The sequence below is a fragment of the Streptomyces sp. NPDC053673 genome (assembly GCF_055585225.1).
The window spans coordinates 1-55,310 of the sequence record NZ_JBVJKN010000038.1 but is presented as its reverse complement, the minus strand read 5'-3'; the positions used below and the strand labels follow the sequence as shown (position 1 = coordinate 55,310).

At 71.4% G+C, this 55,310-nt stretch carries 50 protein-coding genes and 7 pseudogenes (1 of these 57 running past the window's edge); 26 read left to right on the top strand and 31 right to left on the bottom strand.

Translation table 11 applies throughout. The features are described from left to right. The 3 genes from ACZ6ZQ_RS33510 to ACZ6ZQ_RS33500 form a co-directional block, all read right to left on the bottom strand. Window positions 1-7, bottom strand: partial view of an SAV2148 family HEPN domain-containing protein gene (locus tag ACZ6ZQ_RS33510; protein ID WP_469772282.1) — the 5' end (the start) only. The gene continues 1,238 nt to the left of window position 1, outside the view; 7 of the gene's 1,245 nt are visible here — the first part of the coding sequence; its start codon is at window positions 5-7; the stop codon falls past the left edge of the window. A gap of 100 nt (window positions 8-107) precedes the next feature. Further along, window positions 108-1,433 carry a copper amine oxidase gene (locus ACZ6ZQ_RS33505; protein WP_469772281.1) on the bottom strand — a complete coding sequence of 442 codons (1,326 nt, stop codon included), beginning with the start codon at window positions 1,431-1,433 and terminating at the stop codon, window positions 108-110. 15 nt (window positions 1,434-1,448) lie between these two features. Next, window positions 1,449-2,276, bottom strand: coding sequence for a Tat pathway signal sequence domain protein (locus ACZ6ZQ_RS33500; protein ID WP_469772280.1), 828 nt, complete (start codon window positions 2,274-2,276; stop codon window positions 1,449-1,451). A gap of 128 nt (window positions 2,277-2,404) precedes the next feature. On the opposite strand from ACZ6ZQ_RS33500, the gene glgX reads away from it, so the two are divergent. Both glgX and treY read left to right on the top strand, forming a co-directional pair. Further along, complete coding sequence (glgX, locus tag ACZ6ZQ_RS33495) at window positions 2,405-4,525, top strand: glycogen debranching protein GlgX (RefSeq protein ID WP_469772279.1); 2,121 nt, start codon at window positions 2,405-2,407, stop codon at window positions 4,523-4,525. Between the two features lie 100 nt (window positions 4,526-4,625). Beyond that, the gene (treY, locus tag ACZ6ZQ_RS33490) at window positions 4,626-6,944 is read left to right on the top strand and encodes a malto-oligosyltrehalose synthase (protein WP_469772278.1); all 2,319 of its coding nucleotides are present in this window, start codon (window positions 4,626-4,628) and stop codon (window positions 6,942-6,944) included. A 13-nt stretch (window positions 6,945-6,957) separates the two neighbouring features. Here the strand turns inward: treY and ACZ6ZQ_RS33485 are convergent, their stop codons facing one another. From ACZ6ZQ_RS33485 to ACZ6ZQ_RS33460, 6 genes and pseudogenes are all read right to left on the bottom strand, one after another. After that, on the bottom strand, window positions 6,958-9,357 hold the full coding sequence (locus ACZ6ZQ_RS33485; protein WP_469772277.1) for a glycoside hydrolase family 65 protein: 2,400 nt from the start codon (window positions 9,355-9,357) through the stop codon (window positions 6,958-6,960). Further along, on the bottom strand, window positions 9,354-10,097 hold the full coding sequence (locus tag ACZ6ZQ_RS33480; RefSeq protein WP_469772276.1) for an HAD family hydrolase: 744 nt from the start codon (window positions 10,095-10,097) through the stop codon (window positions 9,354-9,356). The genes ACZ6ZQ_RS33485 and ACZ6ZQ_RS33480 overlap by 4 nt, the downstream gene beginning before the upstream one ends. A 132-nt stretch (window positions 10,098-10,229) precedes the next feature. Further along, on the bottom strand, window positions 10,230-11,687 hold the full coding sequence (gene zwf, locus ACZ6ZQ_RS33475) for a glucose-6-phosphate dehydrogenase (protein WP_469772275.1): 1,458 nt from the start codon (window positions 11,685-11,687) through the stop codon (window positions 10,230-10,232). A 3-nt stretch (window positions 11,688-11,690) separates the two neighbouring features. Continuing rightward, the gene (gene gnd, locus ACZ6ZQ_RS33470) at window positions 11,691-12,722 is read right to left on the bottom strand and encodes a phosphogluconate dehydrogenase (NAD(+)-dependent, decarboxylating) (protein WP_469772274.1); all 1,032 of its coding nucleotides are present in this window, start codon (window positions 12,720-12,722) and stop codon (window positions 11,691-11,693) included. Between the two features lie 18 nt (window positions 12,723-12,740). After that, window positions 12,741-14,804 (bottom strand): transketolase, encoded by a 2,064-nt coding sequence (tkt, locus tag ACZ6ZQ_RS33465; protein ID WP_469772273.1) that lies wholly within the window; start codon window positions 14,802-14,804, stop codon window positions 12,741-12,743. A gap of 124 nt (window positions 14,805-14,928) precedes the next feature. Beyond that, window positions 14,929-15,258: pseudogene (locus ACZ6ZQ_RS33460) on the bottom strand (LysR family transcriptional regulator substrate-binding protein); the annotation flags it as partial. Here ACZ6ZQ_RS33460 and ACZ6ZQ_RS33455 point away from each other — a divergent pair. Then, window positions 15,229-15,821, top strand: a pseudogene (locus tag ACZ6ZQ_RS33455) (NAD(P)/FAD-dependent oxidoreductase); the annotation flags it as partial. The pseudogenes ACZ6ZQ_RS33460 and ACZ6ZQ_RS33455 overlap by 30 nt on opposite strands. A gap of 65 nt (window positions 15,822-15,886) precedes the next feature. Here the strand turns inward: ACZ6ZQ_RS33455 and ACZ6ZQ_RS33450 are convergent. Next, entirely contained in the window at window positions 15,887-16,435 is a 549-nt protein-coding gene (locus ACZ6ZQ_RS33450; protein WP_469772272.1) for an FHA domain-containing protein, read from the bottom strand. Window positions 16,436-16,703: 268 nt separating this feature from the next. On the opposite strand from ACZ6ZQ_RS33450, the gene ACZ6ZQ_RS33445 reads away from it, so the two are divergent. Both ACZ6ZQ_RS33445 and ACZ6ZQ_RS33440 read left to right on the top strand, forming a co-directional pair. Continuing rightward, window positions 16,704-17,585 carry a GNAT family N-acetyltransferase gene (locus ACZ6ZQ_RS33445; protein ID WP_469772288.1) on the top strand — a complete coding sequence of 294 codons (882 nt, stop codon included), beginning with the start codon at window positions 16,704-16,706 and terminating at the stop codon, window positions 17,583-17,585. An 80-nt stretch (window positions 17,586-17,665) separates the two neighbouring features. Beyond that, entirely contained in the window at window positions 17,666-17,959 is a 294-nt protein-coding gene (locus tag ACZ6ZQ_RS33440) for a hypothetical protein (RefSeq protein WP_469772271.1), read from the top strand. 35 nt (window positions 17,960-17,994) lie between these two features. Here the strand turns inward: ACZ6ZQ_RS33440 and ACZ6ZQ_RS33435 are convergent, their stop codons facing one another. Continuing rightward, on the bottom strand, window positions 17,995-19,377 hold the full coding sequence (locus tag ACZ6ZQ_RS33435; protein WP_469772270.1) for a GH1 family beta-glucosidase: 1,383 nt from the start codon (window positions 19,375-19,377) through the stop codon (window positions 17,995-17,997). Window positions 19,378-19,474: 97 nt separating this feature from the next. Between ACZ6ZQ_RS33435 and treZ the strand changes: the two genes are divergently transcribed. Further along, window positions 19,475-21,223 (top strand): malto-oligosyltrehalose trehalohydrolase, encoded by a 1,749-nt coding sequence (treZ, locus tag ACZ6ZQ_RS33430; RefSeq protein WP_469772269.1) that lies wholly within the window; start codon window positions 19,475-19,477, stop codon window positions 21,221-21,223. Between the two features lie 123 nt (window positions 21,224-21,346). Here the strand turns inward: treZ and ACZ6ZQ_RS33425 are convergent, their stop codons facing one another. From ACZ6ZQ_RS33425 to ACZ6ZQ_RS33415, 3 genes are all read right to left on the bottom strand, one after another. Continuing rightward, window positions 21,347-22,483 carry a M24 family metallopeptidase gene (locus ACZ6ZQ_RS33425; protein ID WP_469772268.1) on the bottom strand — a complete coding sequence of 379 codons (1,137 nt, stop codon included), beginning with the start codon at window positions 22,481-22,483 and terminating at the stop codon, window positions 21,347-21,349. A 95-nt stretch (window positions 22,484-22,578) separates the two neighbouring features. Further along, window positions 22,579-23,538: a DUF1444 domain-containing protein gene (locus ACZ6ZQ_RS33420; protein WP_469772267.1), complete on the bottom strand. Its 960-nt coding sequence runs from the start codon at window positions 23,536-23,538 to the stop codon at window positions 22,579-22,581. A 128-nt stretch (window positions 23,539-23,666) separates the two neighbouring features. Next, complete coding sequence (locus ACZ6ZQ_RS33415; RefSeq protein ID WP_469772266.1) at window positions 23,667-24,248, bottom strand: CGNR zinc finger domain-containing protein; 582 nt, start codon at window positions 24,246-24,248, stop codon at window positions 23,667-23,669. A gap of 532 nt (window positions 24,249-24,780) precedes the next feature. Here ACZ6ZQ_RS33415 and ACZ6ZQ_RS33410 point away from each other — a divergent pair. Next, a complete protein-coding gene (locus ACZ6ZQ_RS33410; protein WP_469772287.1) occupies window positions 24,781-25,560 on the top strand; it encodes a DUF6183 family protein in 780 nt (259 codons plus the stop codon). A gap of 36 nt (window positions 25,561-25,596) precedes the next feature. On the opposite strand, the gene ACZ6ZQ_RS33405 is transcribed toward ACZ6ZQ_RS33410, so the two are convergent. Continuing rightward, on the bottom strand, window positions 25,597-26,307 hold the full coding sequence (locus ACZ6ZQ_RS33405; protein WP_469772265.1) for an MOSC domain-containing protein: 711 nt from the start codon (window positions 26,305-26,307) through the stop codon (window positions 25,597-25,599). Between ACZ6ZQ_RS33405 and ACZ6ZQ_RS33400 the strand changes: the two genes are divergently transcribed. Continuing rightward, window positions 26,297-26,575, top strand: coding sequence for a hypothetical protein (locus tag ACZ6ZQ_RS33400; protein ID WP_469772264.1), 279 nt, complete (start codon window positions 26,297-26,299; stop codon window positions 26,573-26,575). The genes ACZ6ZQ_RS33405 and ACZ6ZQ_RS33400 overlap by 11 nt on opposite strands. Window positions 26,576-26,599: 24 nt before the next feature. Here the strand turns inward: ACZ6ZQ_RS33400 and ACZ6ZQ_RS33395 are convergent. Then, window positions 26,600-26,851, bottom strand: a pseudogene (locus ACZ6ZQ_RS33395) (LysR family transcriptional regulator); the annotation flags it as partial. After that, complete coding sequence (locus ACZ6ZQ_RS33390; protein WP_469772263.1) at window positions 26,794-27,423, bottom strand: nucleoside/nucleotide kinase family protein; 630 nt, start codon at window positions 27,421-27,423, stop codon at window positions 26,794-26,796. The gene ACZ6ZQ_RS33390 and the pseudogene ACZ6ZQ_RS33395, both read right to left, overlap by 58 nt. 58 nt (window positions 27,424-27,481) lie before the next feature. Between ACZ6ZQ_RS33390 and ACZ6ZQ_RS33385 the strand changes: the two genes are divergently transcribed. The 6 genes from ACZ6ZQ_RS33385 to ACZ6ZQ_RS33360 all read left to right on the top strand — a co-directional run bounded on the left by ACZ6ZQ_RS33385 (window position 27,482) and on the right by ACZ6ZQ_RS33360 (window position 32,436). Beyond that, on the top strand, window positions 27,482-27,886 hold the full coding sequence (locus ACZ6ZQ_RS33385; RefSeq protein WP_469772262.1) for a VOC family protein: 405 nt from the start codon (window positions 27,482-27,484) through the stop codon (window positions 27,884-27,886). A 101-nt stretch (window positions 27,887-27,987) separates the two neighbouring features. Then, window positions 27,988-28,479 carry a GNAT family N-acetyltransferase gene (locus ACZ6ZQ_RS33380; protein WP_469772261.1) on the top strand — a complete coding sequence of 164 codons (492 nt, stop codon included), beginning with the start codon at window positions 27,988-27,990 and terminating at the stop codon, window positions 28,477-28,479. Window positions 28,480-28,549: 70 nt separating this feature from the next. Continuing rightward, on the top strand, window positions 28,550-30,103 hold the full coding sequence (locus ACZ6ZQ_RS33375; RefSeq protein ID WP_469772260.1) for a hypothetical protein: 1,554 nt from the start codon (window positions 28,550-28,552) through the stop codon (window positions 30,101-30,103). A gap of 193 nt (window positions 30,104-30,296) precedes the next feature. Then, window positions 30,297-30,542 (top strand): hypothetical protein, encoded by a 246-nt coding sequence (locus tag ACZ6ZQ_RS33370; protein ID WP_469772259.1) that lies wholly within the window; start codon window positions 30,297-30,299, stop codon window positions 30,540-30,542. Beyond that, on the top strand, window positions 30,529-31,005 hold the full coding sequence (locus ACZ6ZQ_RS33365) for a Clp protease N-terminal domain-containing protein (RefSeq protein WP_469772258.1): 477 nt from the start codon (window positions 30,529-30,531) through the stop codon (window positions 31,003-31,005). Before ACZ6ZQ_RS33370 ends, ACZ6ZQ_RS33365 begins: the two co-directional genes overlap by 14 nt. A 339-nt stretch (window positions 31,006-31,344) precedes the next feature. Next, window positions 31,345-32,436 (top strand): serine hydrolase domain-containing protein, encoded by a 1,092-nt coding sequence (locus ACZ6ZQ_RS33360; RefSeq protein ID WP_469772257.1) that lies wholly within the window; start codon window positions 31,345-31,347, stop codon window positions 32,434-32,436. A 157-nt stretch (window positions 32,437-32,593) separates the two neighbouring features. Here ACZ6ZQ_RS33360 and ACZ6ZQ_RS33355 read toward each other — a convergent pair. Then, window positions 32,594-33,042, bottom strand: a pseudogene (locus tag ACZ6ZQ_RS33355) (ATP-binding protein). 166 nt (window positions 33,043-33,208) lie between these two features. On the opposite strand from ACZ6ZQ_RS33355, the pseudogene ACZ6ZQ_RS33350 reads away from it, so the two are divergent. Both ACZ6ZQ_RS33350 and ACZ6ZQ_RS33345 read left to right on the top strand, forming a co-directional pair. Further along, a pseudogene (locus ACZ6ZQ_RS33350) lies at window positions 33,209-33,301 on the top strand (transcriptional regulator); the annotation flags it as partial. Beyond that, a pseudogene (locus ACZ6ZQ_RS33345) lies at window positions 33,294-33,482 on the top strand (DUF397 domain-containing protein); the annotation flags it as partial. The pseudogenes ACZ6ZQ_RS33350 and ACZ6ZQ_RS33345, both read left to right, overlap by 8 nt. Window positions 33,483-33,551: 69 nt before the next feature. Here ACZ6ZQ_RS33345 and ACZ6ZQ_RS33340 read toward each other — a convergent pair. From ACZ6ZQ_RS33340 to ACZ6ZQ_RS33310, 7 genes are all read right to left on the bottom strand, one after another. Then, window positions 33,552-33,848: an antibiotic biosynthesis monooxygenase gene (locus ACZ6ZQ_RS33340; RefSeq protein ID WP_469772256.1), complete on the bottom strand. Its 297-nt coding sequence runs from the start codon at window positions 33,846-33,848 to the stop codon at window positions 33,552-33,554. A 105-nt stretch (window positions 33,849-33,953) separates the two neighbouring features. Then, the gene (locus tag ACZ6ZQ_RS33335; RefSeq protein ID WP_469772255.1) at window positions 33,954-35,228 is read right to left on the bottom strand and encodes an ROK family protein; all 1,275 of its coding nucleotides are present in this window, start codon (window positions 35,226-35,228) and stop codon (window positions 33,954-33,956) included. A gap of 177 nt (window positions 35,229-35,405) precedes the next feature. Beyond that, window positions 35,406-36,575, bottom strand: a complete 1,170-nt coding sequence (gene xylA, locus ACZ6ZQ_RS33330) for a xylose isomerase (RefSeq protein ID WP_469772254.1) — start codon at window positions 36,573-36,575, stop codon at window positions 35,406-35,408. 286 nt (window positions 36,576-36,861) lie between these two features. Beyond that, on the bottom strand, window positions 36,862-37,269 hold the full coding sequence (msrB, locus tag ACZ6ZQ_RS33325) for a peptide-methionine (R)-S-oxide reductase MsrB (RefSeq protein WP_469772253.1): 408 nt from the start codon (window positions 37,267-37,269) through the stop codon (window positions 36,862-36,864). Between the two features lie 22 nt (window positions 37,270-37,291). Next, window positions 37,292-38,686 carry a UDP-N-acetylmuramate--L-alanine ligase gene (gene murC, locus ACZ6ZQ_RS33320; RefSeq protein WP_469772252.1) on the bottom strand — a complete coding sequence of 465 codons (1,395 nt, stop codon included), beginning with the start codon at window positions 38,684-38,686 and terminating at the stop codon, window positions 37,292-37,294. 43 nt (window positions 38,687-38,729) lie between these two features. Continuing rightward, window positions 38,730-39,200 carry an indole-3-glycerol phosphate synthase gene (locus tag ACZ6ZQ_RS33315; protein WP_469772251.1) on the bottom strand — a complete coding sequence of 157 codons (471 nt, stop codon included), beginning with the start codon at window positions 39,198-39,200 and terminating at the stop codon, window positions 38,730-38,732. Window positions 39,201-39,303: 103 nt separating this feature from the next. Beyond that, on the bottom strand, window positions 39,304-40,068 hold the full coding sequence (locus tag ACZ6ZQ_RS33310) for a pyrimidine reductase family protein (RefSeq protein ID WP_469772250.1): 765 nt from the start codon (window positions 40,066-40,068) through the stop codon (window positions 39,304-39,306). Between the two features lie 197 nt (window positions 40,069-40,265). On the opposite strand from ACZ6ZQ_RS33310, the gene zapE reads away from it, so the two are divergent. The 4 genes from zapE to ACZ6ZQ_RS33290 all read left to right on the top strand — a co-directional run bounded on the left by zapE (window position 40,266) and on the right by ACZ6ZQ_RS33290 (window position 44,532). After that, on the top strand, window positions 40,266-41,342 hold the full coding sequence (gene zapE / locus ACZ6ZQ_RS33305) for a cell division protein ZapE (RefSeq protein WP_469772249.1): 1,077 nt from the start codon (window positions 40,266-40,268) through the stop codon (window positions 41,340-41,342). A 66-nt stretch (window positions 41,343-41,408) separates the two neighbouring features. After that, window positions 41,409-41,834 (top strand): OsmC family protein, encoded by a 426-nt coding sequence (locus ACZ6ZQ_RS33300; protein WP_469772248.1) that lies wholly within the window; start codon window positions 41,409-41,411, stop codon window positions 41,832-41,834. Between the two features lie 107 nt (window positions 41,835-41,941). Next, the gene (locus ACZ6ZQ_RS33295) at window positions 41,942-43,378 is read left to right on the top strand and encodes an alkaline phosphatase PhoX (RefSeq protein WP_469772247.1); all 1,437 of its coding nucleotides are present in this window, start codon (window positions 41,942-41,944) and stop codon (window positions 43,376-43,378) included. Window positions 43,379-43,644: 266 nt separating this feature from the next. Beyond that, the gene (locus tag ACZ6ZQ_RS33290) at window positions 43,645-44,532 is read left to right on the top strand and encodes a PPK2 family polyphosphate kinase (RefSeq protein ID WP_469772246.1); all 888 of its coding nucleotides are present in this window, start codon (window positions 43,645-43,647) and stop codon (window positions 44,530-44,532) included. 136 nt (window positions 44,533-44,668) lie between these two features. Here the strand turns inward: ACZ6ZQ_RS33290 and ACZ6ZQ_RS33285 are convergent, their stop codons facing one another. From ACZ6ZQ_RS33285 to ACZ6ZQ_RS33275, 3 genes and pseudogenes are all read right to left on the bottom strand, one after another. Then, a complete protein-coding gene (locus ACZ6ZQ_RS33285; protein WP_469772245.1) occupies window positions 44,669-45,061 on the bottom strand; it encodes a hypothetical protein in 393 nt (130 codons plus the stop codon). Window positions 45,062-45,484: 423 nt separating this feature from the next. Beyond that, complete coding sequence (locus ACZ6ZQ_RS33280; RefSeq protein WP_469772244.1) at window positions 45,485-45,853, bottom strand: hypothetical protein; 369 nt, start codon at window positions 45,851-45,853, stop codon at window positions 45,485-45,487. Between the two features lie 358 nt (window positions 45,854-46,211). Further along, a pseudogene (locus ACZ6ZQ_RS33275) lies at window positions 46,212-47,321 on the bottom strand (S1 family peptidase); the annotation flags it as partial. A gap of 181 nt (window positions 47,322-47,502) precedes the next feature. On the opposite strand from ACZ6ZQ_RS33275, the gene ACZ6ZQ_RS33270 reads away from it, so the two are divergent. After that, complete coding sequence (locus ACZ6ZQ_RS33270) at window positions 47,503-47,634, top strand: hypothetical protein (protein WP_469772243.1); 132 nt, start codon at window positions 47,503-47,505, stop codon at window positions 47,632-47,634. An 11-nt stretch (window positions 47,635-47,645) separates the two neighbouring features. Here the strand turns inward: ACZ6ZQ_RS33270 and ACZ6ZQ_RS33265 are convergent, their stop codons facing one another. The 3 genes from ACZ6ZQ_RS33265 to ACZ6ZQ_RS33255 are packed head-to-tail and all read right to left on the bottom strand — an operon-like array spanning window position 47,646 to window position 49,938. After that, window positions 47,646-48,326: an ABC transporter gene (locus ACZ6ZQ_RS33265; protein WP_469772242.1), complete on the bottom strand. Its 681-nt coding sequence runs from the start codon at window positions 48,324-48,326 to the stop codon at window positions 47,646-47,648. Then, the gene (locus ACZ6ZQ_RS33260; protein ID WP_469772241.1) at window positions 48,323-49,249 is read right to left on the bottom strand and encodes an ABC transporter ATP-binding protein; all 927 of its coding nucleotides are present in this window, start codon (window positions 49,247-49,249) and stop codon (window positions 48,323-48,325) included. The genes ACZ6ZQ_RS33265 and ACZ6ZQ_RS33260 overlap by 4 nt, the downstream gene beginning before the upstream one ends. 11 nt (window positions 49,250-49,260) lie before the next feature. Continuing rightward, the gene (locus ACZ6ZQ_RS33255) at window positions 49,261-49,938 is read right to left on the bottom strand and encodes an AIM24 family protein (RefSeq protein ID WP_469772240.1); all 678 of its coding nucleotides are present in this window, start codon (window positions 49,936-49,938) and stop codon (window positions 49,261-49,263) included. 81 nt (window positions 49,939-50,019) lie between these two features. On the opposite strand from ACZ6ZQ_RS33255, the gene ACZ6ZQ_RS33250 reads away from it, so the two are divergent. From ACZ6ZQ_RS33250 to ACZ6ZQ_RS33230, 5 genes are all read left to right on the top strand, one after another. Next, window positions 50,020-50,751: a peptidyl-tRNA hydrolase gene (locus ACZ6ZQ_RS33250; protein ID WP_469772239.1), complete on the top strand. Its 732-nt coding sequence runs from the start codon at window positions 50,020-50,022 to the stop codon at window positions 50,749-50,751. Window positions 50,752-50,871: 120 nt separating this feature from the next. Next, complete coding sequence (locus tag ACZ6ZQ_RS33245) at window positions 50,872-51,654, top strand: DUF4142 domain-containing protein (RefSeq protein ID WP_469772286.1); 783 nt, start codon at window positions 50,872-50,874, stop codon at window positions 51,652-51,654. A gap of 137 nt (window positions 51,655-51,791) precedes the next feature. Continuing rightward, window positions 51,792-53,246, top strand: a complete 1,455-nt coding sequence (locus ACZ6ZQ_RS33240) for an MbnB/TglH/ChrH family RiPP precursor modification enzyme (protein WP_469772238.1) — start codon at window positions 51,792-51,794, stop codon at window positions 53,244-53,246. 11 nt (window positions 53,247-53,257) lie between these two features. After that, the gene (locus ACZ6ZQ_RS33235) at window positions 53,258-54,310 is read left to right on the top strand and encodes a TIGR04222 domain-containing membrane protein (RefSeq protein WP_469772285.1); all 1,053 of its coding nucleotides are present in this window, start codon (window positions 53,258-53,260) and stop codon (window positions 54,308-54,310) included. A 67-nt stretch (window positions 54,311-54,377) separates the two neighbouring features. Further along, window positions 54,378-55,214 carry a DUF4142 domain-containing protein gene (locus ACZ6ZQ_RS33230; protein ID WP_469772237.1) on the top strand — a complete coding sequence of 279 codons (837 nt, stop codon included), beginning with the start codon at window positions 54,378-54,380 and terminating at the stop codon, window positions 55,212-55,214. The last annotated feature ends 96 nt before the right edge of the window (window positions 55,215-55,310 follow it).

Here is a 55,310-nt window from a genome sequence, read left to right as displayed (position 1 = left end):
AGCTCACCCGCGCACCGCCTTCTGTTCCCGGACGCCCCGTCTTCAACGATCAAGGAAGGGTACTCCGGGAGCGGGAGGCGGTGCAGCCGGATCCACAGGCTCCTTTCTCAACTCCCGAAGTCGGGTGCGCCGTTCTGGTCGGCGAGATCTGCCGGAGTGAGCGGATTCATAGCGGTTACGTCCCTGGGCGCGAGCTGGAAGCCCTGCCAGTGGACCGGCATCGGCTGCTGGTCCTCGTCCCGGGCGATGTGGTGGAAACCGATGTTGACCCAGACCGCCGGGTTGGTCAGGGCTTCGCCGTTGACCCACTTCCCCACGTTGTCGGGCGCGCCTCGCCCGCAGTTGAGCGTGTTGTTGCTGGCGAACTGCTCACAGGCGCGGCTCTGGGTGAAGTAGACGTCGTGCTGGGTGAAGGGACGCCCGGCGTGCTTGGCGGACGGCCCGGGCACGATCTCGTAACTGCGGGCGTGGCCGTCCTTGTTCTTGCCGGTCTCGCTCACCACGCGCCACCAGCGCATCGCCTTCGCGTCCCCGGCGAGCTCCTTGGTCACGGGCGTACGCGTGGTCTTCGTCGTCGGGCTGCCGGTGCCGACGGGCGGGGTGACCGCCGAGTCGTACTGCTCGATCCGGTCCTTCGTGCTGCCGTCGAGGCCGAAGTTCAGCCGCCAGAAGACATTGTGGCTGTGGCTGGTCGAGTAGTCCTTGGCGCCCTTGCCGATGGGCCAGCCGCGCCCGTCGCCCGCGTTGTAGTCGCCCGGTGAGAGGCTGCCGGTGGCTCCGACGTTGGCGGAAATCGTTCCGTCGGAGGAGAAGCGCCACTCGGTGATGTACTCGTACCAGGACACCTTGTTGACGGTGTAGAGGAGCAGGTCCTTGCCCTCCTCCTGCCAGACCTCGGTGCCCTCGTCGTTCGCCATGCGGTAGGCGTGGCCACGCGATCGTGTGGTCATGCACAGGCCGTTGACCTGGCCGATGTCGGGGACCTTGACCGACTGGACGGTGCCGCCGGGGCACTCCGTGGCCTTGAGGTTCTGCAGGCCGTAGCCGAACCCGAAGCCGGTGAGGTCGTCGTACTCGGCCTGCCCGTCGTCGTAGGGCACATGGACCTGCGCCAGCTTGGCGCTGCTGAGCACCTGGATCGGCTTGGGCTCGCTCCTGGGCTGGTAGCTCACCTTGTCCAGGACCAGTCCGGCGGAGGAGTCGTAGTGCCAGCACATGCGCCAGGTGGTGCCGCCGGCGAGGGTCTGGCTGATCCGGTACGGCGCGCTGCAGCCCGGTGACGGCGGCGGCGTGGGGCCCTGGGGGGCGGCCTGTGCCGTGGGGCCCGCGGCCGTCAGCGCGCCGCCCAGCAGGACGGCTGCGGCGGCCACCGACGCCGGCTTGCGGACGGCCCGGACCGGTGTGCGGGCACGCGAGAATCTGCTCTTGTCCATGCGAAGCGGAACCCCTCAGGCGGAAGGCGTACGGACGACGGTGCGGGCGCTCAGATCGACGACCAGGTCCCTGGTGTCGATCCACGGCCCGTTGGTGATCTTGGTGATGACGCGCACGCAGCGGTGCACTCCGCAGGAGCTGAGCTGCTGCGGGATCCGCGCCTGCCGGTCCTTGCGGTAGACGAAGCCGCTCAGGGTGAGCGGCTTCGGGGAGGTGAGCGCGCTGCCGGTGGCGTCCTTGTAGTCCGCCTTCAGCCCGGCGCCGAGCGGGTTCGCCAGAATCAGCTCGACGGCCTCCCTCAGCTCCTCGCGGTGCGGGGAGGGCTGCACGCCCTGCTGCGCCGCGCGGCTGTCCACCTTCCCGGTGGTGAGATTGACCGTCGCTGTGACGAGCTGGTCGGTCTTGTAGTCGTAGTACGACACGACGGCGCGGCGCGGCGGTGTGGCGAGGGCTGCCTCGGACGGCTCCTGCTCGGCCAGATCGGTGGTGAGGAGCTGCGGGCCGCGGCCGCCCGTCACGTTCTCGCCGGTGCGCGCGGCCGGCGCCGCCGCCAGCTGTTTCGCCCGCTTCAGCTCGTCGTCGGTGAGCGGATCGCGGCCGAAGCCCTTCTCGCCCTCTTCGGGGGCCGCCGCGACGACGCCGGGTTCGGGTGCCGAGGCTCCGGTGCCCTGCCCCTGAGCGCCCGGGCCCCGTCCCCCGGATGCGGTGGACCGGCCGCCAAGGCCGCCTTCCGCTCCTGCCGTGCCCGGCAGGGTGATGGCCACCATCACAGCGGTACCCGTCACCGCAATGGCCGTGCCCGCAACCACCTTCCCCAGGTGGCGGCGCACTATATTGCGCACATTTTCCCCCTTATCCCTGTGGTCACCCGGTAGGACGGTGGTAAGTCCTAGGAGGTTGCCCATCTTTCGGGGAGGATCTGGCCGAAGAGGTCCCCAGCACCCGGATCAGAAGTGGAAGAGTCTTATCTATGCAGGTCTGGCCGGGACAGGCGTATCCACTCGGCGCCACGTACGACGGCGCCGGCACCAACTTCGCGGTCTACTCCGAGGCCGCGCACCGTATCGAGCTGTGTCTGCTGCACGACGACGGCTCGGAGACGGCCGTCGAGCTGCGCGAAACCGATGCGTTCGTGCGCCATGCGTATCTGCCGGGCGTGATGCCGGGACAGCGGTACGGATTCCGGGTGCACGGCCCGTACACGCCGGAGCGCGGGCAGCGGTGCAACTCGGCGAAGCTGCTCCTCGACCCGTACGCGCGGGCCATGAGCGGACGTATCGCCTGGGGTGAGGCGGTGTACGGCTACCACTTCGGCAGACCGGACTCGCGCAACGACCTCGACTCCGCCCCGCACACGATGGCTTCCGTGGTGGTCAATCCGTACTTCGACTGGGGCGACGACCGGCCGCCGCGCACCGACTACCACCGCACGGTGATCTACGAGGCCCATGTGAAGGGCCTGACGATGCTGCATCCGGCGCTGCCGGAGGAGCTGCGCGGGACGTACGCGGGCCTCGCGCACCCCGAGGTGATCTCGCATCTGACGGAACTGGGCGTCACCGCCCTGGAATTGATGCCGGTGCACCAGTTCGTGAACGACCACCGGCTGGTCGACGCGGGGCTGGACAACTACTGGGGCTACAACACGATCGGGTTCTTCGCCCCGCACAACCGCTACGCCTCCTGGGGCGACCGGGGCCAGCAGGTGCTGGAGTTCAAATCGGCGGTACGGGCGCTGCACCAGGCGGGGATCGAGGTGATCCTCGACGTCGTCTACAACCACACGGCGGAGGGCAATCATCTCGGCCCGACGCTCTCCTTCCGGGGCCTGGACAATGTCTCGTACTACCGGCTGTCCGAGGACCGCCGGTACTACACGGACACCACCGGCACCGGCAATTCGCTGCTGATGCGCTCCCCGCACGTGCTCCAGCTGATCATGGACTCGCTGCGCTACTGGGTCACCGAGATGCATGTCGACGGCTTCCGCTTCGATCTCGCGGCGACGCTGGCCCGGCAGTTCCACGAGGTGGACCGGCTGTCGTCGTTCTTCGACCTGGTGCAGCAGGATCCGGTGGTCAGCCAGGTGAAGCTCATCGCCGAGCCGTGGGACGTCGGCGAGGGCGGCTACCAGGTGGGGAACTTCCCGCCGCTGTGGACCGAGTGGAACGGCAAGTACCGCGACACGGTGCGGGACTTGTGGCGCGGCGAGCCGCGCACCCTGGCGGAGTTCGCCTCCCGGCTGACCGGATCGTCGGACCTCTACCAGGACGACGGGCGCCGGCCGCTCGCCTCGGTCAACTTCGTGACCTGCCACGACGGCTTCACCCTGCATGACATGGTCTCGTACAACGAGAAGCACAACGAGGCCAACGGGGAAGGCAACCGGGACGGGGAGAGCCACAACCGGTCGTGGAACTGCGGGGCGGAGGGCGACACCGACGATCCCGGGGTGCTGGAACTGCGGGGCCGTCAGATGCGCAACTTCATCGCGACGCTGATGCTGTCCCAGGGCGTGCCGATGCTCAGCCACGGTGACGAGTTCGCCCGTACCCAGCACGGCAACAACAACGCGTACTGCCAGGACAGTGAGCTGTCCTGGGTGCACTGGCCGGCGTCGACCGAGGAGGAGCAGGGCTCGCTGCTGGCCTTCACCCGGGCAATGGTCTGGCTGCGCCGCGATCACCAGGTGTTCCGGCGCAGGCGCTTCTTCCACGGCCGGCCGGTGGAGGGCACGCACGACGAGCTCTCGGACATCGCCTGGTTCACTCCGGAGGGCGAGGAGATGACGGCCCGCGACTGGCAGGCCGCCCACGCCAGGGCCCTGACGGTGTTCCTGAACGGCCATGCGATCTCGGAGCCCGGCCCGCGCGGCGAGCGGATCTCCGACGACTCGTTCCTGCTGATGTTCAACGCGAGCGCGGAGGACCGGGACTTCGCGGTGCCGGTGAACCATGGGCACCAGTGGCAGGTGGTGGTGGACACGGCACGACCGGAGGGCGTTCCGCCGGGTCAGGGGCCGAAGGTGGCGGCGGGTGACCGGGTCAGGATGATCGGGCGGAGTCTGACGGTGCTGCGGAGGCCGGCCTGACGGTCCGGCGTTCGTCATATCAGGTGAACGTCACGCGGTAATCCCTGCCGGCGCACGAGCCGATGACACAGAAGGCCGCGATGCGGGTACGTACGTTCGCATGACGCCCACCGCCACCTACCGTCTCCAGCTCCAGCCGGACTTTCCCTTCCGGGCCGCCGAGACGGCGGTTCCGTACCTCGCCGGACTGGGGATCTCGCATCTGCATCTGTCACCGGTGCTGGAGGCGATGCCGGGTTCGACGCACGGCTACGACGTCGTGGACCACGACCGGGTACGGGAGGAACTCGGCGGCGAGGAGGGGCTGCGGTCCCTCGCCCGCACGGCTCGCGAGCACGGACTCGGACTGGTGCTCGACATCGTGCCCAACCACATGGCCGCCGTGCCGCGCCACAACAAGGCGCTGTGGGAGGTGCTGCGGGAAGGCCCCGGGTCGCCGTACGCGGGGTGGTTCGACATCGACTGGGACGCGGGCGGCGGCAGGGTTCTGATGCCCGTTCTGGGCAGACGGCTCGGGGACGAACTCGGCGCGCTGCGGGTGGAGGGACGGGTCCTGCGCTACGGCGAACACACGTTCCCGGTGCGGGAGGGCACCGAGGAGCTGCCCCTGCCGGAGCTGCTGGACGCCCAGTGGTACCGGCTCGGCTGGTGGCGGCTGGCCAGGACCGAACTCAACTACCGGCGTTTCTTCACCGTTTCGGAGCTGATCGGGGTACGGGTGGAGGACCCGGAGGTCTTTGCCGCCACCCACGCCAAGATCCTTGAACTGGTACGGGACGGTGTCGTCGAGGGCCTGCGGATCGACCATCCCGACGGGCTGGCCGACCCCGAGGAGTACCTGCACCGGCTGCACGAGGCCACCGGCGGCTGCTGGACGGTCGTGGAGAAGATCCTCACCCGGGACGAGCACCTGCCGGCCGGCTGGCCGGTCGCCGGCACGACGGGCTACGACGCGCTGCACCGGATCGACGGGCTCTTCACCGACCCCGAGGGTGCCGAGGAACTGCTCCGCGGGTACCAGAACTACGCGTCGCCCGGCGGCGACCGGGGCGGCTTCTGGGGTGCGACGGTGCGCCGCGCCGCGTTCACGGTGGTGACGCACCAGCTGGTCGCGGAGACCGAGGCGCTCGCCCGCCTGGCCGAACGGGTGTGCGCGGCGGACCCGGCGCTGCACGACCACGCGCCCTGGGCGCTGCGCACCGCGATCCGGGAGCTGCTGGTGCGGGTGCCCGTCTACCGGCCGTACCGCACCGGGGGCGAGGCGGTCCTGACGGCGGACGCGGCGCTGCGGGCGAAGGCGGCGTTCGCCGTCGCCGAGGAGGCGGAGGCGGTCGATGTGATCCGGGACCTGGCGCTCGGCCGGCTCGGTGACAGCCCGGAGCAGACGGCCTTCCGGGCCCGTTTCGCGCAGACGTCGTCGGCGCTGCGTGCCAAGTCCGTCGAGGACACGGCCTACTACCGCTACACCCCCCTGATCTCGGCGAACGAGGTGGGCGGTGATCCGGGGTGCCCGGGGGTGAGCCCCGAGGAGTTCCATGCGTACTGTGCCCGGCTGGCCCGGGACTGGCCGGCCACCGGCACGGTGCTGTCCACGCACGACACCAAGCGCAGCGCGGATGTCCGGGCCAGGATCGCGCTGCTGTCGGAGTGCCCCGAGCGGTGGGAGCGGCTGCTGACGGGCCTGGCCTTCACACCGGCGCCCGATCACCATCTCGCATGGGTGGCGTGGCAGACGGCGTTCGGGTTCGCGATGCCGTATCCGCAGCGGATCGGTCCCGCCCTGCTCAAGTCGGTACGGGAAGCCGGACTGCACACCAGCTGGACCGAGCCCGATGCCGCGTACGAGCGGGCCGTCAACGATTTCGTGGACGCGGGACCGGCCGGGCCGCCGCTGTACACGGTGGTCCTGCTGGCCCGGGAACTCGACCCGTACTGGCTGGCCAACGTGCTGGGTGCGGCACTGGTGCAGCTGACCATGCCGGGGGTGCCCGAGTTGTACCAGGGCACCGAGCACATCTACCTGGCGCTGGTCGACCCGGACAACCGCCGGCCGTTCCGGGAGAGCTCCGCGGACGAGAAGGCACGGCTGACGCGGGCCGCGCTGCGACTGCGCCGCCGGCGCCCGGAGGTGTTCGGCGAGTCGGGTACGTATCGGAGCCTGGCGGCGGACGGGCCGGCGGCCGCGCACTGTCTGGCCTTCTGCCGCTCGGGCGAGGTCGTGACGGCGGTGACCCGGCTCTCGCTGCGGCTCGACGAGTCGGGCGGCTGGGGCGAGACGTCGCTGGAGCTCCCCGAGGGGCGGTGGACCGATGTGCTGGCGCCGGAGCGGGAGTTTCCGGGTGGGCGGGTGCCGCTGACGGAGCTCTTCGCCGAGCGGCCGGTGGCGCTGCTGGAGAGGGCGGTGGGGCGCCGGGGGTGATGCCGGACAGGCCCTAGTCGGACGCCTCAGCGGGGTCGGTCACCGCGACGCCCACGCGGTCGGCGGGGCGGCGTCCCTTGGGCTGCTGCGGTTCGGGTTGTACAGGCACCGGCGGCAGGGGGCGCTCCACCGGCTCGGACACCGTGAGGGGGAGCGGCTCGCCGTGGTGCAGGACGGTCAGCGGGTCGCCCTCCACCAGGGTGTAACGGGCCGTGGTGCGGCGGATGTCCACCCGCAGTCTGCGCCCCCGCACCAGCACCGTGAACTTCAGGCCGGACAGGCGCTCGGGCAGCCTGGGGGCGAACCCCAGACGGCCCTGCGTACCGGCCTCGCCCTCGTGCCGGCGCATTCCGCCGAGCCCGAACACCAGGGCCAGCCACGTGCCCGCGAGGGAGGCGATGTGCAGCCCGTCGCGGGTGTTGTGCTCCAGGTTCTCCAGGTCCATCAGGGCCGCCTCACCCAGGTAGGCGTAGGCGAGCCGGAGGTGCCCGGTCTCCGCGGCCATGATCGCCTGGCAGCACGCCGAGAGCGAGGAGTCCCGCACGGTCAGCGACTCGTAGTAGGCGAAGTTACGGGCCTTCTCCTCGGGCGTGAAGGCGTCCGGGCACGTCACCATGGCGAGGACCAGGTCCGCCTGTTTGACGACCTGTTTGCGGTAGAGGTCGAAGTAGGGGAAGTGCAGCAGCAGCGGGTACTGCTCCGGCGAGGTGCCGTCGAAGTCCCAGTGCTGGAACGCGGTGAACCCGGCCGACTGCTCGTGCACGCCGAGCGCCTCGTTGTACGGCACGGCGATCCGGGCGGCGGCGTCCCGCCAGGCCGCGGTCTCCTCGTCGTCGACTCCCAGCTCCTCCGCCCGGTCGGCGTGCCGCGCCGCCGTCTCCGCGGCGGCCACCAGATTCCGTCGCGCCATCAGATTGGTGTAGAGGTTGTCGCGGGCGATGGCGCTGTACTCGTCGGGGCCGGTGACGCCGTCGATGTGGAAGACACCCTCCGCGTCGTGGTGGCCGAGCGAGTGCCAGAGCCGCGCCGTGTGCACCAGCAGCTCCAGGCCCGGGCCCCGCTCGAACGTCTCGTCCCCGGTGGCCATCACGTAGTGCAGCACTGCGTCGGCGATGTCGGCGTTGACGTGGAAGGCGGCCGTCCCCGCCGGCCAGTAGGCGGAGCACTCGGCGCCGCTGATGGTCCGCCACGGGAACGCCGCTCCGGCCAGCCCGAGCTGATGAGCCCGGTCCCGCGCCGCGGGCAGGGTCGCGTGCCGCCAGCGCAGGACCGGGCCGACGGCCTGGGGCGCCGTGAAGGTGAGCACGGGGAGGACGAAGGACTCCACGTCCCAGAACGAGTGTCCGTCGTAGCCCGTCCCCGTCAGGCCCTTGGCGGGGATCGCCCGCTCCTCCCCGCGGGCCGCCGCCTGGAGGACGTGGAAGAGCGCGAAGCGCACGGCCTGCTGGATCTCCGCGTCACCGTCCACTTCGACGTCCGCGCAGGACCAGAAGGTGTCCAGATAGGCCCGCTGCTCGGCGAGGAGTCCCTCCCAGCCGGTGCTCCGGGCGGCGGCGACCGCGCCGTCGACCTGGTCGTGCAGGGCGGGCAGCGACCTTTCGGCGGACCAGCCGTACCCCACGAACTTCACCAGCCGCAGCCGCTCACCGGGCGCCAGTGTGGCGGTGACGGTGAGCCTGCTGACGTCCGGCTCGCTCTCGGCCGACCAGGTCGTCCCCGCCGGGCCCTCGACGATGTGGTCGGCCGCGGCCGCGACCCGCTGGCCGCTCTTCCTGGTGCGGTGGACCAGGCGCAGCCGGGTGTCCTGGGCGAAGTCCTCCTCCGGTTCGAGCGGGGCGTCGATCGCTGCCGCGACCCGCGGGTCGCCGGCGTCGTGCGGCATCTGCTCGTTCGCGACCAGCTCCGACTGGACGGCCACGGTGGCCCGGCCGTCCAGCGGCTCCACCTCGTAGGCGATCGCGGCGATGGCCCGCTGGGTGAACGACACCAGGCGGTGCGAGGTGATGCGCACGGCGAGGCCGGCCGGCGAGGTCCATTCCGCGGTGCGGCTCAGGACTCCCGTACGGAAGTCCAGTACCCGCTCGTGTGCCGTCAGTTCGCCGTAGCGCAGGTCGCAGGGGTGGTCGTCCACGAGAAGCCTGATGATCTTCCCGTCGGTGACGTTGATCAGCGTCTGACCGGACTCCGGGTAGCCGTAGCCGGCCTCGGCGTAGGGCAGTGGGTGCAGCTCGTGGACACCGTTGAGGTAGGCGCCGGGCAGCCCGTGCGGCTCGCCCTCGTCGAGATTGCCGCGCCACCCGATATGGCCGTTGGACAGGGCGAACACGGACTCGCTCTGGGCGAGGACGTCGAGGTTCAGCTCGGTCTCGCGCAGGCGCCAGGGTTCGACCACATAGCTGGGATGGGTGATCATCGTGACTCCATCAGTTCGGCGAGGTCGCTCACGACGACGTCGGCGCCGTGCTGCCGCAGCTCCGCGGCCTGCCCGGTCCGGTCGATGCCGACCACGATGCCGAACCTGCCCGCGCGCCCGGCCTCCACTCCGGCCAGCGCGTCCTCGAACACCGCCGCATCGCCCGGGTCGGCGCCCAGGGCGCGGGCGGCGGCGAGATAGGTGTCCGGTGCGGGTTTGCCCCGCAGCCGCAGTTCCCTGGCGACGATCCCGTCGATGCGCTCGTCGAAGAGATCCTCGATACCGGCGGCCACCAGCACATCACGGCAGTTGGCGCTCGAGGAGACCACGGCGCGCCGCAGACCGGCGTCCCTGGCGGCGCGCACATAGGCCACCGACCCCTCGTACGCCTCCACGCCCTCCTCGCGGATCTTGCGGAGCACCAGGTCGTTCTTGCGGGTGCCCAGTCCGTTCACGGTCTCCGCGCCCGGCCCGTCGTCGGGCGCGCCCTCGGGCAGTTCGACGCCGCGCGAGGCGAGGAAGGTGCGGACCCCGTCCTCGCGGGGGCGGCCGTCCACGTACTCGTCGTAGTCGTGCACGGCGTCGAACGGTACGAAGGGCGCGCCCTCACGTTCGGCGCGCTGTCGCAGGTAGTCGTCGAACATCTCCTTCCACGCGACCGCGTGCACCTTCGCGGTACGCGTGAGGACGCCGTCGAGGTCGAAGAGGCACGTGCGGACGTGATCCGGAAGACCCAGCATGCCGTCGAGGCTAGGAGGGGGCGGCGGCCCCCGGCGGCGTCGGGCGCCGCTCGCCGCGCCGCGGGTACCCCGTGGGGATGATGCCCGGGTGCCATCCGGAGCAGCCGGGGTCACCCGTCCCCACCGGGCAGGTCAGTGACGCTCCGGCAGGCTCCAGCGGTACGGGGCGATGAGCCGGTCGATCGACTCGGGGCCCCAGGAACCCGGCGCGTAGAGCTCGACCGGCGGCGGGTTCTCCAGCAGCGGGGTGGACGCCTCCCAGAGGCGCTCGATCCCGTCGGAGCGGGTGAACAGGGACTGGTCGCCGAGCATGGCGTCCAGGATGAGTCGCTCGTATCCCTCGAGCGCGTGCATCGCGTTGAAGGAACCGGCGTAGTCGAAGACCATCTCGGCCTCGCTCAGACGCATCGCGGGGCCCGGGTCCTTCACCAGGAAGCGGACGGCGATCCGGCCGGGGTCGGCGAAGTCGATCACCAGCTCGTTGTTCCGGGCCTCGGGGACGTCCTGCGCGGCCAGCGGGAACATGCGCAGGGCCGGTTCCCGGAAACCGAGCGTCACGACGTGCCGTCCCTGCCCGAGCGACTTTCCCGAGCGCAGGTAGAAGGGCACACCGGCCCAGCGCCAGTTGTCCAGTTCGACGCGCAGCGCGACGAACGTCTCGGTGTCGGAGGCGGGATCGACGCCCGGTTCGTCGCGATACCCCTCGTACTGGCCGCGGACGACGTGTGCCGGATCGAGCGGCCGCATGCTCTCGAAGACCTTCTCCTTCTCGTCCCGCAGGGGCTTCGCCCTGAGCGCGGTCGGGGATTCCATCGCCACGAATCCGAGGAGCTGGAAGAGGTGAGTGACGATCATGTCCCGGAAGGTCCCGGTGCCTTCGAAGAACTGGGCGCGGCCTTCGATGCCGATCTTCTCCGGCACGTCGATCTGCACATGGCTGATGTGGTCCCGGTTCCAGACGGGCTCCAGGAAGCCGTTGGCGAACCGGAGGGCGAGGATGTTGTCGACGGACTCCTTGCCCAGGAAGTGGTCGATGCGGAAGACCCGGGACTCGTCGAAGACGGCGTGGATGGTCGCGTTGAGGGCCTGGGCCGAGGCGAGGTCCGTGCCGAAGGGCTTCTCCACGATCAGCCGGGCGTTCTCGGCCAGGCCCGTCGCGCCGAGCATCTCGACGACGGAGGCGAACGCCGCCGGCGGCACGGCGAGGTGGAACAGGCGCCGTGCGCTCCCGCCGACGGCCTGCTCGGCGTCCCGTACGGCCGCGAGAAGCGGCCCGGGATCGTCGGAGTCGGCCGCGCCGAACGACAGCGCTTCCTCGAACTCCTGCCAGGCACTGCCCTCGGGCTTCGATCTGCCGAATTCGGCGACCGCCTCCCGGGCCCGCTTGCGGAAGTCGTCGTCGCTGAGCGCGGCCCGGGACGGCGCCGATCCGACGATGCGGTAGCGGGCCGGCAGCAGCCCGGCCTTGGAGAGGTGGAAAAGCCCTGGCAGGAGCTTGCGCCGGGCGAGGTCCCCGGTCGCGCCGAACAGCACGATGACATGGTTCTCGGGAACCGGCCCACGGTCTTCCGGCCGGGAGGAGCTGGCCACGGTTCACCCCGCCTTCTCGGCGTGACCGCCGAATTCGCCGCGCATCGCGGACAGCACCTTGTCGGTGAACTCGCCGAGCCTCCGGGATTCGTACCGCTGGATCAGCGCGGCACTGATGACGGGCGCGGGTACGCTCTCGTCGACCGCCGCGAGGACCGTCCACCGGCCCTCCCCGGAGTCGGAGACCCGGCCGGTGAAACTGTCGAGTTCGGGCGAGCGGGCCAGGGCATCGGCCACGAGGTCGACCAGCCAGGAGCCGACGACCGAGCCACGGCGCCACACCTCGGCGACCTCGGCCACGTCGATCTCGTACTGGTACGCCTCGGGTTCGCGCAGCGGAGCGGTCTCGGCGTCGACGGTCCGCCCGCGCAGGCCCGCGTCCGCGTGCTTGATGACGCTGAGGCCCTCGGCGATGGCGGCCATCATCCCGTACTCGACCCCGTTGTGGACCATCTTCACGAAGTGTCCGGCGCCGCTCGGTCCGCAGTGCAGATAGCCCTCGGGCGCGCTCCCGCCGGTCCTGGTCCGGCCCGGGGTGGGCTCGGCGTCCGAGGTGCCGGGGGCGATGGTGCGGAAGACCGGGTCCAGGCGTTTCACCGCCTCTGCCTCGCCGCCGATCATCAGGCAGTAGCCCCGTTCGAGGCCCCAGACACCGCCCGAGGTGCCGCAGTCGACGTAGTGGATACGGCGGGGGGCGAGCTCCTTGGCGCGGGCCATGTCGTCCCGGTAGTACGAGTTGCCGCCGTCGATGACCGTGTCGCCGGCGTCCAGCAGGGCGGCCAGCTGGTCGAGGGTCGACTGCACGACGCCGGCGGGCAGCATCAGCCAGAGGTTACGGGGCTGCTCCAGCTTGTCGACGAGGTCGTGGAGGGAGGAGGCCGCTGTCGCCCCCTCGTTCTCCAGTTCCTGTACGGCGTCACGGTCGAGGTCGAAGACGACGCAGCGGTGGCCGTCACGCATCAGCCGGCGCACGAGGTTGGCCCCCATCCGGCCGAGCCCGATCATGCCGATCTGCATGGGTGTGTCAGTGGTCATGGCCGGCCTTCCCGTTCTTCAGGGCGTGGTGCCGGCGGGTGCTGTCACCAGGTCGCGCGCGACCTGGGCCACCCGTTGCGGCGTGAACCCGAACTTCGTGAGCAGTTGCTTCAGGGGCGCCGAGGCGCCGAAGGTGTGCATGCCGATGAGGGCGCCGCCGTCTCCCACGTACCGGTCCCACCCGAAGGTCGATGCCTGCTCGATACCCACGCGGGCGGTCACCGACGGTGGCAGGACCTCGTCGCGGTACTCCCGCGGCTGACGGTCGAACAGCTCCCAGCACGGCATGCTCACCACCCGGGCCCCGATGCCCTGCGCGGCCAGTTCGTCCCGGGCGGAGAGGGCCAGGGACACCTCGGATCCGGTGGCGAGCAGAATCACCTGCGGCTTGCCGGAGTCCGCGTCGGCCAGGACGTAGGCGCCGCGTGCGACTCCCGAGGCGGGGGCGAGCCGGGAACGGTCGAGGGTGGGAAGCGCCTGGCGGGAGAGGATCAGCGCCGCCGGCTCGTGGCGGAGCGCGGCGACCACCCGCCAGGTCTCGACGACCTCGCCCGCGTCGGCCGGCCGGAACACCAGCAGTCCCGGCATCGCGCGCAGGCCGGCGAGCTGTTCGACGGGCTGGTGGGTGGGCCCGTCCTCGCCGACCCCGATGGAGTCGTGGGTGAAGATGTGCACGACCGGGATCTCCATCAGCGCGGACAGGCGGACGGCCGCCTTGGCGTAGTCGGAGAAGATGAGGAATCCCGACCAGTAGGGCCGCAGCTTGGTCAGGGCCATGCCGTTGGCGACGGCCGCCGACGCGTGCTCCCGGATGCCCAGGCGGAGATTGCGCCCGGACGGGTCGTCGGGCTGGAAGTCCCCGGCACCGCCGAACGTGAGCCGGGTCTTGGTCGACGGCGAGAGGTCGGCCGAGCCGCCGAGGAGCCAGGGCACACGCTGCGCGAGGGCGTTGAGGACCTGTCCGGACGAGTCCCTGGTGGCGAGGCCCTTGGGGTCGGCGGGGAAGTCGGGGAGCGCGCGGTCCCAGTCGTCGGGGAGTTCGCGGCGCTGCATGCGCTCCACCTCGTCGGCGAGTTCGGGCCAGGCGGCGCGGTAGGCGTCGAACTGCTTCTGCCAGGCCGTGCGCAGTTCCGCGCCGCGGGCACCGATGCCCTCGCCGAACCCGTCACGGACGCCGTCGGGCACCCAGAACTGCTCGTTCTCGGGCAGACCGAGGAAGCGCTTGGTCGCCCGTACACCGTCGGCTCCGAACGGCGCGCCGTGGGCCTTCGGCGAGTCCTCGACAGGCGAGCCGTAGCCGATGTGGCTGTGCACCAGGATCAGGGTGGGGCGCTCGGTCTCGGCCCGGAAGGTGTGGAACGCTCGCGTGGCCGCGTCGAGGTCGTTGGCGTCGGCGACCGTGGTCACGTTCCAGCCGTAGGCGAGGAAGCGGGCGGCGACGTCCTCGGTGAAGGTGATGCCGGTGTGGCCCTCGATGGTGACCCGGTTGGAGTCGTAGATCCAGCACAGGTTCGACAGCCGGTGGTGGCCGGCGAGTGAGGCGGCCTCCGAGGAGACGCCTTCCATCATGCAGCCGTCGCCGGCGAGCGCGTACACGTCGAAGTCGAAGAGCGGGAAGTCGTCCCGGTTGTACCGGCCGGCGAGCCACCTGCCCGCCATCGCCATCCCCACGGAGGTGGCAACCCCCTGGCCGAGCGGCCCGGTCGTGGTCTCCACGCCGCTCGTCCACCGGTACTCGGGGTGGCCGGGGCAGCGGGAGTCGAGCTTGCGGAACGACTTCAGGTCGTCGAGGGTCACCGCCGCACGTCCCAGCACCTCGTAGTCCGGGTCGACCGCCCGGACCCCGGTCAGGTGCAGCAGGGACCACAGCAGCACCGAGGCGTGCCCCTCGGAGAGGACGAAGCGGTCGCGGTTCGGCCAGATCGGGTCCTGGGGATCGAACCGCAGGAACCGCTGCCACAGCGTGTAGGCGACGGGTGCGATGCCCATCGGCGTGCCCGGGTGACCCGAGTCGGCCCGCTGGACGGCGTCCATGCAGAGGCCGCGGATGGTGTTCACGGACAGCGTGTCCAGGTCGGTCATGAGTACTCCCCGTTCTCGGCGGGCACGGGCCGGCGCACGAGGCGGCCTGCCCCGGGCCCGGAACGCCGGCGCCAGGGCATGGCGACCCTGCGCCCAGCGTGCCCTGAGCCCGCGCCGCCCGGCCTCACCCACCGCGGGTGAGAAGCCCGCCCCGGGGCCAGGACGTCCGCAGCAGCCCGGTGAACGTCTCCGCTGCGCCTGTGAGCCCGACCCGGGAGAACACCGTGAGGGGCCGCCGCCACGGCGGTTCGACCCGCAGCAGCACACAGTCCTCGCCGATCGCTCCGCGTACGACGTGCGCGGGGGCCGTGGCGACACCGATCCCGGCCGCCGCCATACGGACCGCCGTGGAGGTGTGTTCCGTCCGCACGGCCGTACGGGACGAGAAGCCGGCTTTCCCGCAGGCCCAGTCCAGGAAGGGCTGCCCCTCGACGACGGGCTCGGTCTGGAAGCGGCGGGCTGACCACCGACGAGCGGGGCTTCGTCGCGCCCGCCGACTGGTCACGGCTGGAGACCGCGGTGCCCGGCGTTCATGTCGTGGGCGATCTGCTGCCGCCGCCGTCGCTCGGGCTGGCCCACGCCTCCTTCGCGGAGGGCCTGCTGGTGGCCGAGACCCTGGCCGGCGTGCCGTCCGCGCCCGTCGACTGCGCCGCCGTCCCCCGTGTCACGTACTCCTCGCCGCAGACCGCGTCCGTCGGGCTGAGCGAGGCGGAGGCACGCAGCCGCGGCCGTGACGTCACGGTCAACTCCATGCCGCTGACGGCCGTCGCCAAGGGCATGGTGCACGGCCAGGGCGGCGTCGTGAAGGTCGTCGCGCAGGAGGGCGGCGGGCAGGTCCTCGGCGTCCATCTCGTCGGCCCGAACGTCTCGGAGATGATCGCCGAGAGCCAGCTGGTCGTCGGATGGGACGCGGAGCCGGCCGATGTGGCCCGGCACGTGCACGCCCACCCGACGCTCTCGGAAGCGGTCGGCGAGACGTTCCTGACGCTGGCCGGCCGGGGGCTGCACCAGCAGTGACGACGCGGCGCGGGCGGCCGGGGGCTGCACCGCCGGTGACGAACACCGCGCGGGCGGCGGGACGTTCAGCGTGCGTCGAGCCGGAAACTCATCTGTCCGAAGCTCACCATGTCGCCGGCCCGGACCACGACCGAGCCCGTCACACGGCGCCCGTTGACCGTGGTGCCGTTGGTCGAGCCGAGGTCGCGCAGCACCCAGAGCCCGCCGCGCAGGGTCAGTTCGGCGTGCAGGCGCGACACCGTGTCATGGCTGAGCCGCAGCCCGTTGGACGGGTCGCGGCCGATGCGCAGCGGATACGGTCCGGGCTCGGGCAGCAGCAGCGGGGGCAGCCGCTCGGCCTTCCAGGCCCGGCGGAGCCGCACGGAGAACGCGGACACCTTGCCGACCGCGCCGAACAGCTTCTTCGACAGGCGGCCTTCGCTGTGCAGGTCCGCGGTGAGCGCCCGCAGTTCGTCGGGCCCGCGGGCGGACAGGGCGAGCTCCATGCGCCGCATGAACGTGTCGTGCGACAGCTTGCCCTCGGCCGCGCCCTCTCTGAGGATTCCGAGCACACGGTCCCGCTCGGCGTCGGAGGGCCGAGCGGGGTACGTCTGGAACTCGAAGGAGGACGTCACAAACGTGATTGTCGGGCTGCGTGGCCCGGGTGTCCAGAAGGACCGGGCAAGATCACTTCCACCGCCCATCCGCACGTGTGCGCGAAAAGCGCTGGACGTCCCGCCCGGTGCCGTCTAGCGTGATCACGACGCCCGTGACCGACGGAAGGAGGCGAGTGCAGTGCAGACCACACGATCCCCGCGCTCCCGCCCCGTCCGCCCGGCGTTCACCGTCTGACCGGGAGCGTTTCACGCACATCCCTTCCCGGAGGACTTCCTCATGACCGTTGTGACCGGTCCGGTCATCCGCGCGCTCTCCGAGAGCGACGCACATCTCTTCGACGCACTGCCCGACCCGCTCGGTGTGGGCCACGCGCTCGCCCGTGCCACGCACCGCCCCGAGTGGAAGCGGGTCGCTCTGCGCGACGGCAAGGTCGTCGCCCGGGCCGCCTGGTGGGGCGGACCCGACGACACGTCACCCGTCAACCTCAACTGGTTCGACGTCGCCGAGGGCGAGGAGGAGGCGGGCGCCGAACTGCTGCGCACCTCCCCGTTCCGGGTCGAGTACGAGCTGATCCTGCCCGCCGGCTGGCGCGCGGACCCGGTGCTCCGGGCCGCGGGCGAGGCGCGGCTGCGTGCCGCGAAGGCGGCGGGGATGAAGGTGCTCGTCGAACGGTTCCAGTACCGGTGGACGCCGGAGTGCGGGCTGCCGGAGCGGCCCGGGCGGCTGGAGTTCCGGCCGGAGCCCGACGACGAGGTGATCCTCGACGTCCTGCGCCGCGTGCACTCGGCGACGCTGGACGCACACGCCCTGCACGCGATCGCCGAGGGCGGCCTGGACCAGGCCGCCCAGGAGGAGCTGGACTTCTTCCACTGGTGCCCGTCGCCGCGCGAGTGGTGGCGGCTGGCGTTCACGCCGGAGGGCGAGCTCGCCGGTCTGCACATCCCGGCGCACAACCCGTCGGGGCCGTGCATCGGCTACATCGGGGTCGTACCGGAGCAGCGCGGCCGGGGCTACGCGTACGACCTGCTCGCCGAGTGCACGCACTTCCTGGCCGAGCAGGGTGCGGAGTTCATCGCCGGCGCGACGGACCAGGGCAACTTCCCGATGGCGGCGAACTTCACGAAGGCCGGGCATCCGGTCGTCCAGGAACGCATCCATCTCGTGTGAGTCCGGGGCATCCGGCGTATTGATCGGGGTCGGGGGTGTCCGTAGGCTCCGGGCACCCCCGAGCTGATGGCGAGCGGCCCATGGTGATGGACGACCCCCGTACGGAGCCGCAGACCCGCGTTGGCGGCGGCTGGATATCCGGGCTGGTGCTGGCCGGTCTCGGTCTCTACATGGCCTTCCTGACCCCGATTCAGGTGCTGCTGGCCGAGCAGATCGACGCGATCGACCCGTCGGGGAAGGAGGTCGCGCTCGGCTGGGTCACCGGCCTGGGCGCGCTCGTCGCCGTCGTGGCCAATCCGCTGGCGGGTGCGCTCTCCGACCGTACGGGCGGCCGCTTCGGCCGCGCGGTCTCTACCTCACCTCCACGGTGGTGACGGTCGCCGGCGGGATACTGGTGTGGCGGATCCGCTCAGTCCCCTGACCGTGCGGCCCGCTGGGCCCGGATGGCGTCCCGGTACCAGGCGTACGACGCCTTGGGGGTCCGCTCCATCGTCTCGTAGTCGACGTGGACGAGCCCGAAGCGCTGCGAGGCACCCTCCACCCATTCGATGTTGTCGGTCAGCGACCAGACGAAGTAGCCGCGTACGTCCACCCCTTCCTCGACGGCGCGGTGCAGGGCGCGCAGATGTCCGTCCAGGTAGGCGATTCGGCGTGTGTCGGCGAGGTCGGGGAAGTCGTCGTACGAGCAGCCGTTCTCGGTGATGTGGACGGGCGGGAGGCGGTCCGCGTAGCGCTCCTTGAGGGTGACGAGGAGTTCGCGGAGCCCGTCGGGGACGACGGGCCAGCCGAAGTGGGTGCGTTCGGCGTCCTCGATCTCCCGCAGCCCGAAGGGGAGTCCGGCGGGCATGCCGAGACCCGCGTACGAGTCGAGGGCGTCCGGGGCGGGCGCGCCGACGAGCATGGGGCTGTAGTAGTTGACGCCGTACCAGTCGAGGGGCTCGGAGATCACGGCGAGGTCCTCGGCGACCGGTCCCGGCATCAGGGCGTCGAAGCCCTCGGGGTAGCGGCCGGTGAGGAGCGGGTCGGAGAAGAGCCAGTTGGTGAGCGTGTCGTAGATCTCGGCGCCCGAGCGGTCCTCGTCGCTGTCGCTCGCTGCGCGTACCGGCGAGTGGGAGACGGCCAGGCCGATGTTGCCGGCGCCCGCGGCGCGCAGGGCCTGGACGGCGAGGCCGTGGGCGAGCAGCTGGTGGTGGGCGGCGGGCAGGGCGTCGAAGAGGAGCTTCTTGCCGGGGGCGTGCTCGCCGAGGGCGTAGCCGAGCAGGGTGACTTCGGCGGGTTCGTTGATGGTGATCCACATGGGGACGCGGTCGGCGAGGCGTTCGGCGACGGCGGCGGCGTACTCGGCGAACCGGGCGGCGGTGTCGCGGTTCAGCCAGCCGCCCGCCTCTTCCAGGGGCAGCGGGGTGTCCCAGTGGTAGAGCGTCGGGGCGGGGGTGATCCCCTGGGCGCACAGTTCGTCGACAAGACGGTCGTAGAAGCCGAGCCCCGCGGGGTTGACGGGGCCGCTGCCGCCGGGGATCACCCGGGGCCAGCTGACGGAGAACCGGAAGGCTCCGGCGCCGAGTCCGGCGAGCAGTGCCACGTCCTCGCGGTAGCGCTCGTGGAAGCCGGTGCCGCGGGAGGCGTCCGCGCCGTCCTTGACGCGGCCGGGCTCGGCGGCGAAGGCGTCCCAGCCGGAGGGGCCCTTGCCGTCCGTGTCAGCGGCGCCTTCGGTCTGGAACGCGGACGCGGAGGCCCCCCACAGGAAACCGGGAGGGAAGACAGGCAGCGATGTCGCGGAGGGCGATGTCATGACCGGGACACTAGTACCGGCGAGTACAGCGCCTGAAGACCCCGGAGTTGCCAGGATGGGTACGAGTGCCGCCGACACGACAGGGGATCGATCACCAGTGCTGTTCGAGGTATGGGCACCGTACGCGCGGGACCGGGTCGCGCTGTGGCTGGAGGGCACCGAACAGGCGATGGACCGCGACCCGGAGCGGGCAGGGTGGTGGACGGCCGAGGCGGAGACGGACGACGGGGCGCGGTACGGCTTTCTCCTCGACGGCGGCCCGCTGCTGCCCGATCCGCGCTCACGCCGCCAGCCGGAGGGGCCGGACGGGCCGAGCGCGGTGGTCGCGCCGGACGCGTACGTCTGGCGCAGCGACGACTGGCACGGCCGGGAGCTCCCGGGCGCGGTGCTCTACGAACTGCACGTCGGCACGTACACGCGCGAGGGCACCCTGGACGCCGCGGCCGGGCGCCTCGGTGAGCTGACCGAACTGGGGATCACCCATGTGGAACTGATGCCCGTCTGCCCCTTCCCGGGGACGCACGGCTGGGGGTACGACGGGGTGTCGCCGTGGGCCGTGCACGAGCCGTACGGCGGACCCCGGGCGCTGAAGCGCTTTGTCGACACAGCACACGGTCTCGGCCTGGGAGTCGTCCTGGACGTCGTCCACAACCACCTCGGGCCGTCGGGGAACCATCTGCCCGCCTTCGGGCCGTACTTGACCGAGACCCACCACACGCCATGGGGCGCGGCGATCAATCTCGACGCCCCGGGCTCCGACGAGGTTCGCGCGTATCTGATCGGCAGTGCGCTGGCCTGGCTGCGCGACTACCGCGTGGACGGGCTGCGGCTGGACGCGATCCACGCGCTCGCGGACAGCCGTGCACTGACGTTCCTGGAGGAGCTGTCGGCGGCGGTCGACGGTTTCGCGGCGGACGTCCGCCGGCCGTTGTTCCTGATCGCCGAGTCGGACCGGTGCGATCCCCGGACGACGACTCCGCGCGAGGAGGGCGGGCTCGGTGTGCACGCGCAGTGGAACGACGACTTCCATCACGCCCTGCACACGGCACTGACGGGCGAATCCCACGGCTACTACGCCGACTTCGCGCGCGCCCCGCTCGCCGCGCTCGCGAAGACCTTCGGCCATGTCTTCTTCCACGACGGTACGTATTCGACGTTCCGGGGCCGCACGCACGGACGGCCCGTCGACCTGGTCCGGACACCCGCGGGACGCTTCCTCGGATACGCCCAGACCCACGACCAGATCGGCAACCGCGCCCTCGGCGACCGGCTCTCCGCCCAGCTGTCCCCCGGGCTGCTGGCCTGCGCCGCCGCACTCGTACTGACCGGGCCGTTCACCCCGATGCTGTTCATGGGCGAGGAGTGGGGCGCCGGTACGCCGTGGCAGTACTTCACCGACCACACCGATCCCGAGCTCGCGGAGGCCGTACGTCAGGGCAGACGGCGCGAGTTCGCCGCGTCCGGGTGGGCGGCGGACGACATCCCCGACCCGCAGGACCCGGCCACCCGCGAACGCTCCTGCCTGGACCGCAGTGAGCGCGAACGCGAGCCCCATGCCCGCCTGTTGGCCTGGTACCGCGCGCTGATCGCCCTGCGCCACGGCCAGCCGGACCTGTCCGACCCGGACCTGGCGGCGGTCCGCGTCGCCTACGACGAGACCGCCCGCTGGTTCGTCTTCCGCCGCGGCGACCTGCGGGTCGCGGTCAACCTCGGCAAGGAGCCCGCCGCGGTCCCGCTGGGCGGCGGGAGCCGGGTGCTGGCGGCATGGGACCACGTCCGGCCGCCCGGCGCGGACGGGGTGCTGGGGCTGCCGGGCGAGTCGTGTGTGGTGCTGGCCGACGGGTGACGTGCGTTGCGCGGCCGGGGCTCCGGCCCCTCCCCCGCCGGGGCCCCTCCCCGGACCCCGCTCCTCGATCGTCCCAGGGGGCTTGAAAAGCAAGCCCCTGGGAGGGGAAACAGCCGGCGCCTACTACTCCACGATCGCCATCTCGCGCGGTGTGTTGTTGAAGCGGCGGCCGCCCGTCTCCGTGACCGTCACGATGTCCTCGATACGGACACCGAACCGGCCGGGGAGATAGATCCCGGGCTCGACGGAGAAGCACATGCCCGGGACGAGAGGCTGCTCCTCGCCCTCGATCATGTAGGGCGGTTCATGGGTGGTGACGCCGATGCCGTGTCCGGTGCGGTGGATGAAGTACGCGCCGTATCCGGCGTCGGTGATCACCGCGCGTGCCGCGCGGTCGACGTCCTGGCAGGCGGCGCCCGGCCGCACCGCCTCGAATCCGGCCTGCTGGGCCTCGCGTACGACGTCGTGGACGCGCTGTTCCTCGGCGGACGGCTCACCGACATGGACGGTGCGGGTGGTGTCGGAGCCGTAGCCGTGCTTCAGGCCGCCGAAGTCGAGGACGACCATGTCGCCCCGGTCTATGGTGCGGTCGCCCGCTTCGTGGTGCGGGTTGGCTCCGTTCGGGCCGGAGCCGACGACCGTGAAGTCGACCTGGGAGTGGCCGAACCGCAGGAGCAGAGCGGCGAGGTCCGCCGCGACGTCGGTCTCCTTGCGGCCGGAGAAGCGGACCTCGAGGATCTCCCGGTACGCCTCGTCGGCGGCCGCGCCCGCCGCCTCCAGCCTGGCCAGCTCGGATGCGTCCTTCACCGCGCGGAGCATGGGCACGGCGTCCGTCAGGGAGACGTACGACGTGCCGGGGAGTTCGCGTTGCATGCCCAGCAGATGCATCGCCCAGGCGTTGTCGCTGACCCCGAAGCGGCCGCGGCCCTCGAGCAGCGCCGCGGTGACGGCGTACGGGTCCTTGCCGTCGGTCCACGGGCGGAGCGTGAGCGCGGGAGCGCCGGCGGCGTGCTGGGCGTCGGGGGCCTCCAGGGTCGGTACGACCAGCACGGGGTCCTGGCCCTCGACGAGCACCAGGACGGTGAGCCGTTCCGTGACCGCGGGCTGGTAGCCGGTGAGATGGACGAGGTCGGGGCCGGGGGCCACGAGGAGGCCGGAGAGCCCGGCCTCGGCGGCGGACCGGGCGGCCCGGGCCATCCGGGCACGGTAGTCGTCGGCGGTGAAGGGTTCGGGCGGTGCAGCCGCGGGCGGTGTGGGCATGGGTCCGTCCTCCTCAGCACATTCATGGTGCCCGGGCCGACCGGAGGGCGCGAGCGGGCGCTCTGCCCGGTCGGTCCCCGGGGCCTGGTCGGTGGTCAGTCCTGGTCCGGCTTCTCGGCGATGAGCCGTTCCAGCAGGTCCTGGAAGTCCTCGCCGACGACGATCCGCAGCCCGTCGCCGTCCTCGTCACGGTCGCTGAGCTGGGTCAGCGTCCCGGCCCGCCACCAGTAGACGTACGGGGTGATCGCCCCGGGCGTGTCCGCGTAGCCGGACGCGGCGAACGCGGCCAAGGCGTTGAGGGACGGGATGACACTGGTGTCGCGGATGACGTGGAAGGCGAGCTGGTGCCGGAACGGCAGCGCGACCAGCGCCCCGTCCGCGGTGATGTGCTGCCCGGTGACCTGGCGGACGAGTGCGTCCAGCACGAGGACCCGGCTGGCGGTGTAGAAGGAGTCGCCGACGACCACTTCGAAGCACATGCCCCCGGCGTCCTTGACGGTCTCGTGGGCCTCGACGGGCAGCCCCCGCAGATTGTCCAGGGCGCGCTCCCGCAGCCCCGGTACGTCGCCGAGCGGCTCCAGGGCCTCGTCGGTGAGCATCATGACGCTCTCGGGCAGGTCGAGGGCGAGCACCTCGCTGAGTCCCGGGGCGAGTGTTCTGGCGTAGCTGAACGTCATCCGGTCGAGGCCGTCCGAGCCGATCACCCGGGGGTAGAGCTGGGCACGGATCTGGTCGGGCGGGAGGGTGTCCAGCGCGGACGGGGCATCCATGGTGCGCAGCACCATGCCGACATGCTGGCGGATCACGTCGGGCCACACCCGGGGGCCGCGCTCGTCGTTGTGGCAGACCGCGGCGAGGTTGCCGAGTCCGAACTGCCGTCCGGAGCTGTCGGTGACGACGTCGGCGTAGACGGTGACTTCCAGGCCCTGCTCGGCGAACGCTTCCCGGACCTGCCCGCGGAAGCGTGCACCTTCGCCCACCGAGAGGAAGGCGAACTCCGCGTCCCGGGGCGCGTCGTCCCCGTCACGCTTCGGCCCTCGCCGGAACAGCCCCACGTCAGCCCCCGCTCATCCTGTGTGCGCTCAGGTTTCGAGCCTACCGACCTCCCCGCCGGCCGCGCTCTTCAGGCCCGGGAGTGGTCGACGGCTGCCCGGGCCGGTCCGCCTGCGCGAAGGAGCCGGGCTCACGGTCGAGAACGCCGGTGGGCCGCCACTCTTTCCCGTGTCGCGCATCGGCGGGAACAGTAGCGGCGTGCCGGGCCGCTGCCCTGCGTGAGGTAGACGTTTTGGCAGCTGGGCGATGCGCAGAGCCCGCCGGGCGGGCGCTGGCGATCCCAGATCAGGACGGTCAGTGCCATGCAGGACGAGGCGAGGAACCACTCACCCCAGGGCGCGTCGTCGTCGCTGTCGAGGTGCGGGTGCCAGGGGGTGCGACCTCCGTGCGAGGAGAGGCGTACCGGCCCTGCGCTCTCCAGCAGGAGGCGGTTCAGACGGGACGCGGCGAGGTCGATGTGATCGGCGGCGAAGACCTCACGCAGCAGTCGTGCGGCGGCGCGCATCTCCGCGACATCGCTCGCGGAGAGCTTGATGGAGCCGAGCTCGCCGTGTTCACGCAGCACCGCCACGACCGCTTCGGTCTCCGTGTCCTCACCGGTCAGGACATTGATGAGGGCGGCGGTGCGCCGGGCGGTGGCCAGCACCGAATGCCGGGTCGACCAGTCGTCGTTCAAGGGCTGCACACGGGCAATGTAATGCATGTAACGCATGTGGCGAAGTTTTGAGTTACTTGCGTAACGTGATCCGCATGAAAACGCGTTACGCAATGTGGTCCTATCTCGTCGGGGCGGCAACCGCTCGCACCGGGGACGAGATGTCGGGACCGGCGCTGTTGCTGGCCGGGGGGTGTGCCGGACGGCATGGGACCGGGGGCTGCCGGACGCCCGCCGGGCATGTGCCGGGGCGCCGCATAGGGTGCCCGTATGCCGGTACCGCCTGGACTCCCCAATGACGCCACGCTCAAGGTCTACGCCGTCACCGACCCCGAGCGCCTCTACGACCTGGCCACCGATCCGGCCCGGGCCGCCGAGGGCACCGGCACCGTCATGAAGCTCGCCACGGTACTGACCGAGCATCACTCGCAGGCCGCCACGGACTGGGCGGTCCGCCTCGCGGAGTACCTGGCGAGCGCCGAAGGCCCGCAGGGCGGGCGGGGGTTGATGCGGCGGATCGCCTGGCAGCTGGTGCAGCGCCCGAGCACGGTGGCCCTGGGGCCTCACTTCGCGCACCCCGCCCACGGACCTGGACGACCCGGCGACGGAGTTCCGTGCCTGTCTGCTGCACGAGATGGCCCTGCGCTGGGGGCTCGACGACGAACCCTATGTGTCGTACGGCGCGCGTCTGCGCGACCTCGGGCATCCCCTCGCCTGGCTTCCGCTCACCTCTCCGTACTTCGAACACGCCATGCGCAGCGGTGCGGTGATGCAGGGCGGCATCCTCGGCTCCATGAGCCCGGCCGAACTGCTGGCCCGGTTCCCGGAGATACCTCCGACCGAGTCCGGCGCCCGTGCCGGCCGCACCGCCCGGCAGTCCCCGGACGCCGCGCGCGCCGACGCGGCGACCGGCCCGTTCGCCGAACTGGCGCAGTCCGAGGCCGTGTTCCACACCCTGCCGCAGCCACTCGACCCCGCCGATTTCAACTCCGCGCTGCTCGCCGAACTCGACGCGCCCTGCCTGCACAACCTCACCCGGGACACCCTCACCGCCGTGCACACCACCGCCGATGACGTCGCCGGCGATCTCTTCGTCGCCGCGTTCTCGGGCGGGCTGTGGGGCGAGGGCCACGAAGGCGCGTACAGCAGACTGCTCACGTGGCGCAGTCTGTACGCACTCATGGACCTCGCCCCCGATGTCTCGCACCACGACGCCGTACGCAGGGCCTACGAACACCGCTGGCTGCGCTTCGCCGCAGCGCGCCGGGCCGGCAAGTGGTTCCATGGCGACCTCACGGACTGCGCCTTCGCCGTCCTCGACCCCAGCCGGACACGGATCGCCGTGCTGGCGGTCACCGAGACCGACTAGAGTGCCGGGACAGGGCAAAGCTCGCCGGGAGGGGCACTAGATCAGAGTGACGGCGTCCCCGAGCCGCACCGGTCCCGGCGCCGCGACCGTGGCCAGTGCGTCCAGGCGGGTGTCATGCGCTTGCGCGATGGCCCGCAGCACCAGCGGAGAGTGGGGCAGATCCTGCTGAGCCTGGTTGGTCATCACGCATCGCTCGCTGGAGCGTACGAACTCCACGCACAGAACGTCGCCGATCCGGGCCTTGCTCCCGAACCACTCGTCCTCGACGAACGGACGTGTGCCCGGCGGGGTCCGCACCAGCAGGTTCGGCCGGAAGCGGCGTTCGTCGACCGGGACGCCGGGGACGGCCGCGCGTACCCAGTCGAGGGTGGCGGTCGTCAGGATGCTGAGAGGGAGCTGGTCGAAGTGGGAGACCGTCCCCTCCCGGGCGACTTCGACATCGTCGCGGCCGAGGTAGTGGCGCAGATAGGCGGTGGGGTCCGGCACGGCCGCGCCCTGCGGGTCCAGCAGCTCTGGCTGCTCGGCCCCGTCGGCGTAGCGGGAACGCAACTCCAGCAGGCCGGTCATCCGCCGGAAGCGGCGGGTGTTCTTCCCCGAGCCGATCCCGCCCTCCGCGTCGCGCACCGCGTACAGGCGGTCGCCGACCATGCCCCGGGCGTCGACGTCCGCTCGCTCCAGCCGCTCACCGCCCGTCGATTTGATCGGATAGCGCCAGATCCGCCCGACCGTGCCCACCGTGTCCCCCATCGGGCAGACGTTACAGGAGGCCTACCGCCGCGACCGGCACATCACCGTGGTGCTTCCGGACGGTCCCGCGCGTCGGTATGGACGCACGGCGGTGACCTACGTTCTCGAACCGACGGCACAGGGCTGCCGGTTGGTCGTCGCGGTCGATGTCGAGAAACGGCGCAAGCTGACCCATCGGGTGCAGCGCAGACTTCTGGCCTGGGGCGATCTCGTGATGATGCGAAAGCAGCTGCTCACGCTGAAGAAGCTCGCGGAACGCGGGCCATAGGACGACCCGGTCGAGAACAGCCGGTCAATGACGTGCTGCTACGCGGATCAGGTCGGCGACTGCGCGAAGTCGGCTCTGCGACGGCCAAGCGATCACCGTTGTCACGGGCGGAGCATCCAGGACCGGCACGGCGGCGAGATCCCGGCGCGGGTCGGTGCCGGCGGGCTCAGGAATGATCGCGGTGGTACGGCCGAGCGCGATGAGCTGGAAGAGCTGTGTCAGGTCGCGTCCATCCGGACGGTGAGGTGCGCGCGGTGCCGACCGTGGTCCACCAGGCGGGCGTTGGCCTCGTCGGAGTCCCTGACCCAGCGCTCGGCGTACGCACGTTCCTTGCCGAAGCGCACATGACGGTCGACGAGCCGCGACACCCGCAGCTCGTCGTCGAGCCGTAGGAACCACACCTCGTCGAGAAGCGCGCGAAGCCCCGCCCAGGGACCCTCGTCGTGCAGCAGATAGTTCCCCTCGGTGACGACCAGCGGGACGTCCGGAGCGACGGCGATGCTGCCCGCGACCGGCTCCTCCAGCCCGCGGTCGAAAGCGGGCGCGTACACCGTCGTCCCCGCCTCGGGCGCCCGCAGCCGGGCGAGCAGCGCCGCGTACCCGGCGGCGTCGAACGTGTCGGGAGCACCCTTGCGGTCCGCCCGTCCGAGCCGTTCCAACTCGGCCTGGGCGAGGTGGAACCCGTCCATGGGTACGAGGACGGCGCGCCCGCCGAGACGCGTCACCAGTTCCTCGGCGAGGGTGGACTTGCCCGCGCCGGGCGCCCCCGCGATCCCGAGGATCCGGCGCGTACCGGGCTGGGCGAGGCGCCGGGCGCGGTCGGTGAGCTGCTCGATCGACGGGTCCATGCGAGGCATTGTGCACGGCGTCGGCGATACTGGGCGCGCCCGTCAGCAAGGAGAACCGATGTCCGCCGCGCCCCTGCCCCGTATCGCCCTGATCGCGCTGGTCGTGCGCGACTACGACGAGGCCATCGCCTTCTACACGGACGCGCTCGGCTTCACGCTCGTCGAGGACACGGACCGGGGCGACGGGTCGCGGTGGGTGGTCGTCCGCCCCGGCGGCGCCGACAACGGTACCGATCTGCTGCTCGCCCGCGCCAAGGGCGCGGAGCAGGAAGCGAGCGTGGGCGCGCAGACGGGTGGCCGGGTCGGGTTCTTCCTGCACACCGACGACTTCGCCCGTGACCACACGCGCATGACAGCGGCGGGAGTGCGCTTCCTGGAGGAGCCGCGCCACGAGCCGTACGGCACGGTGGCCGTCTTCGAGGACCTGTACGGCAACCGCTGGGACCTGCTGCAGCCTGCGTAACGCACGGCCACCGGATACGACGGTCCGCACGGCGTCGGACTTGTGAGGCGACAACCCCGGCCGTGAGCCGTGCGCGGTCACCGCTATGTATGCTGCCGCGCATGGTGACGTTGGAGCGGCTCCGGAGTGACCACGCGCCCGCCCTGCTGGCTTTCGAGCAGAAGAACCGGGAGTACTTCGCGCGGTCCGTGCCGGATCGGGGGGACGCGTACTTCGTCGGGTTCGCCTCCCGTCACCGCGCCTTGCTCGCCGAGCAGGACGTCGGTCTGTGTCACTTCCATGTCGTCATCGACGAACAGGGGGACCTGGTCGGCCGCGTCAATCTCGTGGATGTCGAAGCAGGCGCCGCTGAACTCGGCTACCGGATCGGCGAGTGTGCCTCGGGCCGGGGCGTCGCGACCGCCGCCGTCGCGGAGGTGTGCCGCCTCGCTGCCACGTCCTACCGGCTGTCCGCTCTCCGGGCGGTCACCACCCTCGACAATCAGGCGTCCATGACCGTGCTCGCACGTAACGGCTTCGCGGCCGTGGAGGACATCCGGATCGACGGGCGCCCCGGCGTCCGGTACCAGCGCCAACTTGCCGCTCCCCGCTGATCACTTGCTCCGGACGGATGGTGCGGGCAGCCCTGAAGCCGGACGCTGCGGCCCGCGTAACGTACGGGCCATGACCGACCCCGTGCTCCGGCTGCTCCGCGAGCAGCCGCGCCTCGCCGAGCTGGCCGCCGCTTATCCCTTCGAGTTCGACCTGGACCGAGCGGAGCACGGGGAGGCGGTGTGTCTGGCCTCGGGTGCGTCGCTGGAGCCGGTGGCCGGGGACGGTGCCGGTGGCACGTACTTCGTGTGCGGCGGAGCTGATGGACCGGTGCTGTACGCGTCGTCGGAGGGGGCTGCCGGGCTGATCGGGGACAGCGTGGGTGAGGCCCTGGAGATGGTGATCGGGCTGCCGGACTGGCGCGACCACACGGGGCTGTCCCCGGCGGACGGCGAGGAGGCGATTCTTGCCGCCGTCGCGGCGAGCGAGAACGAACTCCAGGAGTTCATGACGGATCTGGACGACCGCCGGACCGAGCTGCGCAGAGCCCTCGGCCTCCCTGAGCGCTCCACCCTGGAGCTGTTCACCATGTTCCACCGCGCACTGCTGCGGAGCGAGCCGGAGTATCTGCTCCTGAATTCCGATGAGTTGCTGGCATACGAGCTGCTCGACCCGCATCCGCGGACCCCGCTCCGGGAAACGGTCCTCGCCCCGGGCCGCGCGGACCTGGCGCGGATGCGGGCGGCTGACCGCGGCGACTGGGACGAGGTGGCCGCTGATGCCGTCCGCCGGGCGACGGTGCTGCGGGCCGCCCAGTACGACCGCCAGGACAGCGATCTCCCGCTCCTGCGGCACTTGTTGGAGCGCGAGGCGACCGACACGGGGTACGGCGACGAGCTTCGCCTCGCGGCAGTGCTGGTCGGCAGGTACGGGTCGGCCGACGACGTTTCGCTGCTGCGTGGGGCGCTGCTGGGGCTCCCTGAGGAGCCGGCGGCTCTGGCTGATTGGGCGCGGGAGCTCGACGCGGAGCGCTTCGGCGAGGACCCGTCCGCCGCACCGGAGTTGACATGGGTGGCGCTGGCCCGGCGCCAGGGCCGTACCGAGCATGCGCGCGTCGCCCTGATCCGGATGCTGGACGACACCGGTCCTGACGCGCCTCGGCTACGCGGAACAGCAGCGGAGCTGGCGCTGCTCGGCGAGTTCCGCCAGGCCGCGCGTGCACAGTACAACGTCACATCACTGCAGGACACGGCATGGGACCGGGCTTCGGCGGGCATCACGCTCGCCGCGTACGAGCGGGGCGCGGGAAACCTTTCCGGGGCCTGCCGGGCGCTGGAACGCGCCGTCGGTGCCCTGGAGCCCGCTGCGGCGCCCACCTCCGATCACGGTCCCGAGCCCGGGCCCGGGCCTGATCAGCTTGAGCTGGACCTCCGTCTCCCATCGCCCGCCACCGGGGACCAAGACGCCGTGCCGGACTGGCGGCGCCGACGCCGCTTCGGCGGACTGATCACCGAGGAGTACCTCCTCCTCGCCCTCGCCGCCGCCGAATCGGGCGACGCGATCCTCGCCCGCGAGGCCATGTCCCACGGCAGGACACTGCTCAAGGAGATCGCCGAGCCGTCCCGCAAGGCCCTCGGGCCGCTGGCGCAGGAGGCGAAGTGGGCGGTGGCACGGCTGCCTCGGTAGCCAACCTGTCCCGCCCCGCACTCCGCTTTGGGCGGGGCGCCTTCGCACCGCTCGCCACGGGGTGAGTGTCGACGGACGGTCGTTTGCCGACATGTCGGTCCATGATCGCGAGTCACCGACGCATCGCCCCGCCCCGTCCCAGTCATGAGCAACTGGGGTTGACTATCTCCATTAGTCAACTACAGTTGCTTGCATGTCCGTCGGCAAGAATTCCCTTCCTCAAGATCCTGCTGACGCCCTGGCGGCTGTCGTCGCGCTGCGGCGCCTTGCCGATCAGCTGGAGGACGCAGCTGTCGAACAGGCCATGCGAGCGGGCTGGAGCTGGCCGCAGGTCTCCGAGGCACTCGGTGTCACCCGCCAAGCCGTCCACAAGAAGCACGCCAAGCGGCTCATCGCCGCAGGAGTCAAGCTGAGGAGGCGCGGCGATGAGCGCGTTTGACAAGTACCTGCACGCGGTCATCGTGCGGGCGATGCACGAAGCCCACGAGGATGGGTCGGCGACGTTCGACGCGCACCATCTCCTGTTGTCGCTCGCCGCCGATCAGGGGTCTACCGCACAGCAGGTGCTGGCCTCGGCCGGGCTCGATCACGCTGCGGTCCGCGAGGCGCTGGATCGAGAGTTCGAGCACAGCCTGAGCATGGTTGGGGTGTCTCCGGCCACCTATGACCTTCCCAGGCCGAGCCACGCTTCCCAGCAGCCCAAGATAGGTGCGTCCGCCAGACTTGCACTGGAGCGGAGCTTCGCGCTCGCCCGCAAGAAGGACCTGAGGTCAGCGCATCTGCTACTCGGGATCCTGCAGGCTCAAATCGGCACCGTGCCACGCGCTCTCGCCTTGGCCGGTATCGATCAGGCCGAACTGGCGGACCGCGTACGGCAGACGCTCAACAGCCCGGATCAGTGACCACTGGCAACAGCTGACACGGCAATTCACTCCGCGGCCGTGCCCCAGCCGGGATGTGCAGTGAGTCCTGCAGGCGTGCGCGATGGATCGCACGCTGCGCTGTGCCCATAAGTCCCTGGTGAGAGCCGGTGGGCCAATGAAGCACGTGGAGAGGGGCCGGGCGGCCACCTACGGGTCACACACGACAAGGAGACAGCCACACCCGATTCCCCTGGGCGTCCCGATCCTACGAATGACCCGAACCACCCACGAAGAAGGGTATGGAACCACATGCACCAACACACCGCTCATGCAGGCGGCGGCCGACCGGGCGCCGAGCCAGCCAAGGCTGCGGGCGCCGTGTCCGAGTCCGTGCCGGCCTCAAGGGCCGAGGGCTACGAGGCGATCCAGCGCTTACTCCAGCAAGCCGTGACTCAAGGCAGCCTTCCCGGCATTCTTGCTGAGATCCGCGACGGCGACCGGCAGTGGTTCGGGACCGCAGGAGTGGCCGACACCCGAACCGGCCGCAAGCGCTCACAGCAGGACCGGTTCCGCATCGGCAGCATCAGCAAGACGTTCGTGGCCACCGTCGTGCTGCAGCTGGCGGCCGAAGGCAGGCTGAGCCTGGATGACACCGCGGAGCAGTGGCTGCCCAGCGTGGTCCACGGCCACCACCACGACGGTGCCAGGGTGAACATCAGGATGCTGCTCAACCACACCAGCGGGATCTTCAACTACACCGATGACCAGGAAGCGCTGAACCGTTACGAGACACACACCCCCGAGTCACTGGTACAGATCGCCGTATCCCATCCGCCCACCTTCACACCGGGTTCGGGCTGGGCGTACTCCAACACCAACTACGTCCTCGCAGGCATGATCATCGAACGGGCCACCGGCCACGCGCTCGCCGAGGAGATCACAGAGCGGATCTCCCGCCCGCTCAGCCTGACTGGCACGTACCTGCCGCACGGCAGCGACCCGACGATCCACGGGCCACACTCCCGGCACTACACGAAGCTGTTCCAGACCGACCCCGGCGCACCGGTCCACGACGCGACCGAGCTCGACTCATCCATGTTCTGGGCAGCCGGCGGCATGATCTCCACCGCCGGGGACCTCAACCGGTTCTTCGGCGCCCTGCTGGGGGGCCGGATGCTGCCACCGGACCAACAACGCGACATGTTCACCACCGTGCCCACCCGCGACTGGATTCCCAACGCCGCCTACGGCCTCGGCGTTTCCTCAGTGAGACTGCCCTGCGCGGAAACGGTCTGGGGCATGGGGGGTGCGCTCTTCGGGTCATGGTCCTACGCCTACGGCGCTCGCGATGGCGAACAGATGGTCACCACCAACGTCAACGGCGACTGGAGCAATGGCGGTTGGGACGACCCCATCGGCATCTTCACCGATCTGCTTCAGGCAAAGTTCTGCCGCCGGAGTGATACCTGAACACCGGAGTCACGGCGTCGGCCGCGTGGTCCGTGCCGGCGATGGGCGGCCTACGCCGCCGACATCAGCCGCCGGACCACCACCAAGGAGTTCTGTGGAGGTTGCTCTGCGGCTCGGGTCACAGACAGGAGTCCGGGGCTTGTCCGGGCGGGCCTGATCAGCAGCGCGGCAGGTCCAGTTCCGCGCGGACGGTCTTCCCGATGGGTACGCGGTCGAGCACCGCCCACCGGTCGGCGAGCGCGGCCACCAGCACCAGTCCCCGTCCGCTCTCGGAGCCGGTCGGCGGCTCGGCGACCTCCCCGGGGCCGGGCGGGCGGCGCTCGCCGCGCGTGTCGGAGACCTCAATGCGGAGCATGGGCGGGGTGTGGGCGAGCCGCAACTCGAAGTCCCTGCCCGGTACGCGGCCGTGCGTCACCGCGTTCGCCGCCAGCTCGGCAACGAGCACGGCGGCCGTGTCGGACACCTCGGTCCCGTGCTGGATGCCCCAGCTTCCCGCTGATGGAGCGCGAGGTGCCGGGCGAGCCGAGCGCCGCGCGGGGTTGAGCTGAACCGCTGGGTGAACACACGTACGGTGACGGGTGGTTGGTGGGTGCTAGGGGGCGTCATGGGCCCCAATGTGGCGTGCGCCGGACCCGTTTCTCCAGGCCGGAGCCGTGTACGCGGCGTCAGCGTACACGCACGCGGAGTGGACAGTACGCGTAACTGACCGTAACGATAGGCCGGTTGGGAGTGGGCAGCGGGGCGGTGCGCGGTGCGCGGGAGGTGGCCGGACATGACGGACGGTGTGGAACCGGAGTCCTCGGACAGTCTGAGGACGTTCGGCGCGGTGGTCCAGGCCCTGCGCGAGCACGCGGGGCTCCTGCGTCGAAGTCGCCCTCTCCTGGCACAAGTCCAGCTACAGCGGTAGCTCCGGCGACGACTGCGTCGAGGTCGCCACCTGCCCCACCACCGTCCACGTCCGCGACTCCAAGGACAAGCAGGGCCCCCAGCTCGCCCTCTCCCCCGCAGCCTGGACCGGTTTCGTCTCGTACGCGGCCGAAGCCTGACCCAAGGGCAGGAACAGGGACAGGGTCACGACCCCCGCACCGGATCAACTCCGCTGCGGGGCGCTCCCGCTATCGCTCGGGGATGACGAGTTCGCGGCCACGATAGAACGCTTCTCGCTCGTCGACGACGTAGGGAGCCATCACCTCACGCCGACGCGTCTCCGCCTCGGAGCCGCGCCAGGCGTCGCACGCCTCTCTGGACTCCCAGAGCGAAACCCCGATCACTTCTTCCCCGTCCTCGGACCAGTACGCGAAGGCACGGAGCATGCCCTGCGGGTGGGATTCCGGCCGCCACGCCCCCTCGAACTCCGCCAGCATGCCCGGCTTGATACGGCGCGTTGTCATCCAGACGAAGTGCTCCTTCATCAGGCCTCCTCCAGGCCGACCGAACACCGCGCCGTTCGTTGGCGCTCTCAGACCACCGTAGGCTCGCGGCACCGGTTCCGCCTCCGCGAACAGGAGGCCACCAGGTCAGGAGGCGCCCTCGCGCACAGCCACACGGCCCGGGTCGGCGAAGATCTCCTCCACGATGATGCCGGCGGCCCCGCGCACCGCCGCGGTGAAGCCCAGCGCCGAGCCGGTCACCCGGCAGACCGCCGGGTCGCCCGCCACGGCTCGTTCGCGCAGCTCGCGCATGGCGGCGGGCACGAGGTAGGGGGCGACCGTCGCGAAATAGCCGCCGAGCACGATCACCTCCGGATTGAGGAGGTTCACCGGGATCGACAGGCCTATGCCGAGCCAGCGGCCGATCTCGTCCAGGCCGGCCAGCGCCCGTGGGTCTCCTGCCGTGGCACGGCGGAGCAATTCCTGGGCCTGCTCCTCGGGGTCGTGGGACGCGGCGCCCGACGCCTCCTCTCTCGCCAGGTCGGGAGCGGTGGTGCGGATCGCGGCGGACAGGCCGACCTTGGTCTCCAGACAGCCGGTGCGCCCGCAGGCACACCGCTCGCCCGCGGGATCGACCTGGAGGTGCCCCAGCTCGCCGGTGAAGCCGCCGGCGCCGCGCAGCAGCGTGCCGCCCGCGACGATGCCCGCACCGATGCCCGCTTCCCCGGTCACGTACACCAGGTCGGCGGCCCTGGACCGGGCGTGACCGCGTTCGGCCAGGGCGGCCAGGTTGGCCTCGTTGTCGACGGCGACGCTCACGTCGTCCGGCACGCCCAGCAGATCGCGCAGCAGCCCGGCGACCGGAACGTCCCGCCAGTGCAGGTTCGGCGCGGAGCACACGCGACCGGTGGCGATGTCCACGGGGCCGGGGACGGCCACGCCGACACCCGCTGTGTGCACCCCGGCCCGGCGAGCGGCTTCCATCAGCTCGTCGGCCAGCGCGGCAAGCGTACGGATCGTGTCCTCGGCATCCTCGTGTGGCGCATCGTGCACGAGGCGCCGCTCCTGCAGTTGCCGGCCCGCGAGGTCCATCGACCAGGCAGCCAGGTAACGGGAGTTGACTTCGAGGCCCAGTGCTGCCACCGACCGTCCGTCGATCTCCAGACGCCGTCCGGGGCGGCCGACCGTGCCGTCCTGCTGGTAGTCGGTCTCCCGCAGCAGCCCGCGCTCGATCAGCTCCGCGACGAGGCTGGAGACCGCGGCACGGGTCAGGCCCGTGTGCCGGGCGACCGTCGCCCGGGACAGCGGGCCCGCCGAGCGGACCTCGGCCAGGACGCGGCCCAGGTTGACGCGGCGCATCGCCGCCAGGTCCACAGGGGCCGGCCCTGGTGGGCCGGCCGCTGCGGCGGCGCTCCGTGGCACGTACTCACTCCCTACCTGCCCCCTGACAGGACAGCTCCGTCTCAAGTGCGACGTACGCATCACTGCGACGAACACACCAACGCATCATGTACGACGAACGCATCATGTACGACGTCCGTGCCCCCTCGGGGTACGACGTCCGTGCTCCCTCGGGCCCCGCTTCCCCGGTCGACCCGGTCAGCGCACGCCGAGCAGGTGCTCCAACGCCAGCTGGTCGAGACGTTCGAAGGCCATGGAACGCTCGGCGGCGGCCTGCACATCGAAGTCCTCGTAGGCGGAGGTGTCGGCCAGCAGGCCCTTGAGGCCGTCGGCGGCGGTGGGCAGGGCGAGCTCGTCCAGCCGGGACGCGACCAGCGCCTCCTGGACCTCGGGGTCGGACCGGAAGGCGGCGGCGCGCTCCTTGAGGATCAGGTAGTTGCGCATGCAGTTCTTCGCGGACTCCCACACACCGTCGAAGCCGTCGGTACGCACCGGCTTGAAGTCGAAGTGCCGCGGACCCTCGTAGCCGGCGGTCTCCAGGAGGTCGACGAGCCAGAACGCCTGGCGCAGGTCGCCCGCGCCGAAGCGGAAGTCCTGGTCGTACTTGACGCCGGACTGGCCGTTGAGGTCGATGTGGTAGAGCTTGCCCGCCCACAGCGCCTGCGCGATGCCGTGCGGGAAGTTCAGGCCCGCCATCTGCTCATGGCCGGTCTCCGGGTTGATGCCGACCAGCTCGGGGCGCTCCAGGCGCTCGATGAAGGCCAGGGCATGGCCGATGGTCGGCAGGAGGATGTCACCGCGGGGCTCGTTGGGCTTCGGCTCGATGGCGAAGCGCAGGTCGTAGCCCTGCTCGGTGACGTACTCGCCGAGCAGGTCGAAAGCCTCCTTCATCCGGTCGAGCGCGACCCGCACGTCCTTGGCGCCGCCGGACTCCGCGCCCTCCCGGCCGCCCCAGGCGACATAGGTGGTGGCGCCCAGCTCGACGGCGAGGTCGATGTTGCGGATGGTCTTGCGAAGCGCGTAGCGGCGCACGTCCCGATCGTTGGCGGTGAAGCCACCGTCCTTGAAGACGGGGTGCGTGAAGAGGTTGGTGGTCGCCATGGGCACCTTGAGACCCGTGCGCTCCAGCGCAGCCCTGAAGCGCCTCACGATCGCCTCGCGCTCGGCGTCCGGTGAGCCGAAGGGGACCAGGTCGTCATCGTGGAATGTCACACCGTACGCACCCAGCTCGGCCAGGCGCTCGACGGACTCGACCGGGTCCAGCGCCGGGCGGGTGGCGTCACCGAAGGGGTCGCGCCCCCGCCAGCCGACGGTCCACAGGCCGAAGGTGAACTTGTCCTGCGAGGTGGGAGTGAACTGCAGCGACATGGTGCGGCCCCTTGGGTGATGCGGCGGCTTATTTGTTTGTTCTCCTTACCAATACCCTACGAGGTGCGCTCCGCCAACCCTCGGACACCTGGGACACCGCTCCACCCCTGCGAGGCCTGGCGCACATTTTGTTTCCTGCCAGATCAAACACCGTTCCACTCCGGACGGCCGTCGACACCGGCGCGCCGATCGACCGCACAAAGCAGCTCGACCAAACAGAGCAGCTCGACGACACAGAGCAGCCGCCGGCAGGCCGAAGCCTGCCGGCGGCTGCTCGACCGCGCCGTCAGTCCTCGTCGGGCGTCAGTCGCAGAGAGATCGAGTTGATGCAGTACCGCTGGTCCGTCGGGGTCGGGTAGCCCTCACCCTCGAAGACGTGCCCGAGGTGCGAGCCGCAGCGCGCGCAGCGCACCTCGGTCCGGACCATCCCGTGGGACCGGTCCTCGATCAGCTCGACGGCGTCGGTGTCCTTCGGGTCGTAGAAGGACGGCCAGCCGCAGTGCGACGCGAACTTCTCGTTGGAGGTGAAGAGCTCGGCGCCGCACGCCCGGCAGGAGTAGACGCCCTTGGTCTTGGTGTCCGTGTACTCACCGCGGAAGGCGGGCTCGGTGCCGGCCTGGCGCAGCACCTGGTACTCCGCGGGGGTCAGTTCCGCTCGCCACTGCTCGTCGGGCTTCTCGACGTCGTACGCCATGCTCGCTCTCCCTCACTCGGCCTCACTCGGCGAGGCGGGCCAGGATCTCCGGTCCGAGATCCGTCACATCGCCCGCGCCCATGGTGAGAACGAGATCACCGGGGGCGGCCATTCCCGCGATCACGTCCGGGACGGCCGCCTTGTCGTGGACGGGGGTCACGGCGGCACCCGCCGCGGTGGCCGCGTCGATGATGAGGGCGCTGGTGACACCGGGGACCGGGTCCTCCCGCGCCGGGTAGATGTCGAGGACCACGGAGGCGTCGGCGAGGGCGAGGGCCTGGCCCATTTCCGTGCCGAGTTCCTGGGTGCGGGAAAAGAGGTGCGGCTGGAAGACGACCAGCAGGCGCCGGTCGCCCGCCGCCGCGCGCATGGCCTCCAGGTCGGCGGTCATCTCGGTGGGGTGGTGCGCGTACGAGTCGATGACCTGGACGCCCTTGGTCTCGCCCTTGAGCTGGAGGCGGCGGCCGACACCGGTGTACGCGGTGAGGGCGCGAGCCAGGTCTGCGGGCTCGATGCCCATGCGGACGCCGGCGGCCAGTGCCGCGGCGGCGTTGTGGGCGTAGTGGCGGCCGGGGACGGAGACGGTGAAGGTGATCTCGCCGTGGTCCGGGACGGCGACGGTGACCTCGCTGGTCATGCCGTTCGGCTGGATGCGGCGGATCCGGACGTCGCAGCCGTCGTCCTCGCCGACCCTGACGATCGTCAGGTCCTCTCGTGCGGCGACCCGCGAGGCCAGTTCCCGGGCGCCCGCGTGCTCGCCGACGACCAGCGTGCCGCCCGCCGGGATCTTGGCGACGAAGGCCTCGAAGGACTCGTAGATCTCGTCCATCGACGCGTAGTTGGCGTGGTGGTCGAGTTCGACGTTGAGGACGATCGCGACGTCCGGGTCGTACTTCTGGAAGCTGCGGTCGCTCTCGTCTGCCTCGGCGACGAAGATCTCGCCGTCGCCGTGGCGGGCGTTCGTCCCCGGTCCGGCGAGGTCGCCGCCGATCGCGTACGACGGGTCGAGGCCCAGCTCGGTGAGCGCGACGGCGAGCATCGACGTGGTGGTGGTCTTGCCGTGGGTGCCGGCCACCGCGATGGTGCGCGAGGTGCGCATGAGCGCCGCGAGCGCGTCGGAGCGGTGCACGACCGGCACGCCCAGCTCGGCGGCGCGGGCCAGCTCGGGGTTGTCGGTGCGGATGGCGCTGGAGACGACGACGCACGACGCGTCGTCCGCGAGGTGCTCGGTGGCATGTCCGATGTGAACGGTCACACCGAGCGCCCGCAGCGCCTCCGCGGTGGCGGACTCCTTGGCGTCGCTGCCGGCGACCTTCGCGCCCCGCTGCGCGAGGATCTTCGCGATCCCGGACATTCCGGCGCCGCCGATGCCGATGAAGTGCGGCCGTTCCATGGCGTGGGGGATGCCGGATGCCATGACTGTGTCTCCCAGGGGTGCGACGTCGTGCGAAGGCCCCAGCCTATTCGCTGTGCGCGAAGAGCTTGAGCACCGGTACGCCGACCTTGTGCCGGGCGCGGGAGGCCCAGTCACGGTGGAAGAACTCCTCGACGTAGTGGGGTGCGGTCATGACGATGACCTCGTCCGCGCCGGACTCCTCGACGACGGCCTTCATCTTGTCCAGGGGGTGGTCCTCGACGACCTGCCCGACGGCCTCGGAGCCGGCGGCCCGCAGGGCGGCCAGGGAGTTCTCGAGGGCGAGCTCCGCGGGTTTCCTGGCTTCCTCGCCCCCGGGCTCCTCGCCCTCGCGGACGGCTTCCTTCAGCTCACCCATGGCCACGTCGTCGATGGCGCGCAGCAGAAGGTCGGCCTGGTCGCCGCGCGGTTGCATGAGGACGACGAAGGAGGTCGGCTCGTCCCCGTGCAGGGTCGTGACGAATTCCACGTCGGTGGACGTGAGGGGCTTCTCGATCATCAATACGCTTGTGAACACGTCAGGAGCCCTTCTGCGGAAACCATCCTGCCCCGTGTCAGCACGGGGTCTGAGACCAGTGTGCCCACCCGGACCGAACCGGAGCGGCTAATTCCGCCGCTTGTCAGATCCGACGGTAGCGGGTGAAGAGGAACCCGGCCTCCTCCAGCACCGACGCCAGTGCGAAGTGCTCGGGCACCCTCCGCGACGGGCCTCCCGCGATCCGCTGGGCGTCCCCCGCCGTGAGCGTCGGGGACACGGTGAGGCACAGCTCGTCCAGCACTCCCGACGCCACGAACTGGCCCAGCAGCCGCGGTCCGCCCTCGGTGAGCAGCCGCCTCAGTCCCCGTTCGGCCAGGGCCTGGACGGCGCCGGCCGGGTCGACGCCCCGCCGCTCGCCGGCGATCAGCACCTGAGCGCCCGCCTCCCGCGCCGCGGCGACCCGGTCCGTGGGCGCCGCGGCCCCGGTAAGGATCAGCGTCGGCACCAGGGGGGAGGTGAAGAGGGGGAGTGTGAAGTCCAGGTCGAGGCTCGCGGTGACCACGGCGATCGCGGGGGCGGGGCCCTGCCCCGCGGCCTCCCGGCGCGCCGCGAAGGCCTCCCGGGCGCGGGCCGGCCGGTAGCCCTCCTGCCGTACCGTTTCCGCGCCGACGACCACCACGTCGGCCAGCGCCCGCAGGGTGCCGAAGATCCGCATGTCCATGTCGGAGGAGAGCGGCTGGGAGCGTCCGTCGTGCTGGGCCGCGCCGTCCAGGGACGAGACCATGTTGGCCCGCAGCCAGGGACCGCCGCCGGACGGGTACGCGTAGGCGTCGGCCAGCTCGTCGAGCCCCCACTCCCGGTCGGTCGTCTCGGCTGTCGGGTCGGTCACAGGGAACAGGCGTCGCATGCCGTGCAGTCTGGCACGTCCCCGCCGCCCTTCCCGGAGTGCGGCGTGACGCCGGCACGGCTACCGGAGTGCGGCGTGACGCCGGCATGCCTACCGGAGTGCGGCGTGACGCCGGCATGCCTACCGGAGTGCGGCGTGACGCCGGCATGCCTACCGGAGTGCGGCGGACCCGGGCACGGCGCGACTCAGTACAGTGGATGGTTGTGTCGACCACCCCCATAACCGAAGCGGTCCCGCTGTCCCTGTGCGCCCGCGAGCCCCACGTCCCCGCCGACCGCCTGGTCGCCGAGATGGTGCCGCCGCCGCGCTTCGACTCGGTCCGCTTCGACACGTACGTCCCCGACCCGAGCCAGCCCAGCCAGGCCGAGGCGGTCACCGTGCTGAGCACCTTCGCGGCGGGTCTGGGCGGTGCGCACGCCACCGGCAGCGGCAGGCGCCGCTGGTTCGCCAGGAAGCCGCCGGAGCCCACCGGGCCGCGCGGGATCTACCTGGACGGCGGCTACGGCGTCGGCAAGACCCATCTGCTGGCCTCGCTCTGGCACGCGACGCCCGCCGAGCCGTCCCTCAAGGCCTTCGGCACCTTCGTGGAGCTGACCAATCTCGTCGGCGCGCTCGGCTTCCAGCAGACGGTGAAGACGCTCAGCGGGCACCGCCTCCTCTGCATCGACGAGTTCGAGCTGGACGACCCCGGCGACACCGTCCTCGTCTCGACCCTGCTCGGCAAGCTCGTGGACGCGGGCGTCGCGCTCGCGGCCACCTCCAACACGCTGCCCGGCAAGCTGGGCGAGGGCCGCTTCGCCGCCGTCGACTTCCTCCGCGAGATCCAGGGCCTCTCCGCGCACTTCCGGCCGCTGCGGATCGACGGCGAGGACTACCGCCACCGCGGACTGCCCGAGGCCCCGCCGCCGTACTCGGACGAGCAGGTGACCAAGGCCGCGTACGCCACCGAGGGCGCCTCGCTCGACGACTTCCCCCGGCTGCTGGAGCACCTCGCGCGCGTCCACCCCAGCCGTTACGGCGCGCTGACGGACGAACTGAGCGCGGTCTGCCTCACCGATGTGCGGCCGGTGCCGGACCAGTCGACGGCCCTGCGGCTCGTCGTCCTCGCCGACCGGCTGTACGACCGTGAGGTGCCGGTGCTGGCCTCCGGCCTCCCCTTCGACCAGCTGTTCAGCGACGAGATGCTGAAGGGCGGGTACCGGAAGAAGTACTTCCGGGCGATCTCCCGGCTGACGGCGCTCGCCCGGGACGCGAAGGGCCTTGTCGGCCAGTAGGTTCCAGTAGGTTGGGGCCGGTTGGAACCGATTGCAAACTTTGCAGTCTTTGAGAAGGGATCCATCATGGCCACCACGCGTACGGCGCACACCGTCTGGGAAGGCGAGCTGCTCAAGGGCTCGGGCGTCGTCTCCTTCGACTCCTCCGGCATCCCGAGCCAGCCCGTCTCCTGGCCGTCGCGCGCCGAGCAGGCGAACGGCAAGACCAGCCCGGAGGAGCTCATCGCCGGCGCGCACTCCAGCTGCTTCTCCATGGCCCTGTCCCACGGACTCACCGGTGCGGGCAACCCGCCCACCCGTCTGGAGACCAAGGCCGACGTCACCTTCCAGCCGGGTGAGGGCATCACCGGTATCCACCTGACCGTCACCGGTGAGGTCCCCGGCCTCGACGAGAACGGCTTCCAGGCGGCCGCCGAGGAGGCCAAGAAGAACTGCCCGGTGAGCCAGGCGCTGACGGGTACGACGATCACGCTCACCGCCAAGCTGGCGTAGCACCGGCTCCCCCACGGGGCACTGTGACCCGCATGCTTCACGCGCAACTGCACGCGTGGTACACACATGCGGGTCACATCTCCTGTCCGCCAGCAGGGAGTTGCCTCATGACCGCAGTACCCACGAACGCCGAAGGTGCGACCGCAGGGCGAGCGACAGCCGGGGAGGGGACCGGCTCCGAGCCACCGGCAGCGACACGGCGCCGGATCCTCACCGGCACCGGCGCGAGCATCGCCGGCATCGCCTTCACCGGAGCCTTCTCCGAACTCTTCACGGGAACCGCCGCCGCCCGCGGCCGTTCGGGCTACGGCCCGCTCGTACCCGACCCGGCAGGACTGCTCGACCTGCCGAAAGGTTTCCGCTACCAGGTCCTGTCCCGGGAGGGCGAGCAGCTGCGCTCCGGCGAGGGGCCGGTACCGAGCAACCACGACGGCATGGCCACCCTCCGGGGCCGCCGCGGTCGCGTCCATCTCGTACGCAACCACGAGAACCGGCGCGACGCCCGCATCGGTGTCCCCACCGTCGACGGCCTCACCTACGACCCGGCCGGCAAGGGCGGCTGTACGTCGCTCACCCTCGACGGACGCAACAACGTCCTGGACGAGCGGGTTGCCATCGCCGGCACCGCCGTCAACTGCGCGGGCGGGCCCACGCCTTGGGGCACCTGGCTGACCTGCGAGGAGACCGAGGACAAGGCCGGCACCAACGGCTACGCCAAGGACCACGGCTTCATCTTCGAGGTCGACGGCGCCGACCCGCGCCGCACCGGAGCCGTTCCGCTGACCGCGATGGGCCGCTTCCAGCACGAGGCGATCGCCGTCGATCCGCACAGCGGGATCGTGTACGAGACGGAGGACGCCTTCGAGAAGCCGTTCGGGCTGTTCTACCGCTTCCTGCCCGAGAAGCCGCTCGGCGGCACGGGCTCGCTGCGGGCCGGCGGGCAGCTGCAGGCGATGCGGGTGCCCGGGGTGCCGGACCTGTCCGCGATCCAGGAGACCGGCGCCCGCTTCGACGGCGTCGAATGGGTCCCCGTGCCCGATCCCCAGGCGCGGCAGACGCCCGTCCGGCTGCAGGACTTCGGGCCCAAGGGCATCACCCACGCCCAGAAGCTGGAGGGCTGCTACTGGGGAGGCTCGTCCGTCTACTTCGTTTCCAGCTTCGCCCGCAGCAAGGACGGCTCGGCCGCCGACCACTTCGGCCAGGTGTGGAGGTACGAGCCGCGGCGGCGCCGCCTCACGCTCGTGATCGTTTTCGGGCCGTCGACCGACATCCAGCTGCCCGGCGAGTCGCCCGACAACATCTGCCTGGCACCGGGCGGCGGGCTGATGGTGTGCGAGGACGGCAGCGGCGCGCAGCATGTGTACGGGCTGACGAAGCGTGGCGAGGTGTACGCGCTGGCCCGCGGCCGCCAGAACATCGGCACTCCGCAGGAGCCGGAGTGGGGCGAGTTCGCAGGGGTCACGTTCTCGCCGGACGGCGGGACGATGTACGTCAACTGCTACACGCCCGGCACCACGTTCGCGGTGACCGGCCCCTGGCGCTGACCCGGGTGCGGCCGTGGGCGGCCGTGGACGCCGGTCCGCGTGCGCTGCCGCGTGCGCCGGCCGCGTATGCGGCCGTCCGCGCGCCGATCCGCGCGTAACGCGGTGGCAGCACGGGCCCAAGGGTGCGACTGCCCATCGTCACCGGACCGCCCTCGCCGGTGTGACCCCGGTGATCCTGAATCTGCACTTCCACCACACTTCGCTCGCGGGGCCGCCCGTTCCGATGGAGGATCGGGGAACCGGGCCGGACCGGGAAGGGGCACGAGATGGCGAAGAAGGACTCCGTGGACGAGAAGCCCGAGCGGCTCCGTGAACTGCTCCGCGTCCGTCCGGGCGACGGGGTCGACCTCGCCTCGTACGACGCCGAGGCCACCCCGGCCGGCCCCGGGGACAAGGCCGCCGCCCTCGCGGCCACCGCCGCGATGGGCGAACGCCTCGCGGGCCTTCAGGAACGGCTGTACGCGGCCGGCACGGCGGGCGACCGCCGCAGGCTGCTGCTGGTGCTCCAGGGCATGGACACCAGCGGCAAGGGCGGCACGGTCAAGCATGTGATCGGTCTGTTCAACCCGGCCGGCTGCCGGATCAAGGCGTTCAAGGCTCCGACCCCGGAGGAACAGGACCATCCCTTCCTGTGGCGGATCATGCGGGAGCTGCCGCGCTCCGGGGAGATCGGCATCTTCGACCGGTCGCACTACGAGGACGTCCTGATCGCGCGGGTGCGTGACCTGGCACCTCGCGGCCGGATCCGCCGCCGCTACGACCAGATCAACCAGTTCGAGAAGTCGCTCGCCGAGGACGGCGTGACGGTGGTCAAGGTCTTCCTGCACATCTCGTACGAGGAGCAGCGCCGGCGGCTGCTGGCACGGCTGGACAATCCCGACAAGCACTGGAAGTTCGACGCGGGCGACATCGAGGAGCGCGCGCTCTGGCCCGCGTACCAGAAGGCGTACGAGCTGGTGCTGGAGCATTGCTCGACTCCCGAGGCGCCGTGGTACGTCGTCCCGGCCGACCGCAAGTGGTACCGGAACTGGGCGGTCAGCCGACTGCTCCTGGAGCACCTGGAAGAGCTGGATCCGCAGTATCCGAAGGGGGCCTTCGACGTGGAGGTGTCCAGGAAGCTGCTGCTGGAGGGGGTAGCGAGGCGGTCGGAGTGAGCCGGTATTCCGATGTCCGTATTCCCATGCCGGCGCGGCGGACGCGAGTGGTCCCCGCGCCGCCGTCGCGATGCGGGGACCGCCGGAGTGAAACGTGCCGGCGTCACCGAAGTGATGCGCCGTCAGTCCTCGGGCGTCAGCGGCGACCGCCGCCACCGCCACCGCCGCCGTTGCCGCCACGGTCACCGCCGTTGCCGCCACGGTCACCGCCGTTGCCGCCGCGGTCGCCGAAGTCGCCGCCGCGGTCACCGCCACGGTCACCGAATCCACGGTCGCCGCCACGGTCACCGAATCCACGGCCGCCGTCGTCGTAGTAGCCGTAGTAGCCGCCGTAGTAGCCGTAGTCATAGCAGTAGTCGTAGTAAGGCTCGAAGAAGCCGAACCCGACCGAGTAGTAGTAGACGCAATAGCCGTGCGACGGGTGGGCCGTGCTGGACGTACTGGTGGCACTCGCCATGCCGGCTCCGCCGAGGGTCAGAGCCAGAGCCGCGAACAGGCTGGCGCACAGCCTGAATATCCTGGATGTCATTGCCCGCATGGTGCTTTCCCTTCCCGGGGCATGGACGGGACTGAGAGCCCTGCACGGCCGCGGTGGCGTCAGCACCAGCGTGAATACGATGCGTTCACGAAAGGACCCGGTACGTCGGCCTTGAACATGGCGTGAGTTGCCACGGCCGGCTCACGCGCTGAGCGCGTGCCATCGGGCCTGCCCGGGCTGCTCCGTTGAGCGGCCCCGCGGCGGGGCATCTGTCCGTCGGACGACGTCCCTGGTGGGTCGTCGATCGGGATCTTGAGATTGTTCGCCTCCTCATGAAAGCAAGAAGGCGAATACTTCCAACAATCTGTCCCTAAAGTAGGCATACCACCACAAGAAAGTCAAACGTGGTACAACCCACTGTCGCCTCGCCAGAATTGATGCCGCCGGAATTGATCCCCGCGGGGCCGGTCCGGGTCACCGGTCCGCGAACGGCAGCGCGGAGAGCACCTTGCCGAGCGCGGGCGGTGGCGCCGGGTCGCCGGTCACGACCTCGCGGCCGCCGTAGATGATCGCGTACACCCGTCCGTCAGGGACCGGATCTCCCATCGAGATCCGTGGGAGTCGCGGGAAGTCCGCGTCCGAAAGTGCCTTGCGGAGCGTCGCGAGTTCGGCCGGTGTCAACCGGCCCGACTCATCGGGCTTGCCGCGCTCCAGGCGGGTGTACGAGCCGTCGCCGCGGACGATGACGCTTTCGTGACGGCCGTCGATGCCACCGGTCATGGTCGCGGCGACGAGTCGTTCGTCCTTGCCGGTGGGCGCGGGGGCGGGGACGGCGGTGGGCACGTCCGGCGGGGAGGGCGAAGGAGACGGAAGGGACGGCGAAGGGGACGGAAGGGACGGCGAAGGGGACGGCGGGGACGAGGGCGAAGACGGGGAGGCGGTGGCCGGCGCGCTGCTCGCAGTGCTGTCCGGCGCGCCTTTCGCCGCGCCGCTCCCGTCGCACCCCGACACCAGCAGAGCCACGGCCAACAGCCCCGCGGCACCCGTGATCCGTCTCATGTTCCCCACCCGTTTCTCCGGAACGCACCCACGGCGCACGCCGCTTCCGCGTCGAGGATGCCCGAGCGCGCGTTCGGACGGGAGAGGCCGCGCGTGGCCCCGGGCATCCGCCGATGCCCGGGGCCCACCGCTGCGTGTGTCAGCCGATCTCGGCGCCGACCGCGGCCAGTGCGCTCGTCACCGGCTGGAAGAACGTCTCACCGCCCGAAGTGCAGTCCCCGCTCCCGCCCGAGGTGAGGCCGACCGCGTCCCCTTCCCTGGTGAACAGGGCTCCGCCGCTGTCGCCCGGCTCCGCGCAGACGTTGGTCTGGATGAGCCCCGTGACCGTGCCCTCCGGGTAGTTCACGGTGGCGTTGAGGCCGGTGACCTGGCCGCCGTTCAGGCCGGTGGTGCTGCCCATGCGGAAGACCTCCTGGCCGACGGCCGCGTCGGCCGCCTGCCCGATCTCCACGAGCTGTCCGTTGCCGACATCGACGGCGCTCGGAGCCTCGGTGCCCGGATCGTCGTACGTGACGAGTGCGAAGTCGCCCTCGCCGGGGAAGACGGCCTCCTGGACCGTACCGATGGGCGCGCCGTTCTGGTCCTCCGACCACTGCTCGGCGGCGACGCCGCAGTGGCCAGCGGTGAGGAATCCGGGCTGCCCGTCCTGCGTCGTCACGTTGAAGCCGAGCGAGCAGCGCGAGCCGCCGCCGAAGATGGCGTCCCCGCCCTCGATGAGGGGCTTGAACTCGCCCGCGGACTTCTGGATCCGGGCCACGCCGTCACCCAGGGACTCGACCGCCGATTCGACTCTGTCCCAGCGCCCGCCGGTGACCGTGCGGTCGGCGGTGACCAGGATCTGGTTCGTCCTCGGGTCGACGGCCCAGGCGGTCCCCGGAACGCTCGCGTCGCGGGACAGCGACTGCGTCGCGGACTTCAGGGTGCTCGCGCTGTTCTGCACGCTGCGGGCCACCGCACCGGCCCGCTCGACCTGGCCGTTCACGTTGTCGTTGTCGCCCACGACATTGACGACGAGCTGCTTCTTCGCCGCGTCGTAGTACGCCCCGCCGTAGGACTCGCCGAGCTGCTTGCCCAGCTGCTGGACGAGCTTCGAGGCGGACGCCGCGCTCATCTTCCTGGGGGCGTCCGGCTCGTCCCCCGACCCGGACTGCGAAGCGTTGGCATTCGGCAGCAGCACGGCCGCTGCGGCAATGCCCACCGCCCCGGCTCCGGCGAGAATCGCCTTCCGCTTGGGTATGCGCCTGTGACTCAACTCTTTGCCTCCTGCGGGGGGGTACGGACTCCGGTCGCCGAAGGAGACCGGGGGACGCGTCCGGCCCTTCATACGGATGGCGCACCCGGTTCTGCTCATCGCATCGGCAAAGAAATCTTCTTGACCGACCGTCAGGGCGAGGTGTTCCCGGCATCAACGGATGATCGTATATTTTCCGCGAGTGAGCATCTTTGTACGGAGATTGACGGCACTGGCGGCGATCGGGGCGGCGCTGACCGGGTGCACCGGCGGCGGAGCGGGGAACGGCGCCGCCGCTCCCGTCGTCCCCGTCGTCACCGTCGTCTCCTCGTAACCCGTCACCCGTCACCCGTCGCCGCCGTCGCGCCGGTGGCTCAGCAGGCAGGTCAGGGCGAACGCCGCGGCCGCGACCAGCACCGCCGCCGCGAGCGGAGCCACCGGGTAGTGCATGGCCCCGGTGCGGGAGCCGGTGACCAGGCCGGTGACAGCCGCCTGCGCCGGGGAGCCGGTCAGGACCAGGGCGAGCAGCGAGGCCGACGCGGTGGCCGCGATCGACCAGCCGCGGCCGTGCAGCACCGGCCGGGTGCACAGCGCCCCGACGGCCGCGCCGGTCAGCACACACACCGCGGCGGCGAGCAGCCCGGCGGCCGTCGCGGGCAGGAGGGGGACGGCGACGCGGTTGTCGCCGCTCATCGGTTTGCTGATCAGCGCGACGACGACCGTGCCGGCGGCGCCCAGGAGGGTCGCCCAGCCCGCGGCCGTGGCCAGCGTGGCGAGATGGACCCGCGGCGGGCCGGCCGCCGCTGCCACGATGTTCCGGGCGGCGGCGGGCTCCTGGTTGGCGCAGACCCGGACCAGCCAGGCGGTGACGGGCAACAGCGCGGCGGCGGCGTACCCGAGCGAGTCCAGCACGGGCTGCCCGGACTGCACACCGACGGCAAGGAAGGCCGCGTACAGCAGGACGGGCGCCAGCCAGCGCTGCGAGCGCACCAGCAGGGCGGACTGGTAGCGGACGAGCGCGCTCATGAGTCCCGCTCGCGGGCCCCGGCGTCCGGACCGGCCGACACGGGGACGGGGGCCACGGACCGTACGTGCCACGGCGGGCGGGCCGTCAGCAGTGCCCGCAGCGCCGCGTCCGAGTGGGTGTCCGGCACCTCCAGGACGGCGATGCCGTGCGTGCCCGCACGGTCCGCGCCGGCAACGGCACCCACGCCCGAGCCCGCACCGTCCGCACCCGCACCGTCCGCACCCGTACCGCGCGTGCGCGACAGCGGCAGCCCGGCTGGCAGTGCCGCTCCCGGCGGGCCCGACACGACGATGCGGACCGCTCCTGCCGCCACAGGTGAGGGCGCGACCGGCGCCGGCACCAGCCCCGTGCCCTCGACGCGATGCCCCACGTCGACCGCGCCCGCCAGCCGCCGCGGATCGTGGTCGACGAAGACGACCGTCGCTCCGGCGGCGACGCGCTGCGCGACGGCCAGGTCGAGTTCGGCGCGGGCCCCGGTGTCGAGACCTGTCCAGGCCTTGTCGAGGACCAGCAGCTCCGGCGCGGCGAGCAGCGCCTGGGCCACCGCGACCTTCTGGCTGGTGCCCTTGGACAGTTCGGTCAGCGGCGTACGCGCACGGCCCGCGGCCCCGAAACGCTCCAGCCACTCACGCGCGCCGCGCTCCGCCGCACCGCGGCCGAGGCCATGGACACGACCGACGTGGACGAGATAGCCGGTCGCGGTGAACGGCAGCGCGGCCGGGAACCGTTCGGGCACGTACGCCGTGCGCGGCCGTCCCGTGATGCGTCCCTCGGTCGGCGCGTCGATCCCGGCGAGCAGCCGCAGCAGGGTGGATTTTCCACTGCCGTTGCCGCCCTCGACCCGGACCAGCGTCCCCGCGGCCAGGTCGAGGCCGACTCCGCGCAGCACCCACGGGCCGCCCAGGCCGTAACGGCGGCCCACTCCTCGCAGTTTCAGTTCGCCGACGCCTTCTGCTGGGTCAGCTCGCTCGGCCTGACGATCACGAATCCCTCGCCCTGCAGCATCAGCTGGACCGCCTCGCCCGAGCCGCCGCGGATCATCGAGCCGATGGACTGCGAGCGGTGCAGCGACGTGTTCAGCTGGGCGCTCCAGCCGACGACCGCGTCGGTGTCCACGTACACGGGCTGCTGCGCGGTGACGGGGATCACCAGCGGGTTGCCCTCGCACATCACCCCGAGCTTGCCGTAGCCGGTGAAGACGCTGTTGAACAGGCCGCCCCCGGTCATTCCGGCGCCTTTCACGGTCTTGATCTCGTACGCGAGCGTCGGGTCGAAGCAGAGGACGTTGCGGCCGTTGATGGTGAGCGCGTCGCCGTGGTCGATGTCGACGATGAAACAGTTCGCGGCCTCGTGAGCGAACCAGGCCTCGCCCTGGCCGCGTACGGCCATCAGCGGCAGACCCTCGCCGGTGACGGCGCGCTTGAGCATGCCGCCTATGCCCTGGCCCTTCCGCTCGAACTGGAGGTTTCCGCGATAGGCGATCATCGCTCCCTGTCGCGCGAACATCTCCCCGTTGACGGCGTACTTGATCGATTTGGCGTTCTGCAGGCTCATTCCGGGTGCGGAAGCCTGCTGCGCCATGTTCTCGCTGGCAAAGAGATCGCTCTTCATGCGGAGCATCGTCACCCGGAGCGTTTCGTTCCGCCAACCATCGCCAACAACCGCCGACAGGGCGGCTGGCAGACTGAGCGGGTGAACAGCACCGACAGTCCCTTCCGGCAGGAGCGCACCACGCGCGACGAGGCTCCGCAGTACGTCCTTCCGCTCGTGGTCCGGATCGAGAAGACCGCTCCGCCGTCCCGTACCGACGCGCTGGAGGCCGCGGCCCGCGCGGTGCTGGTCATCCTCTCGGACGAGCGCTCGCTCGGTGACGGGGAATGGGCGCAGGCGATGCGGGACTGGCAGGACGCCCGGATCCGCAAGGTGGTGCGGCGGGCGCGCGGTGCGGAGTGGCGGCGGGCCTCGGCGCTCCCCGGCATCACGGTGACGGGAGAGACCGCCGAGGTACGGGTGTTCCCGCCGGTGCCGCTGGACGGCTGGCCCAAGGAGCTGGTGAAACTGCAGGTGTCGGGGACGGAGCTCGAGGACCCGGATGACACGCAGGACACGGCGAACCCTGCGGACCCGGCCGGTGGCATCGACCCCCGCCAGGCCCTGATCTGGCTCAACCCCGATCTGCACATGTCGACCGGCAAGGAGATGGCGCAGGTCGGACACGGGGCGCAACTGCTGTGGTGGGACATGGACGACGCCGAGCGCAAGGCGTGGCGCGAGGCCGGATTCCCGCTGGCCGTACGGACCGCGCATCCCGGCCGCTGGGCCGAACTGACCACGAGCGGTCTGCCGACGGTACGGGACGCGGGCTTCACGGAGATCGCGCCGGGCTCGGTCACGGTCGTGGCCGGCCGTCCCGGGCGCGGCTGAGGAGAACTGAACAGAACCGGGCCCTGTTACGTACCTTCCAGTACTGCCAAGTAGGTTGAACCGCCGGTTCGGTTGCCGGTTGATTCTGCGACACGCACAACGGCTCGGGAGGCACATTTGTTGCGGCGTATCAACGGGACAGCGCTCATCATCGCGGCGCTGGTCGCCACTGTCGGCGCGCTCGCGTTCCCCGTGTGGTCCTACGCCGACCGCTCCGGAACCGGGCAGGCGAACCTCAACGCCTCGTCCGTGGCAACGCAGTGGGGCCCGCTGTCGGCGACCGACCGCGACTTCCTCGTGAAGGTCCGGCTGGCCGGACTGTGGGAGCTGCCGGCGGGCCAGCAGGCGATCGAACGCGCGCCGAGCAAGGCCATCAAGGACGCCGGGGACCACCTCGTCGTCGGCCACACCGACCTCGACCTGCGGGCCCGTGATGTGGCGGCGAAGCTCGGCGTGGAACTGCCGAACCAGCCCAGCGAGCAGCAGCAGGGCTGGCTGCGCGAGCTGTCGGCGGCGACCGGTAAGGAGTACGAGTACAAGTTCGCGAACCTGCTGCGCAACGCGCACGGCAAGGTCTTCGCGCTGATCGCCCAGGTCCGGCACACCACCCGCAACACGCTGATACGCCAGCTGGCGAGCGACGCGAACCAGACCGTCCTCGACCACATCACCATGCTCGAAGCCACCGGCCTGGTGGACTTCGACGCGATCGCCAACGAGGCCGCGGGCGGCGCGACGGCCAGCCCCACGGGCCCGCCGCCCCCGAACGGCAACCTGCCGCCCGCGCCCTCCCCGGCGGCTCCCACGGGCCAGGACCAGTCGTTCACGTCCCGGCCGTCGACGCAGCCCGGACCGCCGACCGCGGTCAACACCGACCGTCCCGCGCCGGGGGCGGGAGGCTGACGGCCAGGGGCCTGTCCGGCGAGACAGGCCCCTGGGCCCTCGGAACGAACCTCAAATCAAGCTCTGAACGTCCCCTCCTCCGGATTCGGCAGGCTCTGGCGGGGCCATGACCACTGCACATGCAGAGGAGGGGACCCATGAAGAGGCTCGACCGGCTCAACACGCCCGACCGGCTCGACACACTCGGCAGGCTCAACACGCTCGGCAGGCTCGGCACCGGTATCGGCTGGCGACCGGAGATCGCGGACGCCGTGGAGCGGCTGCCCGGCGTCGACTGGGTCGAGGTCGTCGCGGAGAACGTCTGCCCCGGCCACCTTCCCGCTTCCCTCGTACGGCTCCTGGAGCGCGGTGTCACCGTCGTCCCGCACGGTGTCTCCCTCGGGATCGGCGGGGCCGACCGGCCCGACGAGAAGCGGCTGGCGGACCTGGCGGAGCGTGCCGAGGCACTCGGATCGCCGCTCGTCACCGAGCACATCGCCTTCGTCCGGGCCGGTGGCCCCCTCACCGCGACGCCGCGCCTGGAAGCCGGGCATCTGCTGCCCGTGCCGCGCACCCGCGACGCCCTGGACGTGCTCTGCGAGAACGTGCGCATCGCCCAGGACTCCCTGCCGGTGCCGCTCGCGCTGGAGAACATCGCGGCGCTGGTCTCCTGGCCCGGGGAGGAGCTGACGGAGGGCCAGTTCCTGGCGGAGCTGGTCGAGCGGACCGGCGTACGGCTGCTCATCGATGTCGCCAATCTCCACACGAATCACATCAACCGGGGCGAGGACCCGGTCAAGGCCCTCGACGAGCTGCCCGTCGAGGCGATCGCGTACGTCCACGTGGCAGGTGGTGTCGAGCGCGACGGCATCTGGCACGACACGCACGCGCATCCGGTCTCCCGGCCGGTCCTCGACATCCTGGCGGAGCTGTGCTCCCGGACGGACCCGCCGGGAGTGCTGCTGGAGCGCGACGACGACTTCCCGCCGGCGGCGGAGCTGGAGACGGAACTGGAGGCGATACGGGCGACGGTGGCCGCCGCCGCACCGGGTGACGGTGCGCGAGGCGATGACGGAGGCGAGACACGGGGCGCCGTGGAGCGGGAGGCCTGCCTCCTGTCCGCGCCGGCCGAGTCCGCGCCGGCCGAGTCCGGGCAGGCGGGCCACGGGCAGGGCAGCCACGAGCAGGCCGAGCCCGACGGCGCGCCCGCGCGGGAGCGGGTCGGGCTCGCCCAGGCCGCGTTGCTGTCCGCGCTGGTCGCCGGGACGCCCGCGCCGGAGGGCTTCGATCCGCGGCGGCTCCAGGTGCAGATCCGCGCGCTCGCCGCCAAGCGGGCCGATGTCGTGGCCAAGGTCGCGCCCGAGCTTCCGGACATCCTCGGGAGCGGCTACCGGCCCGCGTTCCTGGCGTACGCCAAGTCCCGCCCCATGCGGGACGGCTACCGGCGGGACGCGCTGGACTTCGCCGAGCAGCTGCTGATCGCGGGCCGGCCGGCGGACCCGGCCGCCCGGCGGCGGCTCACCCACTGGTGGCAGGACCGGGCGGCGCCCCGCCCGCCGCGCCGTTCGGCCCGTTTCGTACGCGCGGCCCGCGCCGCACTCGTCCGGAGGTGACCCCCGTGCTGATGAACGTACTCGCCGTGCTGGTGTATCTCGCCGTGGCCGCCTCCTCGGTGCTGCTGATCAAGGGTGTGGCGGGCACGCGCCGCGGCCCCGGCGGCCCCGTGCACGACCTGCTGGAGGTCGCGTTCCTGAACGGCGGGCCCGCACGTGTCGCCGACACCGCCCTCGCCGCGATGCAGGCGGACGGGCGCCTGGCGGTCGGGGGCCCGGGCATCGTCGCCGTCCAGCAGCCCGTCGCCCGCAACCATGTCGAGCGCGCCGTCCTGCTCGAACTCACCGCGGCGCCGAGCGGCGCCCTGCACACGCTCCGGCTCGCCGTGATGCGCAACCCCGCGGTGCAGGAGATCGGCGACGGGCTTGCGGCACGCGGACTGATGGTTCCGGCGGGCGCGGGCCGCCCGTGGCGCGTCCGGGGCGGCTGGCAGGCGGCCGCGTCCTTCGTCATGCTGCCGCTCTCCATGGTCCTGACGATCGTGCAGTACGCGGCGCACGACGGGCTTGCGGACACTCCCTTCCCGTTCATCGTGAAGGTGCTGCCGGCCTGCCTCGCGGGCCTGGTGATCGGGTTGGTCTGCGCCGCGCGCGCGAGCAGCAAGGTCACCCCCGCGGGCCGGCGGGCGGCCTGGGAGTACCGCGCGGCGCATGCGTACAGCGCGGACGTCGGCCACCGGGTGGCGCTGGGCGGGGTGCGCGCGCTGCCCGACCCGGTGTTCCAGGCACAGCTCATGGCGGCGTCCCGGCTGGTGCGGACCGGCGGCGGGCGGGCCGGCCACAGCAGCAGCGGCAGCGGCTCGTCGGATGCGTACGTCCCTGCCCCGGCCGTCGTCTGGTGCGCCATGTCGGGGCCCGGCTCCGGCGGGTCGGGCGGCGGGGGGTGCGGCGGCGCGAGCGGCAGCTCCTGCGGCGGGAGCAGCGGCTGCGGAAGCTCGTCGGGCGGGGGTTCCAGCTGCGGAGGCAGCTCAGGAGGCGGATCCAGCTGCGGAGGCAGCTCAGGAGGCGGATCCAGCTGCGGCGGAGGCGGGGGTTCAAGCTGCGGTGGGGGCAGTTCCGGCTGACTTCCCGCAACCGCCCACGGGATCAGCACGGCGCCCAGTAGCGTGCGGGCCGCACGCAGGAGGCACCATGCGCACCCCCGCCCGCTTCACCCCGCTCGCCGGCACCGGACTGGTCGTCGTCGCCGTGACGGCGACCATCGCCGCGCTCGTGTTCCCCCTCTGGTCGTACGCGGACCGCGCCGGCACGCACGGGACGGCCGGCCTCACGGCCGATGCCGTGCCGACCCGCTGGGGCCCGCTGTCCGCCGCCGACCGGGACTTCATCGTCCAGGTCAGACTCGCCGGGCTGTGGGCGCTCCCGGCCGGCCAGCAGGCCGTCGGCCGGGCGCCGAGCCGCGCCGTCACCGTGGCCGGCCGGCATCTCGTCGAAGGCCACACCTATCTCGACGCCCGGGTCCGCGAGGTCGCGTCCCGGCTCACCATGGAGCTGCCCAGTCAGCCCACGGACCGGCAGCGCGACTGGCTGACCGAACTGACCGACGCCCACGGCCAGGAGTACGCGGTCAGATTCAGCAACACCCTGCGCCAGGCCCATGGCACCTTCTTCACGCTGATCGCCGAGGTCCGGCACACCACCCGCAACTCCCTGGTGCGCGCCCTCGCCGACGACGCCAACACGGCCGTCCTCGACCACATCGAGTGCCTGGAGGCGACCGGACTCGTCGACTTCGACGCCATCGCCGCACAGGACGCGGGCACCGCCACAGCGAGCCCGACCGGTCCCCCGCCGCCGGTGCCCGGCAGGACCCCGCGGTCCGCCGTCCCGGTCACCCCGTCCCCGAAGTACCTGCGGCAGAAGCCTGCCGCCGCTGCCGCCCGCCGTGAGCAGGCCCCGCCCCGCCACCACGGGTCCATGACACACGGTCGTCCGCATCCTGGAATTCCCATGGCGCGCAAGAGGTGACCTCGCGTAGAAATCCGCCATGTTCTGGGTCCTCTTCCTGCTGCTGGCGTGGGCCGCGGCGGGCATCAGCTGCGGCCGGCTCTGTGTCGCCGCCGC

Excerpts from the sequence above, each read along its gene's own strand:
- ACZ6ZQ_RS33505 (WP_469772281.1), bottom strand. The coding sequence starts at position 1,433 with ATGGACAAGAGCAGATTCTCGCGTGCCCGCACACCGGTCCGGGCCGTC.
- glgX (WP_469772279.1), top strand. The coding sequence starts at position 2,405 with ATGCAGGTCTGGCCGGGACAGGCGTATCCACTCGGCGCCACGTACGAC.
- treY (WP_469772278.1), top strand. The coding sequence starts at position 4,626 with ATGACGCCCACCGCCACCTACCGTCTCCAGCTCCAGCCGGACTTTCCC.
- ACZ6ZQ_RS33485 (WP_469772277.1), bottom strand. The coding sequence starts at position 9,357 with ATGATCACCCATCCCAGCTATGTGGTCGAACCCTGGCGCCTGCGCGAG.
- ACZ6ZQ_RS33480 (WP_469772276.1), bottom strand. The coding sequence starts at position 10,097 with ATGCTGGGTCTTCCGGATCACGTCCGCACGTGCCTCTTCGACCTCGAC.
- gnd (WP_469772274.1), bottom strand. The coding sequence starts at position 12,722 with ATGACCACTGACACACCCATGCAGATCGGCATGATCGGGCTCGGCCGG.
- tkt (WP_469772273.1), bottom strand. The coding sequence starts at position 14,804 with ATGACCGACCTGGACACGCTGTCCGTGAACACCATCCGCGGCCTCTGC.
- ACZ6ZQ_RS33440 (WP_469772271.1), top strand. The coding sequence starts at position 17,666 with ATGGTGATGGACGACCCCCGTACGGAGCCGCAGACCCGCGTTGGCGGC.
- ACZ6ZQ_RS33435 (WP_469772270.1), bottom strand. The coding sequence starts at position 19,377 with ATGACATCGCCCTCCGCGACATCGCTGCCTGTCTTCCCTCCCGGTTTC.
- ACZ6ZQ_RS33425 (WP_469772268.1), bottom strand. The coding sequence starts at position 22,483 with ATGCCCACACCGCCCGCGGCTGCACCGCCCGAACCCTTCACCGCCGAC.
- ACZ6ZQ_RS33415 (WP_469772266.1), bottom strand. The coding sequence starts at position 24,248 with ATGCGTTACATGCATTACATTGCCCGTGTGCAGCCCTTGAACGACGAC.
- ACZ6ZQ_RS33405 (WP_469772265.1), bottom strand. The coding sequence starts at position 26,307 with ATGGGGGACACGGTGGGCACGGTCGGGCGGATCTGGCGCTATCCGATC.
- ACZ6ZQ_RS33390 (WP_469772263.1), bottom strand. The coding sequence starts at position 27,423 with ATGGACCCGTCGATCGAGCAGCTCACCGACCGCGCCCGGCGCCTCGCC.
- ACZ6ZQ_RS33385 (WP_469772262.1), top strand. The coding sequence starts at position 27,482 with ATGTCCGCCGCGCCCCTGCCCCGTATCGCCCTGATCGCGCTGGTCGTG.
- ACZ6ZQ_RS33380 (WP_469772261.1), top strand. The coding sequence starts at position 27,988 with ATGGTGACGTTGGAGCGGCTCCGGAGTGACCACGCGCCCGCCCTGCTG.
- ACZ6ZQ_RS33375 (WP_469772260.1), top strand. The coding sequence starts at position 28,550 with ATGACCGACCCCGTGCTCCGGCTGCTCCGCGAGCAGCCGCGCCTCGCC.
- ACZ6ZQ_RS33370 (WP_469772259.1), top strand. The coding sequence starts at position 30,297 with ATGTCCGTCGGCAAGAATTCCCTTCCTCAAGATCCTGCTGACGCCCTG.
- ACZ6ZQ_RS33365 (WP_469772258.1), top strand. The coding sequence starts at position 30,529 with ATGAGCGCGTTTGACAAGTACCTGCACGCGGTCATCGTGCGGGCGATG.
- ACZ6ZQ_RS33340 (WP_469772256.1), bottom strand. The coding sequence starts at position 33,848 with ATGAAGGAGCACTTCGTCTGGATGACAACGCGCCGTATCAAGCCGGGC.
- xylA (WP_469772254.1), bottom strand. The coding sequence starts at position 36,575 with ATGTCGCTGCAGTTCACTCCCACCTCGCAGGACAAGTTCACCTTCGGC.
- msrB (WP_469772253.1), bottom strand. The coding sequence starts at position 37,269 with ATGGCGTACGACGTCGAGAAGCCCGACGAGCAGTGGCGAGCGGAACTG.
- murC (WP_469772252.1), bottom strand. The coding sequence starts at position 38,686 with ATGGCATCCGGCATCCCCCACGCCATGGAACGGCCGCACTTCATCGGC.
- ACZ6ZQ_RS33310 (WP_469772250.1), bottom strand. The coding sequence starts at position 40,068 with ATGCGACGCCTGTTCCCTGTGACCGACCCGACAGCCGAGACGACCGAC.
- zapE (WP_469772249.1), top strand. The coding sequence starts at position 40,266 with ATGGTTGTGTCGACCACCCCCATAACCGAAGCGGTCCCGCTGTCCCTG.
- ACZ6ZQ_RS33300 (WP_469772248.1), top strand. The coding sequence starts at position 41,409 with ATGGCCACCACGCGTACGGCGCACACCGTCTGGGAAGGCGAGCTGCTC.
- ACZ6ZQ_RS33295 (WP_469772247.1), top strand. The coding sequence starts at position 41,942 with ATGACCGCAGTACCCACGAACGCCGAAGGTGCGACCGCAGGGCGAGCG.
- ACZ6ZQ_RS33290 (WP_469772246.1), top strand. The coding sequence starts at position 43,645 with ATGGCGAAGAAGGACTCCGTGGACGAGAAGCCCGAGCGGCTCCGTGAA.
- ACZ6ZQ_RS33285 (WP_469772245.1), bottom strand. The coding sequence starts at position 45,061 with ATGACATCCAGGATATTCAGGCTGTGCGCCAGCCTGTTCGCGGCTCTG.
- ACZ6ZQ_RS33265 (WP_469772242.1), bottom strand. The coding sequence starts at position 48,326 with ATGAGCGCGCTCGTCCGCTACCAGTCCGCCCTGCTGGTGCGCTCGCAG.
- ACZ6ZQ_RS33255 (WP_469772240.1), bottom strand. The coding sequence starts at position 49,938 with ATGAAGAGCGATCTCTTTGCCAGCGAGAACATGGCGCAGCAGGCTTCC.
- ACZ6ZQ_RS33240 (WP_469772238.1), top strand. The coding sequence starts at position 51,792 with ATGAAGAGGCTCGACCGGCTCAACACGCCCGACCGGCTCGACACACTC.
- ACZ6ZQ_RS33235 (WP_469772285.1), top strand. The coding sequence starts at position 53,258 with ATGAACGTACTCGCCGTGCTGGTGTATCTCGCCGTGGCCGCCTCCTCG.
- ACZ6ZQ_RS33230 (WP_469772237.1), top strand. The coding sequence starts at position 54,378 with ATGCGCACCCCCGCCCGCTTCACCCCGCTCGCCGGCACCGGACTGGTC.